This window comes from Cupriavidus sp. U2, from assembly GCF_009663685.2.
In the GTDB taxonomy this organism is placed as follows: Bacteria; Pseudomonadota; Gammaproteobacteria; order Burkholderiales; family Burkholderiaceae; genus Cupriavidus; species Cupriavidus necator_C.
The window spans coordinates 801,054-857,267 of record NZ_RCOG02000032.1 but is presented as its reverse complement, the minus strand read 5'-3'; the positions used below and the strand labels follow the sequence as shown (position 1 = coordinate 857,267).

Here is a 56,214-nt window from a genome sequence, read left to right as displayed (position 1 = left end):
CAGCCGCGACGGCCGGCCCTGCCAGAATTCGATCCACGTGGGCCGCAGGCGGTACCCGCCCCAGTGCGGCGGACGCGGCGGGTTGTCGCCGAACTTGCTGCGGAAGTCGGCTTCGCGTGCTTCCAGCACGTCGCGGCCGGCCACCTCGCGGCTTTGCTCGGAGGCCCAGGCGCCCAGGCGAGATCCGAGCGGACGCGACGCGTAGTAGGCGTCGCTCTCGGCATCGTCCACCTTTTCGACGACGCCTTCGACGCGCACCTGGCGTTCGAGTTGCACCCAGTGGAATAGCAGCGCCGCGCGCGGGTTGGCTTCCAGATCCAGGCCCTTGCGGCTTTCGTAGTTGGTGAAGAACGTGAAACCGTTGGCGTCCATGCCTTTGAGCAGCACGATGCGCGCCGACGGCTGGCCGTCGGCACCTACCGTGGCCAGCGTCATCGCGTTGGGTTCGGGCAGCTTGGCCTGCATGGCCTCGTCGAACCAGTTCTGGAACTGGCGGATCGGGTCGCCTGCCACATCGGTTTCGGAAAGGGCGCTCAGCATGTAGTTGCGGCGCAGATCAGCGAGTTGGGTCATATCGCATATCGAAGAGTCGGTCCGCACGGAGAACCATGCGGACGAGGATGCTTCGAGTATAGCGAATGCGCCGCACACCGCATTTGCGCCATGGCAAGGCGGACTCGCTGTTTTACGAATCTGCAGGTTGCTAGTCCGACAGTTTCGGTGCGGCGATCTTTTGCGTCTGGCGGCGCGAATAGTAATTGGCCATGCCCATCGCGCCGGCCATCGACAGGAAGATCGGCAGCATGCCCAGCGCCGTGCCCACCACACCGAACGTGAGCGGCCACACCACCTGGCTGGTATTGAGCACGGCCGAGCGCAGCCCCAGCGCCTCGCCGGCCCGGCCCGAGGGCGAGGCCGTATGCAGGATGTTCATGACGTTGGGCTGGGCACTGCCCAGCGCCAGGCCAAGCACGAACGCCAGGGCGCACATGAGCCAGAAGTGCGAGACGAACGGATAGACCAGATAGGCCAGCGCACCCACCAGCAGCGCCAGGCGGATGATCTTCCATTCCGAGAAATGGCGGGACACCATCGGCATGGCAATCCGGATGGCCAGCGTGGCGATCGAGAACGCCCCGAGCACCCAGCCGATCATCGACGGCGACAGGCCGATATGCGTGCCCTGGATCGGGATCAGGAACGCGTGCAGGTCCCACGCGGCGGACAGCACCGCGCTGGCGACGAACACGGCGCGCAGTTCGGGGTGGTGAAGCAGGTCCAGCGTGGAGCGGCGCGAGCCGTCCTCGATGGCGATGCGTCCCGCGTTGCCCCCGGTGGCCGGCAGGCGCGGCCGCACATACTGCAGCCCGGCCTGGCCCAGCAGCGCCACGCCCACCAGGATGCAGAACGCGGTGCGAAAGCCCGCGTGTTCGATCGTATAGCCCATGGCCACCGGCCCGAGCGTGCCCGAGATCGACAGCCCCAGCGCATGCCACGTGTAGTTGCGCAGCCGGGTCTCGTTGGTCGATACCTGCCCGATCAGCAGTTGCATGGCCACCTGGACCAGCATGAAGCCCACCCCGATCAGTGCGCACGCCGCGTACAGCGACGCAATCTCGTGCCAGACGGCCGGCAGCAGCGTACCGGCCACCACCATCAGCGACCCGGCGGTCATCGGCAGGCGCGGCCCGATCTGGTCGATGCGCTTGCCGGCGCGAATCGCCAGGAACATCGGCAGCAGCGCATAGAGCGACATCAGGATGCCAAGCGTGACCGTGGACGCCTTGAGCGAGATGGCAAATAGGGAAACGACGACACGACTGGCGTTGAACGCCACGTGATTGCACACCGTCAGCGCGATCAGCCAGCTGATCGGGGGAACGGCGGCATGAGGCAACGTCATGGCAGGGGGTGCGCGGGGGCGGCGAAGGTGGTTCGCGCCGCCGGCAAGGGTCTCCGATCCGGACGATAAGACGCGCGAAAAAGAAAATCAGTGCGGCCGGAGCCGCACCTACAAGGCATCGCTGGCCAGACTGGAACCCGGCGAGCGAAGGCGTTGCGTGTCGTTGTTCATTAATTGCTTGCTTAATCAACGACCAGCCGATTATGCGACTGCCAGTGCGGTCTGCACAACAACGGTGTGGGAGGGCGTGCCAAATCCGCAACACATTTGGTGCAGCTGTGTTGCGGATTCGCCAACCTTGTCAGTGTGTGATGGCGGTGCGCAGGCAAGCCGCCGTTAGCTAGCCGCCCTGATAGAGCTGCTTGTCATTGTCCGGTCGCGACGGTTGCTGCACGGTGGCGCCAGGCATGCGTGGCTTGGTCGGCGGCGGGGCCGGCTCGCCGCGGGCGGCGTCCGACTTCGTCGGCGATTCGGGGATAGGGGGGCCGGCCTGCTGCTGGCCCTTGGGCGCGGCTGGCCCCTGATAGGTCTTGCCCGGCGGCGGAGCGGTAGGCCGCTTCTTGAGTTCCGCCAGCAGCCGGGCGCACTCGCTTTCGTCGCCGCCGCCCGAAATGTCGAGCAGCGGCACCACCATGGCCACGGGCGCGGTCAGCGCCAGTGCCAGCGCGCCGCCGGCACGCAGCGCGAGGATGGCGATATTCGGGCTGACCGACGGATTCTTGAACGTACCGCCCACATACAGCGGCGAGCGCAGCGAGATGACGCGCAGCCCCTTGGAGTCGGGATGGATCGTCAGCGCCAGCCGCTCGTCCTTGAAATCGACCGCGCCCTCGGTGGTGATGATGGCGTCCTGCGTATCGAGCACGAAGGTCTGGGCCCGGGCAATGCCGTTCTGGAAGCCAAACGCGCTGACGCCGCAGTTGATCTGCACCGGCTTGTCGCCGAACAGCTTCGAGATCACCACGCTGCCCACGTTCAGGCCGATGGCTTCGAGGATGAACTTGCTGACGGTGCCGTTTTCCACCAGCAGCTTGGCCTCGCCGTTCGACGAACCCATCAGCGCGGCCACCGAATTGCCCGTGGCCGAAAGCTTGGCGCTGCCGTTGACCTCACCCACGCTGGCGCGGGTACTTTCCACCTTCGGGAACAGCTGCTTGATCTTCAGGTGCCGCGCGGTCATGTCGACCTTCGCGCCCATCGGCTCGCGCTTGCCATCGAGTTCGACCGTCGATACCAGGTTGCCGCCGGCCACGCCGAAGTTGAGCGGGTCGAGCCGCAGCACGCCGTCGGTCAGCTTCAGGTGCGTGGTCAGGTCGGTGATCGGCAGGTCTTCATTGCGGACGATGCGCTTGCCGGTGAACTTCACGTCCGCATCGATCTCGTCCCAGCGTTCGGTGCGGAACGGCGCCACCGGCAGCTTTTTGTCCGCCGGCTGCTTCACGGGGCTGTCCTTGGCCAGCTGGCCCGGCTTGGCGCCGCCGCCGATCAGCGGTGCCAGGTCGTCGAACAGCAACTGCTTCGACACCAGTTCGCCCGACAGCAGCGGGCGGGGCGAATGCTGCGCGAACGTCAGCGTGCCGCCCAGGTCGCTGCTGCCCACCTTGCCGGTGAAGTCGCGGTAGGTGTAGGCCGAGGCCCCCTTCTTGAGCGTGGCCACCAGGCGGCCGCGCGTTTCATACGGCGGGGTCGATGGCAGTACGATGCCGGTCAGGTTATAGAGCGATGCCAGGCTGTCGCCGGCCAGCGTCAGGTTGACGTCGAGCGCGCCGAGGTGGGCCGGGTTCGTTACCGTGCCTTCCATCGTGGCGCGGGTGGCGCCCACGCGCACATCGGCCTGTACCGGATAAGGGGTGTCCACGTCACGCAGGCTCAGCACGGTGCCTGCCTTGCCGGTGGCGTTGATGGTGGCCTTGTTGTAGTGGCCCACGGCTTTCCAGCGGATGCCGTAGCGGTCGTCATTGCCGGTCTTGCCGGCCTTGCCGCCCTTGTTGTCGTTGGCCTTGGCTTCGGGCGTGGAGGCGGCGGAGCCTTGCGACGCCGCCACGGCGGACGCATCGGACGGCATCAGCGCGCCGTCGCGGGCCTTGTCGTAGATCGCCTGGTCGCCAATCGTATCCAGCGTGGCCTGCAGCTGGATCTTCTCGGCCGCGTCGTCCAGCGCCAGGTTGCCGCGCTGGAGGACCACTTCGCCCACATCGAGGTGCCATTTCGACTTGCCCGAGTCGGTCTGCTTGCGCATGTCGAAGGTCCAGTTGTTGCGCTTGTCGGCCAGCCGTTCGAGCCACACGGCGGGGCTGTCGACCACGATGGTCGGCACGTTGATTTCATGGGCCAGCAGCGGCAGCGGGCGCAGCACGAAGATCAGTTCGCGAATCGTGCCCATGTTGGGCGCCTGGGCCCAGTCGGGGTTGCCGATGGAAATGTCCTTGGCCGACAGCCGTGGCCACGGCACGAGCGTACGCCAGCCGGTCTCGCCCTGGCCACGTTTCCAGGTGACGGTCAGATCGCCATTGATGGCGAAGGGGCGCCCGATCGACTCCGTGACCTTGTCGTTGAGCCACGGCTTGAGCCGGTTCCAGTCGAAGGTCAGGATGATGACGACAAGGATCGCGATCAGCGCCAACGGCGTGAACACGCTCCATAAAACGATCTTGTGGCGACGCGAGGCGGGCATAAGGGGTGGACTCCGGTAGCAGCCGTGCGGCGGATCAACCACTGCACAGGTAATTGTAGGGAGCCCCATCGCTCCCGGTTGTCGGCCTCAGGCTGACATTGCGGTCGTCGGGACGCCTATTCGTTGTGCATTCGTCGGCCGCAGGAATTCCCGCCGGTGACATAAAATGCCGGCAGATTTGAGAAAGCCACTATGACTATCGCCCCTACGCCCCTGGCGGATCAGGACCTGCCCGCGCCCCTGTCGCACGAAAGCCCGGCCGACGACGACTACCATCGCCGCTTTGGCGGCGTGGCCCGCCTGTACGGCGCGCATGGCCTGGCCCGGCTGGAGGCCGCCAGGGTGTGCGTGATCGGCATCGGCGGGGTGGGCAGCTGGGCGGCCGAGGCGCTGGCGCGCAACGCGGTGGGGCGCATCACGCTGATCGACCTCGATCACATTGCCGCATCGAACACCAACCGTCAGATCCACGCGCTGGGCGACGCTTACGGCCGCGCCAAGGTGGAAGCGATGGCCGAGCGCATCGTGGCGATCAACCCGCGTTGCCGCGTCACGCAGATCGACGATTTCGTGACCGAAGACAATGTGGCGGAACTGCTATCAGGCTTCGACTACGTGATCGACGCCATCGATGCCGTGAAGGTCAAGACCGCCATCCTGGGATGGGCCCGCCGCGAGGGCGTGCGCGTGATCACGTGCGGCGGCGCGGGCGGTCAGCTGGACCCCACGCGTGTGCGCATCGAGGACCTGGCCCGCACGATACAGGACCCGCTGCTGGCCAAGGTGCGCGGCAACCTGCGCCGGCAGTGGGGCTTTCCGCGCGATCCCAAAAAGAAATTCGGCATCGAGGCGGTGTATTCGGACGAGCCGCTGCGCTATCCCGAGCCGGCGCAGCAGGCGTGCGAGATCGACGAAGTGCCGCCGGCCCCGGTGCGCGGCCCGCAAGGGCTGGCCTGCGCGGGATTTGGCTCGTCGGTGGCGGTGACGGCGGTGTTCGGCTTCGTGGCGGCGTCGGCGGTGATCGGGGCGCTGGCAGCCGGCCAGCGCTAGGCGGCCAGCGTCCGCAGCAGGCCGTCCACGGCGGTATCGTCGGGCGCCTGGTTGTCGAAGAAGATCAGTTCGGGATATTCGGCCGGGTCCGGCGAAAACCGCCGGGCGCGATAGGCGTCCCAGTGCGCGAGCTTGTAGGCGTCGTTGGGGTTGGCACGGCGGATGATGCGTGCGTGGGCTTCGTCCTCCGGCAGGTGTACCCACACGATCTGGGTGCGCGTGCCCGCCGGGACGTGCAGCCACTGCGGATCGGTCAGCAGGTGCGCGCGGATTTCGCGCGATAGCGGGCCGATCACGATCACACTGATGCCCAGCGTCAGGTTTTCGCGGGCGGTGTCGAGCAGGCCTTCGTACTCGGGGTCTCGCAGATTGTCCAGATAGGCTGGGCTGTCGCGGTCATTGGGATCGCCGGTGATCGCGCGCATGGCAGCGGCGCTGTAACGCCCGTAGAGCGTGTCCTTGTCGAGCAGGCAGAACGGCTCGCCGGTGGCCTGCATCAGCGGGCCGATCAGCCGATGGGCGAGGGAAGTCTTGCCGGTGCCTGCGTGGCCGCAGAAGAAGATCAGTCGGGGCATGTCGGTGGCTTGCTGGAAATCCGTCACTTGCCGGGGGCGCGAGCGTCAAGCATACCGTTCTTTGCGGAAAATCAGATCGGACGGCAGCGAAATCGGTATCCTTGCCGCTTATCTCAAAGAAAAGTTTTCAGATCCATGTCTGCAGCACAGAACCCCTACGACGGTCTTTCCTCGGAAGGCTTGCCAGACGAACTGCGGCTGGGCGAGCCCGTCACCGACGCCACGCACGCGGAATTCCTGCAACTGCTCGATGCCGTGGCCAAATCGGACGATGCCGGCTTCCTGGCGGCGTACGACGAGTGGATCGCGCACACGCGCCACCATTTCGAACAGGAAGAGCAGTGGATGGAGGCCATGCAGTTCGGCCCGCGCTTCTGCCATACGAACGAGCACAAGGGCGTGCTGCAGGTGGTGCAGGCCGTGCGCGACAAGATCGCGCAGGAAGTGGAAGATCCGGAGGGGCCCGGCAAGGGCGGGCTGTCGCTGGGTCGCCGCCTGGTGGATGAACTGTCAGGCTGGTTCGACAATCACGTGAAGTCGATGGATGCGATGATGGTCGAGCATATGAAGGCCAACGGCTTTTCGCTGATCGAGGCGCCGGCCGTCTGAGGCCGTTCCGCACCGGAGCGGGAAATCCCGTCTCCGGTGCGCGTCAATCCACGCCACTCAATTCAGCGCCGTGCTCAGTTGCCGGCGCCATTTCGATACCACTTCTGGCGAATCGGCCATCAAGTCGAATACCGACAGCATTGTCTTGCGGCCGATGTCGTCTTCAAAGCCACGGTCGCGGCGCACGATTTCCATCAGCTGCACCAGCGCCGGTTCGTATTCGCGGCGCGCGATCAACACCTTTGCCAGGTCCAGGCGCGCGGCCAGGTTGGCCGGCTCGGCCTCTACCTGCGCTTTCAGTTCGGCGCCGTCGGGCAGGCTGTCGAGTCCCTTCATCGCATCGAGCCGGGTCCGCAGCGCGGCGTAGCCGTCTCCCTGCGGCGCACGCGGCGTCAGGCGGCCGAACTCGGCTTCCGCGGTGTCGATGGCGTCGCCGTCGAGCAGGAAGCTGATATAGGCCAGTCGATTCGGGTCGTTTTCCGGGTCCTCTGCGAGCGCGGCCTGCCACGCGGCCTTGGCGCCTTCGCGGTCGCCGGCCGCGGCCAGCGCCTGGGGGTCCGGCGCCGCGACCCCACCGTCGCCGGGGGCCAGCGTATCGATGAACTCACGCAGTTGCGATTCCGGCAGCACGCCCACGAACTGGTTGACCGCCTGCCCACCGGCAAACGCCACCACGTGGGGAATGCTGCGCACGCCAAAGTGCCCGGCCAGTTGCTGGTTCTCGTCGACATTGACCTTGACCAGCTTCCACGTGCCGCCGGCTTCGGCTTCCAGCTTTTCCAGCATGGGCCCGAGTGTGCGGCAGGGGCCACACCAGGGAGCCCAGAAATCCACCAGTACCGGGACTGGGCTATTGATGACTTCGGCTTCGAAGTTCTGCAGGGTGACGTCGCTCATGATCTGCACCTGGGAATCGGGTTGGCCAGCACTGTGGCCGGATTCCCCCTATTGTGAGGACGAAGCCCCAAATTGCAACCGCGCCGCCCGGGAGGCGGTGCGATGGGTAGGAAAACCTCCTGTTGAAAATAGAACGGTCGTTCAGTTATATTGCTTGACCACTACGCGGGGCCCACCCCGCGAGACCCGCGCTTTCCAGAAACTGGACCCTTGAGGACCATCCGCAGGAGACACCATGACCACCAAGCCCGCCCGTCCGCATTTTCAGTTCTGGCCCAAACGAGTGCCGACCGAAATCGTGCTGCCGGAAACTTCGCTCTGGTACAACCTCGAAGTTTCGGCACACCGCTATGCGGACAAGGCCGCCATCCGCTACTTCGGCAACGCCATCACGTTCCGCGAGCTGGAGGCGCAGGCCACGGCGATGGCCGGCTGGTTGCAGCAGAAGGCGGGGGTGAAGAAGGGCGATCGCGTGCTGCTGTACATGCAGAACTGCCCGCAGTTCATCATCAGCTATTACGCGATCCTGCGTGCGGACGCCGTGGTGGTGCCGGTCAATCCGATGAACCGCGCCGAGGAATTCAAGCACTACATCACCGATGCCGGCGCCCGCGTGGCGATCTGCACGGCAGACCTGGCCGCCGGCGCAATGCAGGCCGACGGCGAACTGGCTGCCGACCGGCGCCTGCAGCATCTGCTGGTGACACAGTACGCCGACGCGCTGCCGCCGTCGCACGAATTCCCCGAAGATGCGCCGCCCGCCTGGCTGACCGTGCAGCACCCGTTGCCGGACAACGCCACGCCGTGGGCGCAGGCGCTGGCTGCCGGCCTGCAGCCGGGTCCGCATACCGCGGGCCCCGACGACATGGCCGTGATGCCGTACACGTCTGGCACCACGGGCTTCCCCAAGGGCTGCATCCACACCCATCGCTCGGTGATGCACAACGTGATCGGCGGTGCCACGTGGTCGGGCAGTGGCGCGGAATCGGTGATCCTGTCGGTGCTGCCGCTGTTTCACGTGACCGGCATGCAGTACGGCATGAACGGCCCGATCTACACCGGCGCCACCGTGGTGATGCTGCCGCGCTGGGATCGCGAAGTGGCGGGGCGCCTGATCTCGCGCTACCAGGTCACGCACTGGACCAACATCCCGACCATGGTGATCGACTTCCTGGGCAGCCCGAACCTGGCGACCTTCGACGTCAGCAGCCTGCGCTACATCGGCGGCGGCGGCGCGGCCATGCCTCAGGCGGTGGCTGAACGCCTGAAGACGCAGTTCGGGCTGAGCTACCTGGAAGGCTACGGCCTGTCCGAGACCATGGCGCCGACCCACAGCAATCCATCCGAGCGCGCCAAGCTGCAGTGCCTGGGCGTGCCGACGTTCAACACCGACGCGCGCGTGGTGGACCCGGTCACGCTGCAGGAAATGCCGCCCAACGAGGTGGGCGAGATCATCGTGCGCGGCCCGCAGGTGTTCAAGGGGTACTGGGGCAAGGAAGATGCCACGCGCGACGCGTTCATCGAGTTCGAAGGCCAGACCTACTTCCGTACCGGCGACCTGGGCCGCATGGACGAAGAAGGCTACTACTTCATCACCGATCGACTGAAGCGCATGATCAATGCGTCGGGCTTCAAGGTCTGGCCGGCCGAGGTGGAAAACCTGCTGTACAAGCATCCGGCCGTGCAGGAGGCCTGCATCATCGGCACGCGCGACCAGTATCGCGGCGAGACGGTGAAGGCCGTGGTGGTGCTGCGCGCCGACGCCAGGGGCAAGACGCAGCCCGAGGACATCATCGAATGGGCCAAGGAAAACATGGCCGCCTACAAGTACCCGCGCGTGGTGGAATTTGTCGAGGCATTGCCGAAGTCGGGCACCGGCAAGGTGATGTGGCGCCAGCTGCAGGAAGCGGAAAACGCACGCCAGCCCGCGTAAGCGGGGTGTGTTTTTCTCCCCTCTCCCGCCGGGCGGGAGAGGGAGCCAAAATGCAATCCCCCTCGGCGGCCAGTCAATGCCCCCTGGCCCGCATCAGCATCTTGACCATCGTCTTGTAGCCGCGCTCGCGTGCATGGCGCGACGGCGTGATGCCCTCCCGGTCGGCCAGGTTGGCATCGGCGCCCGCATCGAGCAGCAATTGCACGATCTCTTCATAGCGGGCGCTGCCGTCGCCGAGGATGATGGCTTCCAGCAGTGCCGTCCAACCGAGCTGGTTGATGCGATCCACCGGCACGCCTGCCTTCAATAGCAGTTTTACGACTTCGACATTGCCATGCTGGCAGGCCGCGATCAGGGCCGTGCCGTCGTAGCGGTCGGTGCTGCGGATGTCGGCGCCATGCGACAGCGACAGGCGCACCACATCGATCTGGTTGGTCGCGGCCGCCAGCAGGAAGGCGCTGTTGGATTCGCCGTCCTTCTGGTTCACGTCGGCACCGGCCATGATCAGCGCGCGGGCCACGTCGCCCCGGCGGTTGTACACCGCTGCCAGCAGCGCGGAGCGGCCGCGTTCGTCCACGGCATGGAGCGACGCGCCGGCCTTGAGCAGCCGGTTGACCAGATCGAGATCGCCAATGCTGGCTGCCGTGATCAGGTTGCGGTCGAGCGCGGATGTGCCTTCACCGCGTGCCGCCGGGTGGGATGGCGGCGGATACGGCGCCGGTGCCGACGGCGACGATGCGTCGCGCAGCCCGCCGATCGAGCGCGCCAGCGTCTGGCCACCTTGCCCCGCCATGAGTCCACCACCCATCAGCAATCCCATCAGCCCTAGCATTTCAGCGAGTGCCTGGCGGCGGGGGCGGGTCTGGGAGCGCGTCATGATAGGCGGCAGTGGCTTCGGTCAGACGGTTTCGTGGGGATGGGCCGTGGCAGCCACGGCGTCCCCGGGGCAGGTCGCCGCTGAGGCCGAAGTTCCTACCGGCGTGGTGACGGCACAGGCGTCGCTGGCGGCTTCGGCAGCGTCGCTTTCCTGCAGCTGGCGCCAGAGCCGGCCCAGGTAGGGGTCGTCCACGCCATGCGTGGCCAGCCCCAGCAGGGTCTGGTGCAGATATTCGCGGGCTGGCCCGTACAGGCCGCAGGCGTGGCGCAGGCAGTCCACCACGCGCGCATCGGGCAGCCGGCCGGCGTAGCCGGCATGTTCGCGATTCATCACGAAAGCGAGCGCCCGCTGTTCGGGCGCGTCAGGGCCGGCGTCCAGCTTCACGCGCAGCCAGCGCGGGTGATAGGCGCCGGTCATCATCTCGCGGCGCCACAGCACGCGGAATTCCTGCTCGACGACGTGGCGGGGGATGCGGAACACCATGCCCGTGCAGCAGCCACCGCGGTCCAGCCCGAGCACCAGCCCGGGGTTGTCCCAGGTGCCGCGATTGATTTTCGAATACAGGTAGAAGCCGCGGTGGTAGCCATGCACGGTGGCCAGGCGGCTTTCGGTATGGACCACCATCGGGTTCCAGATCAGAGATCCGTAGCCGAAGACCCAGACGTCGCCGTCCAGTCCGGGGGTGTCGGGGCGGCTGGCCAGCGTCTGGCACAGCGATCGCTCCACATCGGCCTCGGGCAACAGCGAAGACGCGACCGGCGTGCTGCACAGCGTCGTGCGCAGCCTGTTTGCTTCGAGGTCCTGTCTTGTAATGGCCATGGCTGAAAGAATAATCCAAAGCGCATTGATGCGTCGCAAGCAAACCACACATCTGGTGCAAGGTGTGTGCAGCAGGCAACGGTCGTGAGGGGGCCGCCTGCCCGAGGAATTGGCCGGATCGTGGGCCATGTCACTACAATAGGGGCCTTAACGCAGGCAACTGTCGTTCAACGCTCGGCGAATCTCGGAGAAACCGCACATGGCGCACACCCTGACCGTGGTATTTGGCAGCGGCAAGGAATTTGAATTCACGCTGGGCGACAACGAGCTGGCGGCGGTCACCGAGGATGCGGCCTGGCGCTGGTTCGACCGGGAATATGCCGAGCTGGACTGCCAGGCATCGAGCCCCGTCGGCAAGGTGCTGGTGATCGACAAGATCCTTAATGTTGCCAAGTTCTCAGGCGAGAGCCGGTTTGCCGGCAACGCCGAGTGGGCCCAGGACTTTGCCCGCCATGCCGGCCGCCTGCTGGACCGCGACAGGGTTCGTATCGACGTGGGCAACGCCGCCATCGGTTTCTGAGCGTTTGGGGGCCCGCACCAACAAAAACGGACGCCGAGGCGTCCGTTTTTTGCTGAGTGCGCCGGAATCAGACCGACAGCAGTTCCACTTCGAACAGCAGGGTGGCGTTCGGCGGGATCACGCCGCCGGCGCCGCGCGCGCCGTAGCCCAGATCGGCCGGGATTACCAGGCGGCGCGTGCCGCCCACCTTCATGCCTTGCACGCCTTCGTCCCAGCCACGGATCACGTGGCCGGCGCCCAGCGGGAAGACAAACGGGTCATTGCGGTCCTTGCTCGAATCGAACTTGCGGCCCGGTTGGCCGTTTTCGTAGAGCCAGCCGGTGTAATGCACGGTCACGTGCTTGCCAGCCGTGGCTTCGTCGCCCGAGCCGACGATGGTGTCTTCGTATTGCAGGCCGGAGGGATTGGTATGCATCGCGATCTTCCTTTTTTCTGTGTGGCGGGAAATATAACCGACGGCCGCCTGTGTGATCAGTCGTCAGCGCGCTGGAGCACGTCGCGCGTCAGCTGCACGTTGTGATCGTCGTCGCTGACCCAGATGTCGCCGTCCTGGATGGTCACGGACAGGCGCATGGCACGCTGGGCCATCTGCGCCAGCGCGTCCACGGCTTCGGACGGCACATTGTAGACGGTCACATTGCGCAGCTTGCTGGCCTTGCCGGCCATGCCCTTCCACCATTCGCGGGCGCTGGCGCTCTGATAGGTATAGACGGTAACGTGGTCGGCGCGCGCGGCGGCGCGCTTCAGGCGGGTCTCGTCGGGCTGGCCGAGGTCGATCCAGTGGAGGATGTCGCCCGTGAGGGACTTGTCCCAGAGGTCCGGTTCGTCGGGTTCGTCCAGGCCACGCGTGAACGCCATGGTTTCGGTGGCTTCGCAGGCAAAGGCCAGCAGGCGGACCATCATGCGGGCATCGTTCTCGGACGGATGCTGCGCAATGGTCAGCGTATGACTGCCGTAGTACGGCCGGTCCATGTCCGAGACGGACAGTTCGGCCTTGAAAATCGTGGATTTGAGCGCCATGGGGTCGGAAATGCGGCGCGCGCCGGCAACGGTGCCGGGCACGCGAAAGGCGGAATCATACGTGATCCGCGCGGCGGCGCGATGGAAAACCGGCGCGGGTATGTGCGCCGGCCCGCTCAGACTGCGGGGGCAAGCAACACGGCCCGGGAAGACCGGCCGGGCCGGTCCTCAGGACTTGCGGTATTCGCCCAGCCAGAAGCGCAGCATGGCCGATACCAGCACCAGCCCCAGGAACGCCGCCGCGGCCACCAGGGCCAGGCCGCCATCGCTGTTGATCTTGCCTTCCACAATCAGGCGCGTCAGCAGGATGCCGACCATGCCAGTCAGCAGAGGCAGCAGCAGGGCGGCCCGGCCGTAGGTCTTGAAGGCCCACAGCGGAAAGCGACGGAGGAAATCGGCAGGAAAGCTGCACGCCAGGCACGCACCGGCAGCAGCCAGCGACGCCGAAACGACGTCGTTGAGGGAGATGAGGCTCATCTTGACTCGCGGATAGCCGGGTTTGCTTAGGCGAAACGCGGCAGGATGGGAATAGGCAAGGCGCTGATTTTACTGAAGATTTTGTCCCAAAAGGTGACGTCGGGCTGTCATCGCAACGCGCGGCCTCGCTTTTTTCTGAATTATTGCGCGGGCCCCGCCGGCGTGGCTTCCACCGAAATCTGCAATGTGACGCTATCGCCGACATCGGGCAGGAAACGCGTCATCCCGAAGGTGCTTCGCGATAATGTGGCGTGAAAATCACCACCGCACACGTCGCGCCGGATGCCGAACAGGACGGTCTGGCCGCAGGTGAAGCGGTCGGCCTCGAGCCTGATCGGCTGGGCCACGCCATGGAGGGTGAACGTGCCTTCCACGGCAACCAGCTTGCCGCCTTCCGTCACAAACTGGCTGGCCTGGAGTCGGGCCACCGGAAACGTCTGGGCGTCAAGAAACTGGGCCGAGCGCAGCACACCGTCGAGACTGCGGTTGCCGCTGTCGACCGAATCGGTGTCCACCGTGAAGTCGATCGATCCCGCACCCGTGGCCGGGTCGTAGATCACACGCCCGTCGATCTTGCCGAACCGGCCGCGCACGCTGGTGCGATCGAAGTGGCTGACCCCGAAGTAGACGCTGGTGTGTGTGGGATCGACCGTGTACTGCGTGGGCGCCGCCAGGGCTGGCGTGCCCGTCAGGGCCGCGAGCGTGGCAAGGGCGACAAGCGGGGCGCGCGAGATAAGGGAAGGGTGTCGCGTCGGCATGGCCGTTGGCTCAGTGAACGAACACGGGAAGCAGGAAAATGCCGATCACCGTCAGATAGCCAATCGTCCAGCATAGCGTCCGCAGCGTGGCGCGATCGGTCAGGTAGCAAATCGTGTAGAGAATCCGGACCACGATGAACACCATGGCCAGTTCGTTGATGCGGGCCTGGGGCGCCGCCAGATGCGTGGCCGTGAAGACCGCCGCGGCGAAGAACGGAAACGCTTCGAAATGATTGCGGTGCGCCATGTCCGCGCGGCGGGCGCGGCCGCTTTGCCTTTCCAGCCACGCGCGCGGGTCGTGGTTATCGAACGTGCCGGCACGACTGCCGGCCTTGGCGATGGAGACAGTCAGCACTGGCATCAGGCCTGCCAGCAATACACACCAGAACGCGATCGGCATGAAGACTCCTTGCGTGTTTCGGTGCGGAGGCGGCATGATCCGCCGCCTCCTTTCCAATTGTGCCGGGGCCGTGGAGGGGCCCCAAGGCGGGTTCAGGCGGCGACGACCTTGATGCGAACGCCGTCAGCGCCGCCAACGCCCACCACCTGGCCGGCGCGGATCTTGGCGGTCTTGCGCGACTCCGGCGTACCGTCCACCGAGACCTCGCCGGCCGCGACCAGTGCCTTGCCGGCGCCACCGCTGTCGCAGACGCCAGCCACCTTGAGCAGGTCGTTCAGGGCAATGAACTCGCCCTCGAGCGGAAACGTAATCGTCTGTGCCATGCTCACTTGCCCCAGCTGTCCTTGAGGCCAACCGTGCGGTTGAACACTGGCTTGCCGGGCTGCGAATCGGTACGGTCCGCAACGAAATAGCCGTGACGTTCGAACTGGAAGCGTTCTTCCGGCTTGGCGTCGCGCAGGCCCGGTTCCAGGTAGGCGGTCACCACCTTCTTCGAGTCCGGGTTCAGCGCATCGAGGAAATTCTTGCCGCCGGCATCGGGATTCGGGTCGTTGAACAGGCGGTCGTACAGACGCACTTCGGCCGGGCAGGCATGCGCCGCGCTGACCCAGTGAATATTGCCCTTGACCTTGACGCTGTCCGCGCCCGGCGTGCCGCTCTTTGTTTCCGGCAGGTAGTTCGCATGGACGGCGACCACGTTGCCGTCGGCGTCCTTGTCCACGCCCGTGCATTCGATCACGTAGCCGTAGCGCAGGCGCACCTTGTTGCCCGGGAACAGGCGGAAATAGCCCTTCGGCGGGGTTTCGGTGAAGTCATCGCGCTCGATCCACAGCTCGCGCGACAGCGGGAACACGCGGCGGCCCATTTCCGGCAGCTTCGGGTGCACCGGCGCCGAGCATTCCTCGCTCTGGCCCTCGGGATAGTTGTCCAGAATCAGCTTGACCGGGTCCAGCACGCCTACGCTGCGCGGGGCACGGGCATCGAGGTCGTCGCGCACGGCGCCTTCCAGCGTGCTCATGTCAATCCAGCTGTCGGCCTTCGACACGCCGATGCGGTCGCAGAACAGCTGGATCGATTCCGGCGTATAGCCGCGGCGGCGCATCCCGACGATGGTCGGCATGCGCGGATCGTCCCAGCCGTCCACGCGCTTTTCATCCACCAGCTGCTTGAGCTTGCGCTTGCTGGTGATCGCATACGTCAGGTTCAGGCGGGCGAATTCGTACTGGTGCGGCAGCGGACTGGCGAAGACGCCGGCATCGCGCAGGTGTTCCAGCACCCAGTCATAAAGCGGGCGGTTGTTCTCGAATTCGAGCGTGCACAGCGAGTGCGTGATGTTCTCGATCGCGTCCGAGATGCAGTGCGTGAAGTCGTACATCGGATAGATGCACCACTTGTCGCCGGTCCGGTGGTGATGGGCATGGCGGATGCGATAGAGCACCGGGTCGCGCATCACGATGTTCGGCGCGGCCATGTCGATCCTGGCGCGCAGCACATGCTCGCCGTCAGCGTACTTGCCGTCGCGCATCTCGCGGAACAGCTTCAGGTTTTCCTCGACGGAGCGGTCGCGGAACGGCGACGGCTTGCCGGGCTCCGAGAAATTCCCGCGGCTGGCGGCAATCTGGTCCGCGCTCTGGCTGTCCACGTAGGCCACGCCACGCTCGATCAGGGTCTCGGCGAACTGGTACAGGCGGTCGAAGTAGTCGCTCGCGTAGTACAGATGCGGCGCGCCGCCGGGCTGCCTGGCATCCCATGAGAAACCCAGCCAGTGCACTGCGTCGATGATCGAATCGACGTATTCGGTGTCTTCCTTGACCGGGTTCGTGTCGTCGAAGCGCAGGTGGCAGCGGCCGGCATAGTCGCGGGCCAGGCCGAAGTTCACGCAAATGCTCTTGGCGTGGCCAATGTGCAGGTAGCCGTTCGGCTCCGGCGGAAAGCGCGTGATGACGGTCGGCAGCGGCTCGCCCTGCTTGTCCGTGCGGCCGCCGTACGTGCCGGCGGCGAGGTCCTGGTCGATGATGCTCCGCAGGAAGTTGGAGGCGGCTGGCGTGTCGGTAGGCTTGTTGTCGTGGCTCATGTTGGCGCCGCATCACTTGCGGCTCGATAACTGGTGGACCGGCCCGGTCTGGATCGACCCGGCCGCGTTCCTGGTGTTCCTGGATTGGGTGCGCTGGAGTGGCGAGGAAAGTCCGGCGAATGGTGCGATTTTACCGTGCCTGTGGCGCAACCCGGCGGTGCGTCACGAAATTCGGATTCGTCTCACGGCGCAACGGGCCAAAGTGGTGCAGAATCCACGGCACGGTACGGCTCTGCGTACCCGCCTCGCGCATGCTCCGTGCGACGTCATCGTCGCATGCCGCCTCCATTCCCGCCGCAGGAATACATGCCATGAATGCCGCCAGTTCCGCCACGAACCCCCCCGACGCCGCCGGCCCCGGCCGCGCCGCCGTCCACCAGGCCCCCGCCGACGTGCTTGCCGCGCTGTGGAGCGCCGCCGCCATGCCGCCCGAGGCGCTGTCCCATGTCACGCTGACCGGACAGGACCCCATCCTGCCGTCGAGCTTCGCCATCGGCACCGCCGCGCAGGCCAGCCTGGGTGCGTCGGCGCTGGCGGCGGCCGCGATCTGGGCCCAGCGCACTGGCCGCTGGCAGGATGTGTCGGTCGATATGCGCCATGCGCTGGCGGAGTTCCGTAGCGAACGCTACCTGCGTGTCAACGGCGGGCCGGCGCCCGAGCTCTGGGACAAGATCGCCGGCCTGTATCCGGCGGGGGACGGCCGATGGGTGCGTCTGCATACGAATTTTCCCCACCATCGCGACGGCGTCCTGAAGATACTCAAATGCGCGTATGACAAGGACGCCGTACGGGCGGCGCTGTCGGGGTGGAAGGCCGAGGATTTCGAGACGGTCGCATCGGACGCCGGCATGGTCGTGTCGGCCATGCGCTCGCTCGATGAATGGCTGCGGCATCCGCAGGCCCAGGCGCTGCAGGGGCTGCCGCCGGTGATCATCGAAAAGATCGGCGACGCGCCGCCGGAACCGCTGCCAGCGTTCGGGCCCCATGCCGAGATCAATGTCGATGCGCGGCCGCTGGGCGGTGTCCGGGTGCTGGACTTCACGCGCATCATCGCGGGGCCGGTCGCTGGCCGCACACTGGCTGCGCATGGGGCCGACGTGCTGCTGGTGACGGCCGCGCACCTGCCGTCGATGCCCTCGCTGGTGATCGATACGGGCCGGGGCAAACGGTCATGCCAGCTTGACCTGCGCGATGCCGACGACAAGCGCACGCTGCACAAGCTGTTCCACGGTGCCGATGTGGTGGTGCAGGGCTATCGTCCCAACGGACTGGCGGAACTGGGCGCCGGACCCGAGGCGGCGGCGCGGGCCCGCCCCGGCATCGTCTACGTGTCGCTGTCGGCCTACGGCCATGTGGGGCCATGGTCGGGCAAGCGGGGCTTCGATTCGCTGGTGCAGACCGCCACCGGCATCAATACCGACGAAGCGCAGGCGGCCGGCAGCGCCGAGCCAAAGCCGCTGCCGGCGCAGGTGCTGGACCACGCCTCGGGCTATCTGCTGGCGTTCGGCGCAATGGTGGCGCTGCATCGGCGCGCGGTGGAAGGGGGCAGCTGGCACGTGCGCGTATCGCTGGCGCAGGTGGGGCAGTGGCTGCGCAGCCTCGGGCGCGTGCCGGGTGGCGCGGCGGTGCCGGATCAACATATCGACGAGATTTCCGATCTGCTCGAAGTGGAAGAGTCCGGCTTCGGCGAACTGACCGTGGTGCGCCATGCGGCGCACCTGTCGGAGACGCCCGCCCACTGGGCGCTGCCGTCGGTACCGCTGGGCACGCACGCGGCGGCGTGGCTACCGCGTTAATCGCCCGGCCGGCGGGGGCCTAATACAGCGTGGTGCGTACGCGTTCGGGCAGATCGCGGTCGTAGGCGGCGCCATCGATCGCGTTCTGGCTCAGCGTGGCCAGCATGGTGCCGGTGCTGGGCAGCGCCTCGCGTGGCACCTGCGCGTCGGCCAGCCACAGGCGCGAGCGCAGCAGGGCTCGCGCGCACTGGAAGAATACCGAGTGGATGCGGATCACCAGCACCGTGGTGGGCGCCTTGTCCTGCATCATGCAGCGGGCGATCAGGTCCGGGTCCGTGGAAACCGTAGCGGTGCCACTGACGCGTAGCGTTTCATTGACGCCGGGCACCAGGAACAGCAGCCCGACGCGCGGGTCGGCCAGGATATTGCGCAGGCTGTCGATGCGATTGTTGCCGCGCCGGTCCGGCAGCAGCAGCGTGCGGTCGTCCAGCACCTGCACGAAACCGGGCGCATCGCCGCGCGGCGAGCAGTCGCCGCCCTGTTTGTTCATCGTGGAAAGCAGGCAGAACGGCGAGGCTTCGACGAAGGCGCGGTAGTGCGGATGCAGGTAGTCGACTTCCTTGGCCAGCGAGGCGGCGCCGGGCTCGGCGTAGAGCGCCTCGAGGTCGGCCAGCGTAGTGATGTCGTGCGATGGCATGGGACGGCTCGCGAAAGGCAGGCGTGGAGAGGAAGGCGCCAGTATGACGCACATTCCCCAAGGTGCGATGGTCTGTGCGGTCAGATGCTGACCGTGCCGCGACCCAGTTCGATGACGCGGCCGCCCACGCGGATTGCGCCTTCGACGGTCACGGCGAGGTCCAGGCGGCATCGTCGATCGACGAATTCCCCCTGATCGACTTCATAGCGGGCGGGCAGCGCGTGGCCAGTGGCCACCAGCCAGCCCCCCAGGTTCGCGCATGCCGAGCCGGTACCCGGATCTTCCGCCACGCCCCCGCCCTGCTTGGTGAAGAAATAGCGCGCCAGCACCTTGCCCGGCTGTTCGGGATCGAAGGCAAACACGTAGGCAGTCTTGCGGCCCAGGCTGCTTTGCGGCCAGCGGTCCAGGCGGCTGCTGTCGGGCTGGGCGCGGCGTACGGCGTCGGGCGTCTTCAGCGACACCAGCAGCTGGTCGGCGCCCGTATCGACCCAGATCGGCGCGCCGGCCAGGTCGTCGGCCTGCAGGCCCAGCAGCGATGCCATCTCGGCGTCGGGCAGGCCGGCCGGCGCCGTCCTGGGCGCCCCCTGGTGCGGGGCGGTCAGCGTCCAGCGGTCTTCCACGGCGGTCACGGGAACGACTCCGGCCTTGAACTCCAGCGACAGCGCGTTGCCGGTCTGCGCGAGGTCGCGCACCACGTGGGCGGTGCCCAGCGTGGGATGGCCGGCAAAGCGCATCTCGTAGCCGGGCGTAAAGATGCGGACGGCCGCATTGGCCTTGTCGGACGGCAGGATGAACGTCGTCTCGGACAGGTTGAACTGCAGGGCCAGGGCCTGCATGGTGGCATCGTCCATGCCGCGCGCATCCTCGAACACACACAGTGGATTGCCGCCGAAAGTGGATTCGGCAAAGACATTGACGATTCGGTATGCGTAGGTGGCCATGGGCGTTTCGCGGACGTGGATGGGAAACCACATAGTGTAGGGAAGCGATGCGCCGAAGCCATGCACAGTTTCATGCAAGTGCAACGGAACAGTTGCGCTTGGCACCCGCTTCGCATCTTTAAGCGGAATGCGATTGGCGAGAGCAGGCGGGGCGCCAAGAATTGAGGTTTTTTGGTTGCTCGCCATGCTGGAACTCAACAACTACGAAACGCTCGTCGCGGCATCGCTGGTGCTGCTGGTCGGACGCAAGCTGCTGCAGGTCACAACGCCGCTGCGCACCTTCAACATTCCTGAGCCGGTCGTGGGCGGACTTGTCGTGGCGCTATGCCTGGCCCTGGCCCGCTTTACCGCCGACGTGCAGGTGAAGTTCGACACCACCGCGCAGACGCCGCTGATGCTCGCCTTCTTTGCCACGCTTGGCCTGAGCGCCAATCTTGCCAGCCTGAAGCAGGGCGGCAAGTCGATCGGCATCTTCCTGGTCGCGGTGGCGGGCTTGCTGGTGATCCAGGACGCGATCGGCGTCGGGCTGGCCAGCGCGCTGGGCCTGCATCCGGCCACCGGCCTGCTGGCCGGGTCGATCGCGCTGTCGGGAGGTCATGGCACCAGCGCGGCCTGGGGCAAGACGTTTGTCGAGCAGTTCGGCATGTCGTACGCCACGGAGCTCGGCGTGGCGTGCGCCACGTTCGGCCTGGTGCTGGGCGGCCTGATCGGCGGCCCGGTGGCGCGCTACCTGCTGCGCAATGTGACCAAGCCGGGCGTGGGTGCCGGCGATGACCGCGTGCTCAACTTCGAGAATCCCCAGGCGGTGCGGCCGATCACGGCATCGGCGCTGATCGAGACCCTGGCGCTGATCCTGGTCTGCCTGACCGCGGGGCAGGCGCTGGGCGACCTGTTCAAGGGCAGCTGGCTGGAACTGCCGACCTTTGTCTGGGTGCTGTTCGTCGGGGTGCTGCTGCGCAACGGGCTGGCGCTGCTGGGCTGGTACACGGTCTTCGATCGCGCGCTGTCGGTGCTGGGCAACGTGAGCCTGTCGATGTTCCTGGCGATGGCGCTGATGAGCCTGCGCCTGTGGGAACTGGCCTCGCTGGCGCTGCCGATGCTGCTGATCCTGCTGGTGCAGACCGGCGCCATGGCCGCCTATGCGATCTTCGTTACCTTCCGGGTCATGGGCCGCAACTACGATGCCGCCGTGCTGGCCGCCGGCCATTGCGGCTTCGGCCTTGGGGCCACGCCCACGGCCATCGCCAACATGCAGGCCATCACGGACCGCTACGGCCCGTCGCACCTGGCCTTCCTGATCGTGCCGATGGTGGGTGCCTTCTTCATCGACATCGTCAATGCCGTGGTCATCAAGCTGTTCCTGAGCCTGCCGGTCTACTGACGCCGCACGGATACCGATGCGGCATAAAAAAGGCGCCACGGATGGTTCCGTGGCGCCTCGCAGGACATCAACTACGGTGTTACCCACTGCGGTACTACGATATCGATACGTCAGGCGGTGTTGCGTCAGAAGCCCACGGCCTGGCCGTCGCGCCGGCTGTCGCTGGCGGCCACGTAGCCTTGCTCGGCGTCTTGCGACAGGCGCCAGATGAACTGGCCTGAGCCGAAGTCCATATACGGGTCTTCCACCGACTTGAGCTTGTGGCCGCGGTCCTTCAGGCCTGCCACGGTGTTCGGGTCCATGGTGCCTTCAACGTCGAGCGTGAAGTCGCGGTTGACCTTCCAGCGCGGCGCGCAGCAAGCGGCCTGCGGCTGCTGGTTGTAGTCGAGCATGCGCACGACGGTCTGCAAATGGCCCTGGGGCTGCATGTCGCCGCCCATCACGCCGAAACTCATCACGGGCTGGCCATCCTTGGTCAGGAACGCCGGGATGATCGTGTGGAACGGGCGCTTGCCGCCTTCCACCACATTGGCCGACTTGGGGTCCATCGAGAAGCCCACGCCACGATTTTGCAGGCTGATGCCGGTGCCCGGTACCACCACGCCCGAACCGAAACCCATGTAGTTCGACTGGATGAAGGAGATCATCATGCCGTTCTCGTCGGCGGCGGTCAGGTAGATCGTGCCGCCCGTGCGCGGCATGCCGAAGTTGAAATGCGTGGCACGCTGCATGTCGATCAGCTTGGCGCGCGACTTCAGGTACGCATCGCCCAGCATCTGCTCGGGGGTGACTTCCATGCTGCGCGGGTCGGCCACGTAGCGGTACAGGTCGGCAAAGGCCAGCTTCATCGCCTCGATCTGCAGGTGCTGCGAATCGACCGAATCCACGGGCAGGGCGCCCAGGTCGAACTGGTCCAGGATGCCCAGCGCCATCAGCGCGGCAATGCCCTGGCCATTGGGCGGAATCTCATGGACGTCGTAGCCGCGATACGACTTGCTGATCGGCTTGACCCATTCGGGGCGATAGTTGCGCAGGTCGTCCAGCGTCATCGCGGCGCCGCATTCCTTGCTGAACGCAGCGATCTTCTCGGCGATCTCGCCTTCGTAGTAGGCGCGGCCCTTCGTGGCGCCGATCTTGCGCAGCGTCTCGGCGGCATTCTTGAACACGAACTTTTCGCCAACGTGCGGCGCGCGGCCGTTGGGCATGAACGTGTCGGCAAAGCCCGGCTGGCTCTTGAGGTCCGGTACGGCGGCGGCCCACTTGTGTGCCACCACCGGCGGCACGGCGTAGCCGCGTTCGGCGATCTCGATGGCGGGCGCCATGAGGTCCTCGAACGGCAGCTTGCCGAATCGCTCGTGCAGCGCGGCCCAGCCGGCGATCACGCCGGGCACGGTCACCGAATCCCAGCCGCGGATCGGCCGGTTGGCCAGTCCGTTGCCGTCCACCCCGTACTTGTTCTTGAAGTATTCGGGGCTCCAGGCCTTCGGGGCCACGCCCGACGAGTTCAGGCCATGCAGTTCCTTGCCATCCCAGAGGATCGCAAAGGCATCGCTGCCCAGCCCGCACGACACCGGCTCCACCAGCGTGATGGCTGCGGCAGCGGCGATGGCGGCATCCACGGCATTGCCGCCCTTGAGCAGCATGCGCAGGCCGGCCTGTGCGGCCAGCGGATGCGAGGTCGATACCACGTTGCGCGCGAACAGCGGAATGCGCACGGTGGGATAGGGATTGGTCCAGTTGAAGTTCTGCATGGTGTCTCTCTTTGCTGCCTGGTTGTCGTGCTCGGCAGGGCGACGCCATTGTCGCCCGCTTGTCCTGCTTGTGCTTAGTCGACCTGGATCTTGCGATCCTTGATCAGCTTGCCCCAGCGTGCGCTGTCCTTTTTCACCATCGCGGCGAACTGGGCCGGCGTGCCGCCAATCGGTTCGGCGCCCAGCTTGGCCAGACGGTCCTTGACGTCCTGCGACTGAATGGCCTTGTTGAACTCGGCATTCAGGCGGTTGACGATCTCGGGCGGCAGGCCCTTGGGACCATAGATGCCGAACCAGGTATCCGATTCAAAGCCCGGCAGGCCCGATTCGCTGACGGTAGGCAGGTCCGGCGCCAACGGCGAGCGTTTCAGGCTGGTCACGGCCAGTGCCTTGAGCTTGCCGTCCTTCACGTGCGGCATGCCGGACACGATGCTGTCGAACAGCACCTGCACCTTGTTCGAGATCAGGTCAGGCACGGCCAGCGCGGTGCCGCGATACGGGATGTGCGTGATGAACACGCCGGCCTGGGCCTTGAAGGCCTCGGCGGTCAGGTGGACCACGGTGCCATTGCCGCTCGACGCATAGTTCAGCTCGCCCGGATGCTTCCTGGCGTAGTCGATCAGTTCCTTGACGTTCTTGACCGGCAGCTGGTTGGGCACCACCAGCACGTTGGTGGCGGTGGCCACCTGGCCAATCGGCGTGAAGTCCGTTTCGGTGTTGTAGGGCAGGTGCGCATTGATGTACGGCCCGATCGAATGCGTGCTGGTGGTGGCGATCAGGATCGTGTAGCCGTCGGGCGCGGCTTTGGCGGCCATGTCCGAACCGATGGCGCCGCCGGCGCCGGGCCGGTTGTCGACCACGATCTGCTGGCCCAGGTTCTGGCCTACCTTCTGGGCGATGGCGCGTGCCAGCAGGTCAGTGGCACCGCTGGCCGGAAACGGCACGATCAGGCGGATCGGCTTGCTGGGAAAGGTGTCGGCATGCGACGGGGCGGCAGCAAGGGTCAGGCTCGTGGCAAGGCCGATGCCAAGATGGCGTAGCCAGGATTTCATGTGTTGCGTCTCCGGGACGGATGGGTGCGACGTGGAACTGCGGCAGGAAAACACAAATTATTCCGCGCCCGCCCCCACAATGAAAGTTAATATTCCTTGCTTGATTGACAAGAAATTCTTGAGGATGGCCGCCCTCCGGCGCGCGCCCCGAAAGATGCACCAGCAATGAGCACGATCCGCTTTCTGAGAACCTTCGTCGCCGTGGCCGAACACGGGTCGTTTGCCGCCGCCGCCGGCCAGGTCGCGGTGACGCAGGCGGCAGTCAGCCTCCAGATGCGGTCGCTGGAGGAAGAGTTGCGTCGCGCCCTGTTCGACCGCAGCGGCCGGGTGGCCGTGCTCAATGCCGATGGCCGGGCGCTGCTGCCTCAGGCGCGCCGGCTGCTGGCGCTCTACGACGACATGCGCGTGCCGCTGGCCGACACCGAAGCGATGGCTGGGGCGGTGGCGGTGGGCGCGGTGGTTTCCGTGATGGGCGGGCTGTCGCACGTGGTGGCGCAGATGAAGCGGACCTATCCGGCGCTCGATGTCAGGCTGATCGGCGCCAAGTCGTTCGAACTGGCGGCCATGGTGGAAAGTGGAGAGCTCGACGCCGCTTTTGTGGTGGAGGGCTCGGCACGCCTGGCTGGCACGCTGCACTGGACCCCGCTGTATGACGAACCGCTTGTGGCGATTGCGGCACGTGGCAGTCAGGGCGACGATGCACGGCAAGCACTCGCTGCCAACCCGTTCCTGCGCTTCGACCGTAGCCAGCGCACCGGCGCGCTGGTGGAACGCGCGTTGCGCCGCGCCCACCTTCGCACCAACGAATACCTGGAACTGAACTCGATCGAGGCGCTGGTGGAACTGGTCCGGCAGGAAGTGGGCGTGACCGTGGTGCCGCTGCTCAAGCGTGCCCGCTGGCGCGACGACCGCGCGCTGCGCATCCTGCCGTTGCGGGCAGGCGGCGAACCCACCGTACGCACCATCGGCATGCTGGAGCGGCGCGATCACGGCCGCGTGCACGTCACCGAGGCCATCCGCACCGCCTGCGCGGCCCTGTTCGGCGACTGAGGGCCGGGCGCCGCCTGGGGAACGCCAGATAGCGGGAAAGACCTGCCAAAAGACAAAGGGCGCCACAGGGGCGCCCTTGTTTCATGCAGCGGGGGAAACGTCCTTACTCTTCCTGGAACGCTTCTTCGCGCTTCGCCTTGATCGACGGCATGGCCACGATCGCCACCAGGACCGCCGCAGCGATCAGCAGGCCCAGCGACAGCGGACGCGTCACGAACACGCTGAAGTCACCACGCGACAGCAGCAGCGAGCGGCGGAAGTTTTCTTCCATCATCGGTCCCAGCACGAAGCCCAGCAGCAGCGGTGCCGGTTCGCAGCGCAGCTTGATGAACAGGTAGCCGATGATACCGAAGGCCGCGGTCTGGAACACGTCGAACGTGGTGTTCTGGACCGAGTACACGCCGATGCAGCAGAACGTCAGGATGGCCGGGTACAGGTAACGGTACGGCACCTTCAGCAGCTTCACCCAGATACCGATCATCGGCAGGTTCAGGACGATCAGGATCAGGTTGCCCAGCCACATCGACGCGATCAGGCCCCAGAACAGCGCCGGGTTGCTGGTCATGACCTGCGGGCCCGGCTGGATGTTGTGGATCGTCATCGCACCCACCATCAGCGCCATCACGGCGTTCGGCGGGATACCCAACGTCAGCAGCGGGATGAACGACGTCTGTGCCGCGGCGTTGTTGGCCGATTCCGGACCTGCCACGCCTTCGATGGCGCCCTTGCCGAACTCGTGTGCGTACTTCGAGGTCTTCTTTTCCAGCGAGTAGGCTGCAAACGAAGCCAGTGCCGCACCGCCGCCCGGCAGGATACCCAGCGCCGAACCCAGGGCCGTGCCACGCAGCACGGCAGGGATCATGCGCTTGAAGTCTTCCTTGGTCGGGAACAGGTTGGTCACGTGATCGGTGAAGGTCTCGCGGGCTTCCTTCTGTTCCAGGTTCGCGATGATTTCCGCAAAGCCGAACACACCCATGGCCACCGACACGAAGTTCAGGCCGTCGGTCAGCTCGGGCACGTCGAACGAGAAGCGTGCCGCCCCCGAGTTCACGTCGGTCCCGACCAGGCCCAGCAGCAGGCCCAGCACGATCATCGAAATCGCTTTGACCAGCGAGCCCGACGCCAGCACCACGGCACCGATCAGGCCCAGCACCATCAGCGAGAAGTACTCGGCGGGGCCGAACTTGAACGCCAGTTCCGACAGCGGCGCCGCGAAAGCGGCCAGGATCAGCGTGGCCACGCAGCCGGCGAAGAACGAACCGATACCGGCTGTGGCCAGCGCCACGCCGGCGCGGCCGCGCCGTGCCATCTGGTAGCCATCGATGGTGGTCACCACCGACGACGATTCACCGGGCAGGTTCACCAGGATGGCGGTGGTCGAGCCGCCGTACTGGGCACCGTAGTAGATACCGGCCAGCATGATCAGCGCGGCCACCGGGGGCAGCGTGTAGGTCACGGGCAGCAGCATCGCGATGGTGGCCAGCGGGCCCAGGCCCGGCAGCACGCCGATCAGCGTCCCGAGCACGCAGCCCAGGAACGCGTAGGCGATGTTCTGGAAGGACAGGGCGGTCGAAAAGCCCAGTCCGAGGTTGGCTAACAGTTCCATGAGGGCGGGCTCCTTAGCTTGCCAGGAAAGCCGGCCACACCGGCATCTGCAGGTTGATGCCGTACACGAACGCGCCCATGCTGATCAGCACCAGCACGATCGCGTTAAGGACAGCACCCTTCCAGCTGAATTCATGACTGGCCATCGAGGAGACCAGCACCAGTACCACCACGGACAGCACCATGCCCAGCGGCTTGAGCAGCAGGCCGAACAGCACCACCGAGCCCAGGATCCACAGCAGGATCTTCAGGTCCCAGCGCGCCAGTTGATCTTCTTCCATCCTGGAAGACAGCGAGCCCCACAGTACCAGCGCGCCCAGCAGGGCGAGCACGATGCCGAGCCAGAACGGGAAGTATCCCGGTCCCATCTTGGCGGCTGTTCCCATGGAATAGCCACGGGCGACGAAGGAAAAGCCCAATCCGACCAGGATGAACATCAGGCCGGAGGCAAAGTCCTTTTGGCTACGTATGCGCAAAATGATTCTCCTCGATATGACACAGCTTTGACTGCTTGAAAAACGTCGCGACAAGGGCTACCCCGATCGCGGCAGGGTGGAAGGTAAAAGCGCATCCTTTCAGCTACCTTTCATATGTCTGCATAAAGTGGCAACCTCAGGGTATGTCCCTACGCAGACGTCTGAAAGCGTTCGGTAAGTCGTTGACGACGCAAGGAAAAGTGCAGGGAATATGCCGATGGAGGGCGCAGGCAGGCGGTGCTGCGCCGGACGGAAACGGACAGACCTGGCGTGCGGGGCGACCTATGATCGAAAGCTGGAATGAAAGCTTTCGCATGGCCTGACATCCCCCCAAAAATAACGACGACAGGAGGCCCGCTTGGAAGCCATCGACCATGCCATCCTGATCGGCGCCCTGGTGATGACGCTGGGCATCCTGCTCGGGGTGTTCTCGGCGCGCTTCGGGGTGCCGTTCCTGCTGGTGTTCCTGGGTGTGGGCATGGCCGCCGGGGTGGACGGCCCGGGCGGCATCCGGTTTTCCAATACCTGGCTCAGCTTCCTGGTCGGCAATATCGCGCTGGCCGTGATCCTGCTCGACGGCGGGCTGCGCACGCGCTTTGCCACGTTCCGCGTGGCGCTGAAGCCGTCGCTGTCGCTGGCCACCGTGGGCGTGGTGCTGACCGCCGTGCTGGTGGGATTGTTTGCAACATGGATGCTGGGCGTCGACTGGAAGCTCGGGCTGCTGCTGGGCGCCATCGTCGGGTCCACCGACGCGGCCGCCGTGTTTTCGCTGCTCAACAGCAGCGGCATCCGGCTCAAGGACCGCGTGGCCAGCGTGCTCGAGATCGAATCGGGCATCAACGACCCGATGGCCATCTTCCTGACCCTGACCCTGATCGAATGGATCACCGCGCCGCAGGGCCTGTCGCCCGGCGCGCTGGGCCTGCGGCTGCTGGTGCAGTTCGGGGTGGGGGGGCTGCTGGGCGGCGGGCTGGGCTATTGCATGGCCAATGTCATGGAGCGCGTCAATGTGGCCGAGGGATTGCAGGCCATCCTGATCTGCTCTGGCGGCTGCATGATCTGGGCCATCGTCCAGTCATTCGGCGGCAGCGGCTTTCTGGCCGTCTATCTGGTCGGGATGATGGTCGGCAACCGCGACCGCGCCGTCAGCGAGGACGTCCTGCGTGCCATGGACGGCATGGCCTGGCTGGCGCAATCCGCCATGTTCCTGTTGCTGGGGCTGCTGGTGACACCGCACCGGATCTGGGATATCGCCGTGCCGGCCCTGGCGCTGGCTGCCTTCCTGATGTGCGTGGCGCGGCCCGTGGCGGTCTTTGTCTCGCTGCTGCCATTCCGGTTCAGTCCGCGCGAAAAGGGCTTCCTGGCCTGGATAGGCCTGCGCGGCGCGGTGCCGATCGTGCTGTCGCTGTTCCCGCTGCTGCAGGGCATGGAGGATGCCGGGCTGCTGTTCCGGGTGGCGTTTGCCGTGGTGCTGGCCAGCCTGCTGTGCCAGGGCACCACGGTGGCGCTGGCGGCGCGGCTGGCGCGTGTGCTGCGGCCGGCCTATGACGAGCCGCTGTCGCGCGAGCGCCTGCGCGGCGTGCGCGCGCCGGGCATGGAAATCATGCAGTTCGTGGTGGCCCCCAATTCGTCGATGGAAGACCTGCGCGCGGACCAGGTCGAACTGCCGTCGCGCAGCCGGCTGATGACGGTGGCCCGCGAAGGCGCGCTGGTGCCGCTGGACCAGGCGGTGCTGCGCGCGGGCGATATCGTGTCGATCCTGGCGCCTGGCCCGGCCATGCCGCGCCTGTCGCGCCTGTTCCTGAAGCCGGCCACGCCGCCGTCGTGGGATCAGGTGGCGCATGACTTCCTGCTGGACGGCCAGGCCCGTCTGGCGGACGTGGCGGCACTCTACGCCACGCGGCCGCTGCAGGCGGTCCAAAAGGAACAGACGCTGGAGGAAGGCATGCTGGCGGTGTTTCCGTCGCCGCCGGTGGAGGGCGATGCGGTGGAGATCGCCGGTTTGCGGCTGACCGTGACCCGTATGGAGGGGCCGCGCATCACACAGGTAGGGTTGCTGCTGCCGCGCAATGCGGCCGAAGACGCCAGGGACGGCAAGGACCGCCTCTGGCGCATGCGCGACAAGGCGCGCGGATCGCTCAGTCGACCTTCGCGCCGGAAACCTTGACCACCTGCCCGTACTTCTTCAGTTCACGCTGGATCAACGCGCCGAACTGCTCGGGCGTGGTGGGCGCCGGCTGGGCGCCGATGCGGGCCAGCCGCGCCTTCATGTCGTCGGTCTTCAGGATGGCGACGATGTCGTGATTGAGGCGGTCCACGATATCGCGCGGGGTGCCCGCCGGCGCCAGGACGCCAAACCACGTGGAGATGTCGAAGCCTTCCAGGCCCAGCCCCTTGCCGGCTTCGGCAATGGTCGGCAGCTCCGGGAACGACGCGGCACGGCTGGCCGTGGTCACGGCAAAGGCCTTGAGCTTGCCGGCCTTGATGTTGGCCGATGCCGACGCGAGGTTGTCGAAGATCAGGTCGGTCTGGCCCGACAGCACCGACAACTGCGCGGGCGATGCCCCGTTGTACGGGATGTGGACCATGCTGACGTGCGCCATGCTCTTGAACAGCTCACCCGACAGGTGGCCGGCGCTGCCATTGCCGCCCGACGCGTAGTCGAGCTTGCCCGGGTGCTTGCGCGCGTATTCCACCAGGTCGCGCACGTTGTTGATGTGCAGTTCGGCGGCCTTGCCCGGGTGCATCACCAGCACGTTCGGCACGTCGGCCACCAGCGTGACCGGGGCAAAATCCTTGACCGGGTCGTACGGCATCTTCGTGAACAGCGTGGGGTTGATCGCGTGCGTGGCCACGGCGCCCATCACGATCGTGTAGCCGTCGGCCGGCTGCTTGGCCACGTAGTCGGCCCCCAGGTTGCCGCCGGCGCCGGGTTTGTTTTCCACAACCACGGGCTGGCCCAGGCTGTCGCGCAACTTCTCGCCGATGGCACGTGCCACGGTGTCCAGCGGACCGCCGGCCGGGTAGGGCACCACGAAGCGGATGGGCTTGGTCGGCCAATTGGCCGGGGCGGCGTGGGCCGGGACGGCCAGCGCCGTGGAGACGGCCAGCGCGGCCGTGAGCAGGGTCTTCAGCATGTCAAACGTGGAAAAGGATGGGAATCTGTGGGCCTCCGCGTACGTTGCGCGGCGGCGGTGTGTGTCGCGCCTGCTAGCGGATGCCGATGCCTCGCGCCATCATGACCGCGCATAGCGGCAGCAGGATCACCAGATGCGCCTCGATCATCACCCAGCGGCGGGCCTTCTTGATCTCCGACGGCGTCGGTACGAAGTCTGGCAGATGTTTTGCCTGCTTGCGCCATCTGGCAAAGGCGAAGGTCGGCGGCAACGAGCACAGCGCGATGACCACGAACACGGTCATCTTGGCGTGGAACCACGGGTTGTGGATATAGAAATCCACGCCCTTGGCGCCATGGAACAGGCGCAGCAGGCCGGTGGCCAGCGTTGCCATGGCCGACAGGAAATAGACGAAATCGTAGATCGACAGGCGGCGGACGGCGGCCGGTGTCATGTCCGGACGCAGGACCACGGCTTCGGCGGCCATCAGCGTAATCAGCACGAAGATGGCCGTGAAGTGCAGGAACGCGAGCAGGGCATCGGTCAGCATGCATTCTCCTAGGGATGGAAAAACGTCATGATCACCGGCCCGTGCGCCCGCCGGAGGCAGGCGCGGTCAAGGTCTGGTCAGTTTCCGGCGGATCTGCTTCGCGTCAGACCACACCCTTGGCACGCAGGGCGGCGATGTGTTCGGCACTGTAGCCGAGTGTCTCGTCCAGCACCACATCGGTGTGCTCGCCGAGCAACGGCGGATGGCGCAGCGCCTCGGGCGGCGTGGCGCTCATCTTCATCGGGCTGCCCACCAGCCTGACCGTGCCGCCCGTGGGGTGGGGCAGGTCCACGCGCAGGCCGCGCGCCACCACCTGCTCGTTTTCGAAGACCTCGTCGAGCGTGTTGATCGGGCCGCACGGCACGCCGGCGCGCTCCAGATCCAGGATCCATTGCTCGCGGGTACGCGGCAGCACCATCTCGGCCAGGATCGGCACCAGCGCGTCGCGGTGCGCCACGCGCTGCGGGTTGGTGGCAAAGCGCGGATCGTCGGCCAGCTCGGGGCGGCCGCCGGCGGTCACGAACTTGCGGAACTGGCCGTCGTTGCCCACCGCGACGATGATCCAGCCATCGGCGGCGTGGAAGGTCTGGTAGGGGACGATGTTCGGGTGCGCGTTGCCCCACCGCTTGGGGGCCACGCCGCTGGCCAGGTAGTTGGTATTCATGTTGGCCAGCATCGACACCTGCACGTCCAGCAGGGCCATGTCGATGTACTGCCCCTCGCCCGTGCGGTCGCGGTGGGACAGCGCGGCCAGCACGGCAATGGTGGCGTACTGGCCGGTCATCAGGTCGGAAATCGCCACGCCGGCCTTTTGCGGGCCGCCGCCGGGCAGGTCGTCGCGCTCGCCGGTCAGGCTCATGAAGCCGCCCATGCCCTGGATGATGAAGTCGTAGCCGGGGCGCTGGGCGTACGGGCCGGTCTGGCCGAAGCCGGTGACCGAGCAGTAGATGATGTCCGGCTTGACGGCCTTGAGCGATTCGTAATCGAGGCCATACTTCTTCAGCTGGCCAACCTTGTAGTTTTCCAGCACCACGTCGCTCCGGGCGGCCAGGTCGCGCACCAGCTGCTGGCCTTCGGGCGTGCTGATGTCACAGGTCACCGACCGCTTGTTGCGGTTGGCGGCCAGGTAGTAGGCGGCCTCCGCCGTGTCGCGCCCATCGGGGGTCTTGAGCCAGGGCGGGCCCCAGATGCGGGTGTCGTCGCCTGCGCCGGGGCGCTCGATCTTGATCACGTCGGCGCCGAAATCGGCAAGATTCTGGGCGCACCAGGGCCCGGCGAGCACGCGGGTCAGGTCGAGGACGCGGAGATGGCTTAAGGCTCCCATGGCGGTGACGGCTGGCAGTTCTGAGGAGCCAGCACTCTATCACCGGCCACCCGGCACGATGCCCCGGGGCGGGGCGCCGGCCCGAGTTCCGTGGGCGATAACCGGACAGGCGGCGCCGCGCCGTGCCTGGGCCCGACATGGGCACGGCGCGCCAGTGCCCCGGGACGGGGCTTCCCCGTATAATCAACGGTTTGCAAATCCAACCTGACTGCCTGCGTGCTGCCACGACGCGCCGAGGCGCCCGATACAACATGAAAGTCTCCGACATTCGCAGCAAGTTCCTGCAGTTCTACGCGTCGAAGGACCATACCGTGGTCCGCTCGTCCAGCCTGGTGCCGGCGAACGACCCGACCCTGCTGTTCACCAATTCGGGCATGGTGCAGTTCAAGGACGTGTTCCTGGGCACCGACAAGCGTCCGTACTCGCGCGCCACGTCGTCGCAACGCTCGGTTCGCGCCGGCGGCAAGCACAACGACCTCGAAAATGTGGGTTACACCGCACGTCACCACACATTCTTCGAAATGCTGGGCAATTTCTCGTTCGGCGACTACTTCAAGCGCGATGCCATCCAGTACGCCTGGGAACTGCTGACCAAGGTCTACCAGCTGCCGGCGGACAAGCTGTGGGTCACCGTGTACGCCGAGGACGACGAGGCCTACGACATCTGGGCCAAGGAAGTGGGCGTGCCGACCGACCGCATCGTGCGCATCGGGGACAACAAGGGCGCGCGCTACGCGTCGGACAACTTCTGGCAGATGGCCGACACCGGACCGTGCGGCCCGTGTTCGGAAATCTTCTATGACCACGGCCCGGAAGTGTGGGGCGGCCCGCCGGGATCGCCCGAGGAAGACGGCGACCGCTACATCGAGATCTGGAACCTGGTGTTCATGCAGTTCAACCGCGACGAGCAGGGCAACATGACGCGCCTGCCCAAGCCGTGCGTGGACACCGGCATGGGCCTGGAGCGGATTGCCGCGGTGCTGCAGCACGTGCACAGCAACTACGAGATCGACCTGTTCCAGGCGCTGATCAAGGCCGCCGGCCGTGAAACGCATACCGCCGACCTGAACCAGAATTCGCTGAAGGTCATTGCCGACCATATCCGCGCGTGCTCGTTCCTGATCGTGGACGGCGTGATCCCGGGCAACGAAGGCCGCGGCTATGTGCTGCGCCGTATCGTGCGCCGCGCGATCCGTCACGGCTACAAGCTGGGCCAGAAGACGCCGTTCTTCCACAAGCTGGTACCGGACCTGGTGGCGCAGATGGGCGAAGCCTATCCGGAACTGGCCGAAGCCCAGAACCGCGTGGTGGAAGTGCTCAAGGCCGAGGAAGAGCGTTTCTTCGAGACGATCGAGAACGGCATGTCGATCCTGGACGGCGCCGTGGCCGATCTCAAGGCCAAGGGCGGCAAGGTGCTGGACGGCGAACTGGCGTTCAAGCTGCACGATACGTTCGGCTTCCCGCTAGACCTGACGCAGGACGTGGCGCGCGAGCAGGAAATCACCGTTGACGAGGCGGCCTTCGACGCCGCGATGACGCGCCAGCGCGAGCAGGCTCGTGCCGCCGGCAAGTTCAAGATGGCGGCGGGCCTGGAATACACGGGCGACAAGACCGTGTTCCACGGCTACGACGCCCTGAGCATGGAAGGCGTCAGCGTGACCGCGCTGTATGTCGATGGCGCCTCCGTCGATACGATGCAGCCGGGCCAGACTGGCGTGGTGGTGCTGAACAACACGCCGTTCTACGCCGAATCCGGCGGCCAGGTGGGCGACCAGGGCACGCTGGTGGCGGGCCCGGCCGTGTTCACCGTGGCCGATACCACCAAGATCCAGGCCGACGTGTTCGGCCACCAGGGCACGCTGGCCAACGGCGTGCTGAAGGTGGGCGACAAGGTCGCGGCACGGGTGGACGCCGTGCGCCGTGCGCGCACCGTGCGCAACCACTCGGCCACCCACCTGATGCACAAGGCCCTGCGCGAAGTGCTGGGCACCCACGTGCAGCAGAAGGGTTCGCTGGTCGATCCCGACAAGACGCGTTTCGACTTCTCGCACAACGCCCCGGTGACTGACGACCAGATCCGCCAGATCGAGGAAATCGTCAACGCCGAGATCCTGGCCAACGCGCCGACCGTGGCCGCCGTCATGCCGTTCGACGACGCCGTGAAGAGCGGTGCCATGGCACTGTTTGGCGAGAAGTACGCCGACGATGTGCGCGTGCTGTCGATCGGCACGTCGAAGGAACTGTGCGGCGGCACCCACGTGACGCGCACCGGCGATATCGGCCTGTTCAAGATCGTCGTGGAAGCCGGCGTTGCCGCAGGTATCCGCCGCGTGGAAGCCATCACCGGCGACAATGCGCTGCATTACCTGCAATCGCTCGACGCCCGCCTGAACGAGGCGGCTGCCGCGCTGCGCGCCCAGCCGTCGGAACTGGTGCCGCGTATCGCCCAGGTGCAGGACCAGGTCCGCACGCTGGAAAAGGAACTGGAAAAGCTCAAGAGCAAGCTGGCTTCGTCGCAGGGCGATGAGCTCGCATCGCAGGCCGTGGACGTCAAGGGCCTGAAGGTGCTGGCTGCCCAGCTCGAAGGCGCCGACGTGAAGACGCTGCGCGAAACGATGGACAAGCTCAAGGACAAGCTCCAGAGCGCCGCCATCGTGCTGGCCGCCGTCGCCGACGGCAAGGTCAGCCTGATCGCGGGCGTGACTGCCGACGCCACGTCGAAGGTCAAGGCCGGCGAACTCGTCAACTTCGTCGCCCAGCAGGTGGGTGGCAAGGGCGGCGGCCGCCCCGACATGGCCCAGGCCGGCGGCACCGACCCGTCGGGTCTGCCGAAGGCCCTGGCCGGCGTGACGGAATGGGTGTCCGCGAAGGTTTGATGCCCGACTCACTGAAGCTGCCGTGAAGACAACGCCTGCGAAAGCAGGCGTTTTTTTTGCGTCACAGGTCCGCGAACAGGGCTATCAGGATGAAGGGCGCGATGCCCAGGGTCAGGAAGACGATAGACACTGGAATCATGATCTTGGCCTGGAATTCGCGGTCGGTGAAGAATCTGGTCAGGAAGCGTTCCATGGTGATCTCCTTACAGGTGAGCGAGGGAAGTCTGAAGTGGAGCGGCCTGCGCGAGGGTGGGCAGGATCAGCATCGTGTAACCGAAGTAGTGGGCCGCTGCGCTCGCGGCCGTGACAATCAAGGACAGAGCGAGCGGCCATTTCGGCGCCGCGGCGCCCGGGGAGGCAAGGCTTGCCTCGACGGCGCCGAGGAGCACCAGCACGGCGGCGAACACGATGAGTGCTACATGGGCGGTCAGGGCGGTCCACATCCATTGGCTGCGGATGTCACCGATGCCCAGGTGCTGGGCGAGAAGGTAGCAGGCGCTCGCGCTCATCGGGATCGCGGCCCAGAGCAATTGCCCGTGCTGGACGGTGCGCATGACGACGCCACGGCTGCGCTGGCGCAAGGCCCTTGGAATCTTGATGAGCGGCAGGAGCGCCAGCGGCGCCAGCAACGGAATGGCAATGTTGAACACGAACCAGCCGAACAGTGCGAAGTCCCTCATGGATTGGCCTCGATGGAATGGAACGAGGCCTATCGTAGGCGTCGCGAGCGCCTGTGCAAATGAGACAGATCTGAACTTGAGGGCTGGTAGTCAGCTTGCTTGTCCGCCATCAATCCTGCCGAACACGTGTCCGCGCCTACTTCCCCCCACCCCCCGTCAGCGTCGACACGATGTCGATCGGTAACGGAAACACGATCGTCGAACTCTTGTCGCCCGCTATCTGTGTCAGCGTCTGCAGGTAGCGCAGCTGCATGGCCTGGGGCTGGCGCGCGAGCATCTGGGCGGCTTCCAGCAGCTTTTCCGATGCCTGGAGCTCGCCTTCGGCATGAATGATCTTGGCGCGCCGCTCGCGCTCGGCTTCGGCCTGGCGGGCGATGGCGCGCACCATCGACTCGTTCAGGTCGACGTGCTTGATCTCGACGTTCGATACCTTGATGCCCCAGGCGTCGGTCTGGGCATCGAGCACCTTCTGGATATCGAGGTTGAGCTTCTCGCGTTCGGCCAGCATTTCGTCGAGTTCGTGCTTGCCCAGCACCGAGCGCAGCGTGGTCTGCGCCAGCTGGCTGGTGGCTTCCAGGAAGTTGGCCACCTGGATGATGGCGCGCTCGGGGTCCACCACGCGGAAGTACACCACCGCGTTGACCTTGACCGACACGTTGTCGTGCGAGATCACGTCCTGTGGCGGCACGTCCAGGACGACGGTGCGCAGGTCCACGCGCACCATCTGCTGCACGGCCGGGATGACCAGCACCAGTCCAGGGCCCTTGACGCGCCAGAAGCGGCCCAGCATGAACACCACTCCCCGTTCATACTCGCGCAGCACGCGGAAGGCAGACACCACCAGCAGCACGAGCAGGAAGACCAGTCCACCGAAGCTGAATCCGAATGCCATGTCGGGCTCCTTGTTGTGTCAGGCATCGTGAATCGAAGTGACATCCAGCACCAGGCCGTGACGGGCGGTCACGCGCACGGAATCGCCGCGTGCCAGCGGGCGGTTGCTGCGGATGCGCCATTGTTCGCCGCGGACCATCGCCCAGCCGTCGGTCGGATCGGTCTGCCCGGTCGGGCCGGCCGTGTCCGTCACCACCACGCCGACGCTGCCCACCAGCGTGTCCGCACCGCTGACCACGGGCCGACGCCGCGCGCGCAGCAGCAGCGCGGACATGCCGAACAGGAACAGCGCCGAAATGCCGGACAGCGCGGCAATCAGCGAAAGCGGCACGCCGAAGCCCGGCACGTCGGTATCGATCAGCATCACCGCCCCGAACGCGAACGCAATGATGCCGCCCACGCCGACAGCGCCGAACGTCGGCAGGAACACCTCGGCCACCATGCACCCAACGCCAAAGGCGATCAGCGCCAGTCCGGCGTAGTTGATGGGCAGCATCTGCAGCGCGAACAGGCCCAGCAGCAGGCAGATGGCCCCGGCGATGCCCGGGATCACCATGCCGGGCGTGGAAAACTCGAAGATCAGCCCGTAGATGCCGATCATCATCAGGATCAGGGCCACGCTCGGGTCGGTGATGACCGCCAGCAGCCGGCTGCGCCAGTCGGGCTCCAGCGTGACGATGGGCGCGCCGGCCGTGTGCAGCGTGCGTGTGGCGCCGGCGGCCTCGATCTGCTTGCCGTCCAGTTGCCGGAGCAGGGCGGGCAGGTCGGGCGCCACCAGGTCGGCCACCTTCTGCGCGACCGCTTCGTCAGCGGACAGGCTCACGGCTTCGCGGACTGCCCGTTCCCCCCATTCGGCATTGCGGTGCCGCAGCTGGGCCAATCCCCGGATATAGGCCGATGCGTCGTGCATCTGCTTGCGCGTCATGGTGTCTTCGCCGGCCGGGGCGCTGGCAGGCGCCGATGCCGGGGCAGGGGCGGCCTCGGGCTTGGGTCCGCCGATGCCGATGGCCACCGGGCTGGCCGCGCCCAGGTTCGTGCCGGGCGCCATGGCGGCGACATGGCTGGCGTAGAGGATGTAGGTGCCGGCGCTGGCCGCGCGCGCGCCGCCAGGATAGACATAGGTGGCCACGGGCACCGGCGACGCCAGGATGGTCTGGATGATGTCGCGCATCGATTTGTCGAGGCCGCCGGGCGTGTCCATTTCCAGCACGATCAACTGGGCGCCCTGCTTGCGGGCGCGCTCGATGCTGCGCACGGCGAAACTGGCACTGGCGGGGCTGATGGCGCCCTGCACCGGGACGACATAGACCGGGGCCACCGACGACGTCGTTGCCGATATCGCCCGATCGGGAGCGGCCGTCTGGGCAGGCGCGCCGGAGGCAGCCAGCAATAACAGGCCCAGGCCGGCCAGCGCGAGCCAATGTCCCCAGTGCCAGTGCCAGCGGCCGGCAGGCGGCGGTGGCCGGTGCAACGCAAATGCGTGTCTCATGGCGGGGCGCGGCCCGCCGTGAATGCCGTGGCCGCGCCACTTTCAGTGTAGGCGACCGGCCACATCCTGCAGGGCGATGCGAAGACGCGGCGCCAGGCCGTCAGGCCGCCTGCTCAGGCCATTCAGCCTGCTCAGGCCACCGCCCGGGTATCGTCGACCGTACCCTCCCGGCCGGGCAGCATGTCGGCCAGCGCCATCAAGGCGGTGCCTGCCATCGACGGATGCCAGGCCAGCACGGTGGTGACGCGTCCGGTGTCGCCCAGCGGATGGATGCCGATCTGCGGCAGGTTGCGATAGAGCGCCAGCACCGATCGCGGTACGACGCCCACGCCGATGCCCGCCGCCGCGCAGGTCACGATGGCGTGATACGAGCCAAGCTGGATCACGCGGTTCATGCCCCGCCCGCACTGGCCAAACCACTGCTCGAAGCGGGTGCGATAGTTGCAGCCGGTCTCGAATGCCAGCAGCGTGGCGCGCTCGACGTCCTCGGGCGACTGAATTGGCCGATGGCTGGTGCTGGACACAATCACCAGTTCTTCGTCGAACGCCGGCAGGCTGACCAGGTCCGGGTCGCCCAGCGGTTCGGCCACGAATGCGCAATCCACCTCGAAGCGGCGCACCGCGTCGAGCGCCTTGCTGGTGATCAGCGTGACCAGCTCCAGTTCCACGTCCGGCCATTGCTGGTGGTAGGCCGCCAGCATGTTCGGCAGACGGCTGGCCGCCGTGCTTTCCATCGACGCGATACGCAGCCGTCCGTGCGGATGCGCGGGCTGCACCGCATGCTTCGCTTCCTCGGACAGCTGCAGGATGCGGCAGGCATAGTCGAACAAGGTCTGGCCGGCCGGCGTGAGCACCATGCGTCGCCCGTCGCGGACAAACAGCTCCACCCCCAGCGATTGCTCCAGTTGCCGGATGCGCGTCGTCACGTTCGACTGCACCCGATGCAGCCGTTCGGCGGCCCGCGTGATGCCGCCGGCTTCCACCACCGTACGAAAAATCTCCAGTGCGGCCAGGTCCATATGCAATTCCCAGTCAAATTGAGATGGGTTGCATCTCAATTATTCATTTTCCGTGATGGATCGTTCGGGCATAGCATAGTCAACAATCCAGAAATGCTCCAGATGTCCGATCGCGCCCCTTCGATGCCACGCTTGCCCCTCGCCGACGTTGATGTTTCCGCCAGCACCGCCCAGGCCCGGCCAACCGCCGGGCCGCTGGCCGTGGCGCTGGCCGGGCTGGTGTCGCTGGCGCTGGCCATGGGCATTGGCCGATTCGCCTTCACGCCGCTGCTGCCGATGATGCTTCACGACGGCACGGTCACGCTGGCCGAGGGCAGCGCGCTGGCGACACTGAACTACATCGGCTACCTGGCGGGCGCCGTGCTGTGCCTGTTTATCCGGCCGGACCCGGTGCGGATGGTGCGCGGCGCCCTGGCGCTGACCGTCGGCCTGACACTGGCGATGGCGCTGCCGGGCGGCATGCCGGCCTGGCTGGCCTGGCGCACGCTGGCCGGTATCGCCAGTGCGCTGGTGATGGTCTACGGCACCGCCTGGTGCATGCAGCGACTGGCCGAACTGGGCCATCCCACGTTGGGCGGGCTGATGTTCTGCGGACCGGGTATCGGCATCGTGGTGACCGGGTTTTCCGCCTTTGCGATGGTAGGCGCGGGGTGGCAGGCCAACTGGGGATGGATCACATTCACGATCCTGGGTGCCGTGATGCTGGTGCCCGTGTGGCGGGTCTACGGCTCCGCGGCCCCGACGTCCGCGCTCGGTGCCACGCCAGGCGCGGCAACCACGCCGGCGCCGACGCCGCGCCTGGACGTCGAAACCTGGGCGCTGACGTTGGCCTATGGCCTGGCGGGCTTCGGATACATCATCACGGCCACGTTCCTGCCGGTCATTGCCCGGCACGCCATGCCCGGCAGCGTCTGGGCCGATCTTTTCTGGCCCATCCTCGGTGCCGGCGTGGCGGTGGGGGCGTGGCTGGCCACCCGGGTCGGCATGCATCACGACAACCGCCGCATGATGATGGTGCTGTACACGCTGCAGGCGGCCGGGGTGGGCGTGGCCGCCGTGTGGCCCACCGTGGCCGGGTTTGCGCTGAGCAGCCTGCTGGTGGGTTTGCCGTTCACCGCGCTGGTGTCGTTTGCGATGCGCGAGGCACGGCGCCTCTGGGGTGGCCGCGCGGCCAAGCTGATCGGCCTGATGACGGCCGCCTACGCGATCGGCCAGATTGCCGGGCCGCCGCTGGCCACCGCGCTGGTGGCCCGCACCGGCGGCTTCGGCGCCTCGCTGGGCGTGGCGGCGCTGGCCCTGCTGTCAGGCGCGCTGATCTTCCTGTGGATGTGGCGCACGATGCCGGTGGACGGCCACACGCCGCGCTAGCGACTGCGCTACAGTATCGGCTTCGCCGCTCACTCGACCCGGACGCCCCCGCGCCGGCGCTGCAGGGCGGCGCGAAAGCCAAGCCCCATGTCTTTTGCCTTGCAGCCCGGACGTGCCACCGGCCCGGTCCTGCCCATCAGCCCCGACGAAGCGCGTGTCCGCGTGGACCTGGCCGCCGCCTACCGGCTGGCCGCGCTGGAACGCTGGGACGACCTCATCTACACCCATATCTCGGCCACCGTGCCCGGTGAGCCCGACCATTTCCTGATCAATCCGTTCGGCTTTGCCTTCGACGAGATCCGCGCCTCGGACCTCGTGAAGATCAATGGCCGGGGCGAAGTGGTGGGCGAAACCGTGCATCCGGTCAACGTGACCGGCTTTGCGCTGCACGCGGCCGTGCATGCCGCGCGCGCCGATGCACACTGCGTGATGCATCTGCACAACACCGCCGGCATCGCCGTGTCCGCCCAGGCCGACGGGCTGCTGCCGCTGTCGCAGCATGCCCTGCGCTTTCACGGCCGCATGGCTTATCACGACTACGAAGGCCTGGCATTCACGCCGGCCGAAGGCGCGCGCCTGACCGCGTCGCTGGGCAGCCATCCGGCCATGCTGCTGCGTAACCACGGCACGCTGACGGTGGGACGCACCGTGGCTGAGGCCTATGTGCTGATGGCCACGCTGATCAAGGCGTGCGAGATCCAGCTCGGCGCACAGCTGGGGCGTGCCACCGTGCAGCCACCGCCAGCCATCGCGGACAAGACCTCGCTGCAGCTGTTCGACAACGGCGCCGTCGAGGGCGTGATGGAATGGCCGGCGCTGCTGCGCAGACTCGATAAAATCGATCCCACCTATAAAGACTGAAAATTCGTAAAGGAGCCATGCAATGCCCACGTTTCACGTAGAGATGTTCGAAGGCCGTACCGTTGACCAGAAGCGCAAGTTCGTCGAGGAAATCACGCGCGTCACGTGCGAGACGCTGGGCTGCTCGGCCGGCGCCGTCGACATCATCATTACCGACATCAAGCGCGAGAACTGGGCCACGGGCGGTGAGCTGTGGCTGGACAAGCAGTGATGCCAGGCAGGAATTGAACCGATGACCGCCGCAGTTTCCGCCATGCAGCAGTTTGCCTCCGACAACTACGCCGGCTTTTGTCCGGAATCGCTGAAGTATTTTCTGGAGGCCAACGCGACGGGCCATGAGAAAGCCTATGGCGACGACAGCTGGACGCAGAAGGTATGCGATCGTATCCGCGACCTGTTCCAGACCGATTGCGAGGTCTTTTTCGTGTTCAACGGCACGGCGGCCAATTCCTTGGCGCTGTCGTCGCTATGCCAGTCGTACCACTCGGTGATCTGCCACGAGCTGGCCCATATCGAGACCGACGAGTGCGGCGCGCCGCAGTTCTTCTCGAACGGTTCGAAGCTGCTCACCGCCCCCGGCCAGAACGGCAAGCTGACGCCCGATGCCGTGGAGGCGCTGGTCACGCGCCGCTCGGATATCCACTATCCGAAGCCGCGCGTGGTGTCGCTGACGCAGGCCACCGAGGTGGGCACGGTCTATTCGGTGGACGAGGTGCGCGCCATCGCGGCCATCGCCAAGCGCCGGCAGTTGCGCGTGCATATGGACGGCGCGCGCTTTGCCAACGCGGTGGCGTCGCTGGGCGTGCATCCGTCCGAAATCACCTGGCGTGCCGGCGTGGACGTGCTGTGCTTCGGCGGCACCAAGAACGGCCTGCCGGTGGGCGAGGCCGTGGTGTTCTTCGACCGCCGGCTGGCCGAGGATTTTGCGTACCGGGTCAAGCAGGCCGGGCACCTGGCGTCGAAGATGCGTTTTATCTCGGCGCCCTGGCTCGGCATGCTCGAAAACGATGTATGGCTCAGGAACGGCCGCCATGCCAACGCGATGGCCACGCTGCTGGCCCAGCGCATTGCCGATGTCCCGGGCGTGCGCATCATGTTTCCGACGCAGGCCAACGCCGTGTTTGCCGATCTGCCGCTGCCGGCCATCGAGGCGCTGCGGGCCAAGGGCTGGCTGTTCTACACGTTTATCGGCGCGGGCGGTTGCCGCATGATGTGCGCGTGGGACTTGCAGCCCGAAACGGTCGAGGCGTTTGCCGCCGATATCCGCGCTGCATGCGCCTGATTTTGAAGATTCAACGATAGCCACAACGATAACCAGACAGTCCCAGGAGCCCCACGATGCAACCCTATCGATTCTGCCCGCGCTGCGGCGCGGAACTGGAACACCTGCCGATGTCCGGCCGGTTTCGCCATGCCTGCGTGCAGGACGGCTGCGGTTTTGTGCACTGGGACAACCCGCTGCCGGTGCTGGCGGCCGTGGTCGAGTACGAAGGCAAGCTGCTGCTGGCGCGCAATGCCGCGTGGCCGGAGAAGATGTTCGCGCTGGTCACCGGCTTCATGGAACGCGACGAGACGCCCGAACTGGGCGTGGCGCGCGAACTCAAGGAAGAGACCAATCTCGATGCGGTGTCGGCGTCGCTGATCGGCGTCTACGACTTCATGCGCAAGAACGAGCTGATCATTGCCTACCACGTGCGCGCCGAGGGCGAGATCCGCCTGTCGGAGGAACTGGTCGAGTACAAGCTGGTGGCGCCGGACAAGATGCGGATCTGGAACGCCGGTACCGGGTTTGCCGTGGCCGACTTCCTGGAGCGGCGCGGCTTGCCGGTGCGCTTCTTCGACCGTGCCACCGGCGCGGACATCGCCGATCCGCGCCGCCCGACCGACTTCAGCCTGGTCACTGCTTCGCTACAATACGGCATCAACCAGAATTAGAAGGTGAGAGGAATGGATTTCCAGAAAGAAGTGGACGCGCGCGGCCTGAACTGCCCGCTGCCGATCCTGCGGACCAAGAAGGCGCTGGCAGACATGGCCAGCGGCGAAGTGCTCAAGGTGCTGGCCACCGACCCCGGCGCCACACGCGACTTCCAGGCCTTTGCCAAGCAGACCGGCAACGAACTGCTGTCGCACGCCGAAGTGGACAAGGTGTTCGTGTTCTACATGAAGCGCCGCTGAGACTGGCCTTCCTGCCCCCTACGGGCACAAAAAAACCGCCTCCGAAGAGGCGGTTTTTGTTTAGCCGGACGCCCGGGCGGTGATGGCCGATTCGTGCCCGGTCAGCCGCGCTGCGCCAGGTAGGCGCTGAATTCCTCGCGCACTTCGGGGTGCTTGAGTGCGAATTCCACGGTGGCCTTCAGGTAGCCGAGCTTGCTGCCGCAGTCGTAGCGTACGCCCTTGTAGCGGTAGGCCAGCACCTGCTCCTGGTCCAGCATCGCCTGGATGGCGTCGGTCAGCTGGAACTCGCCGCCGGCACCGGGCTTGAGATTGCGGATGTGGTCGAAAATGCGCGGGGTCAGGATGTAGCGGCCCACCACGCCGAGGTTCGACGGGGCATCCTCGGGCGCCGGCTTTTCGATGATGCCCGACATCTTGATCACGCGCTCATCCCATTCCCGGCCATCGACCACGCCATAGGAACGGCTTTGTTCCGGCGAGATTTCCTCCACGCCCAGCACCGAGCAGTTGTAGTGGTTGTAGACATCCACCATCTGCTTCATCACCGGGTCGCTGGACTCGCCATCCAGCAGGTCATCCGCCAGCATGACGGCAAACGGCGCGTCGCCCACCAGGCGGGCGGCGCACAGCACCGCGTGGCCCAGGCCCAGCGCCTCGGGCTGGCGCACGTAGAAGCATTCCACGTTCTTGGGCTTGATGGAGCGCACGACGTCAAGCAGCGCCTGCTTGTTCTTGGCTTCAAGCTCCATTTCCAGTTCGTAGGCCTTGTCGAAATGGTCCTCGATGGCCCGCTTGGAGCGGCCCGTCACGAAGATCATCTCGTTGATGCCTGCGGCCATGGCCTCTTCCACGGCGTACTGGATCAGCGGCTTGTCCACCACCGGCAGCATTTCCTTGGGACTCGCCTTGGTGGCGGGCAGGAATCGGGTGCCTAGCCCTGCAACGGGAAAGACTGCTTTGGTGACGCGGTTTTCCATTTCAGCTTCCTTTTTAATCCGGTGTAATACCGTGCCGTACGAGGGGAGGGCCGTCTGTCAGGTTTCGTCCGACTTACAGTCCGGACGGACCTGATCATCACATTCAGGACGGCAGACGCTGTAGTTGATCCTGCAGCTTCGCCAGCGTCTGTTCGAAATCCGACAAACGTTGTGTTTCCTGTGCCACAACGGCGGCTGGGGCCTTGGCGACAAAGCTCTCGTTGGAGAGTTTGCCACGGCACTTTCCGATCTCGCCCGCGATCCGCTCAATCTCCTTGGACAGGCGCGCGCGCTCGGCCACCACGTCGATCTCGATCTTCAACAGCAGGTGATTGCGGCCGACGATGGCCACCGGGGCACCGGCTCCCTCGCGCTGCAGCGCCGCTTCGTCTTCGAACACCTTCACTTCGGAAAGTTTCGCCAGTGCCTGCACCTGCGCGGCGGCTTCCTTCAGGAAGGCACTGTCCCCATGGGCATACAGCGGAATACGCTGGGCCGGCGAGATGTTCATCTCGCCACGCAGGTTGCGGCAGGCGTCCACCAGGGCCTTCAACTGGGCCACCCAGGCTTCGGCGGCCTCGTCGATCTTGGCCGCGGCCGGCAGCGGGTAGGCCTGCGTGGCGATGGTCTCGCTGCCGTCGCCCTTGGCGCGGCCGGCCAGCGGCGCCACCTTCTGCCACAGTTCCTCGGTGATGAACGGAATGATCGGATGGGCCAGGCGCAGTACCGTCTCCAGCACGCGCAGCAGCGTGCGGCGCGTGGCGCGCTGCTGCGCCTCGGTGCCGGTCTGGATCTGCACCTTGGCCAGTTCCAGGTACCAGTCGCAGTATTCGTCCCAGACGAACTTGTAGATCGCGCTGGCGATATTGTCGAAGCGGTACTCGTCGAAGCCCTTCTCGACGTCGGCTTCCACGCGCTGCAGCAGCGACACGATCCAGCGGTCGGCCTGCGAGAAGTGCAGGTAGCCGTCCGGGCCGCAATCCTTGTCGCACGGGCCCATGCCGCAGTCATGGCCCTCGGTGTTCATCAGCACGAAGCGCGTGGCGTTCCAGAGCTTGTTGCAGAAATTGCGATAGCCCTCGCAGCGGCCGGTGTCGAAGTTGATGTTCCGGCCCAGCGTGGCCAGCGACGCGAACGTGAATCGCAGCGCATCGGCGCCGAACGCCGGAATGCCCGCGGGGAATTCCTTCTTCGTCTTGGCTTCGATCTTGGGGGCGTCCTTGGGGCGGCGCAGGCCGGTGGTGCGCTTCTTGAGCAGCGGATCGAGTTCGATACCGTCGATCAGGTCCACCGGGTCCAGCGTGTTGCCCTCCGACTTGCTCATCTTCTTGCCTTCGGAGTCGCGCACCAGGCCGTGGACATACACGGTATGGAACGGCACCTTGCCGGTGAAGTGCTTGGTCATCATGACCATACGCGCCACCCAGAAGAAGATGATGTCGTAGCCGGTGACCAGCACCGACGACGGCAGGAAGTGCTTCAGCTCGGGCGTTTCCGCCGGCCAGCCCAGCGACGAGAACGGCACCAGCGCGGACGAGAACCACGTGTCCAGCACGTCTTCCTCGCGGCGCAGCGGCCCGGTGCTGCCGGCCGCCTGTGCCTTGGCGCGGGCGTCTTCCTCGGTGCGGGCGACAAAGCAGTTGCCGGCATCGTCGTACCACGCCGGGATCTGGTGACCCCACCACAGCTGGCGGCTGATACACCAGTCCTGGATATTGGCCAGCCACTGGTTGTAGGTGTTGATCCAGTTTTCGGGCACCAGCTTGATCTCGCCGCTCTGCACGGCGTCCAGCGCCACCTCGGCAATCGAGCGGCCCGGGTTGAACGTGCCTTCCGGGGCCGGCTTGCTCATCGCGACGAACCACTGGTCGGTCAGCATTGGCTCGATCACGCTGCCGGTGCGCTCGCTGCGCGGCACCATCAGCTTGTGCTTCTTGACTTCGCCCAGCAGGCCCTGCGCTTCAAGGTCGGCCACCATTTGCTTGCGGGCGTCGAAGCGGTCCATGCCGGCGTAGGCGGCCGGCGCGTCGGGCACGACCTTGGCGTCCAGCGTCAGGATCGACAGCTGCGGCAGGTTGTGGCGCTGGCCCACGGCGTAGTCGTTGAAGTCGTGGCCCGGGGTCACCTTGACCACGCCGGTGCCGAATTCGCGGTCGACGTACTCGTCGGCAATCACCGGAATCTTGCGATCGGTCAGCGGCAGGTGCACGAACTTGCCGATCAGGTGCGCGTAACGCTCGTCCTCGGGGTGCACCATCACCGCGGTGTCCCCCAGCATCGTCTCGGGGCGCGTGGTGGCCACGGTCAGATGGGTCAGGCCGCGCACGGAGTCGGGCTCGGCCAGCGGATAGTGGATATGCCAGAGCGAGCCTTCTTCCTCGACGCTGTCCACTTCCAGGTCGGACACGGCGGTGCCCAGGACCGGGTCCCAGTTGACCAGGCGCTTGCCGCGGTAGATCAGGCCCTGTTCATACAGGCGCACGAAGACTTCGGTCACGGCGCTCGACATCTCGGGCGACATCGTGAAGTACTCGCGCGTCCAGTCGATCGACGCGCCCATGCGGCGCACCTGGCGCGTGATGGTGGAGCCCGATTCTTCCTTCCAGGCCCAGACCTTCTCGGTGAACTTCTCGCGGCCCAGGTCGTGGCGCGACACGCCTTGCGCTTCCAGCTGGCGTTCCACCACGATTTGCGTGGCGATGCCGGCGTGGTCGGTGCCCGGCACCCACAGCGTGTTGGCGCCGCGCATGCGCGCATGGCGGGCCAGGCCGTCCATGATCGTCTGGTTGAACGCGTGCCCCATATGCAGCGTGCCGGTCACATTCGGCGGCGGCAGCTGGATGGCGAAATCGGGACGGTCCGGATCGAAAGTGGGCTGGGCGATGCCGCGGCGCTCCCATTCGGGGCCCCATTTGGCCTCGATGGCGGCGGGTTCGAAGCTCTTGGCAAGGGACTGGTCTTCTGCGGTCATGCTCGGATGTCTTGGGATGCTTGGAATGCGGATCGGGGCTCGGACCGGCTCGCGGCGGGGCGGGCGGCGGCATTCGGCCGGGGAAAACGTCAAATTATAGGGGAGCCGGCATACCGATGCGCATTTCCGGGCCGGGAACGGGCACCTGCGGGCTGCCGCGCGGCGCCTGCCGACAGGTCCGGACGGCGGCCGCCGGTATAATTGCCGCCTACTTTATTGGCCCCGATCCGATGTCCAGCCTGCTTGCCAATCTCAACGCCGAACAACACGCCGCCGTCACTTTGCCGGACGAACCGGCCCTGATCCTGGCTGGCGCGGGCAGCGGCAAGACCCGTGTGCTGACCACGCGCATCGCCTGGCTGATCCAGAACGGGCGGGTGTCCCCGGCCGGTATCCTGGCCGTGACCTTCACGAACAAGGCCGCCAAGGAAATGCAGACGCGGCTGTCGTCGATGCTGCCGATCAACACGCGCGGCATGTGGATCGGGACGTTCCACGGCCTGTGCAACCGCATGCTGCGGGCGCACTTCCGCGACGCCGGGCTGCCCCAGACCTTTGCCATCCTGGACACCCAGGACCAGCTTTCGGCCCTCAAGCGGCTGCTCAAGCAGCTCAACGTCGACGACGAGAAGTACCCGGCCAAGAACCTGCAGTACTTCATCAACAACGCCAAGGAACAGGGCCTGCGGCCGGCCGACGTCGAGGCCAACGACGACTTCAACCGCCGTTTTGTCGACCTGTATGCCGCCTACGACGAGCAGTGCCAGCGCGAGGGCGTGGTCGATTTTGCCGAACTGCTGCTGCGCTGCTACGAACTGCTGCGCTACAACGACGCCATCCGCCAGCACTACCAGCACCGCTTCCGCCACGTGCTGGTCGACGAATTCCAGGATACCAACGTGCTGCAGTACCGCTGGCTCAAGCTGCTGGCCGGCTACGGCACGGGCAACGCCGCGGCCGTGTTCGCGGTCGGCGACGACGACCAGAGCATCTACGCGTTCCGGGGCGCCAATGTCGGCAACATGCGCGATTTCGAGCAGGAATTCCGCGTGCGGCACATGATCAAGCTCGAGCAGAACTACCGCTCGCACGGGCACATCCTCGACAGCGCCAACCATCTGATCTCGCACAACGCGCGCCGGCTCGGCAAGAACCTGCGCACCGATGCGGGGCACGGCGAGCCGGTGCGGGTGTTCCAGGCCGGCTCGGACGGGCAGGAGGCATCGTGGATCGTGGAGGAAATCCGCGACCAGATCGCCCAGGGCATGGCGCGGTCCGAAGTGGCGATCCTGTATCGCAGCAACGCGCAATCGCGCGTGATCGAACATGCACTTTTTTCGTCGGGCATCCCGTATCGCGTCTATGGCGGCCTGCGCTTTTTCGAGCGCGCCGAAGTCAAGCACGCGCTCGCGTACCTGCAGCTGATCGAGAATCCGCGCAACGACGCCGCGTTCGGCCGGGTGGTCAACTTCCCGACGCGCGGCATCGGCGCCAAGACGCTGGAAAACCTGCAGGACGCCGCGCGCCAGTACAACTGCTCGCTGGCCGAGGCGGTGGCCTACGTGCCCGGCAAGGGCGGCACGTCGCTGGCGGCCTTCCTGCGCCTGATCGAACAGATGCGCGCGGAGACCAGCCGCATGACGCTGGCGCAGACCGTGGAATACGTGACGAATACCAGCGGGTTGATCACGCATTATCAGACCGAAAAGGAAGGCCAGGACCGCATCGAGAACTTGCAGGAACTGGTCACGGCTGCGCAGGCCTTCGTCGTGGAAGAGGGCTACGGCCTCGACGCGCTGGCCCGCATGCCGCCCGCCAGCCGCGATGCCGCGCCGGCGCTCGCGCAGGGCGACCAGGCCCAGCAGGTGCTGGACCCCGAGCAGTTGCCGGTGGTGATGACCCCACTCGTGGCGTTCCTGACGCACGCCTCGCTGGAGGCCGGCGACAACCAGGCCCAGGCCGGCCAGGACGCCGTGCAGATGATGACCGTGCACGCGGCCAAGGGCCTCGAATTCAATGTGGTGTTCATCACCGGCCTGGAAGAGGGCCTGTTCCCGCACGAGAACAGCGCCATGGAAGCCGACGGCCTGGAGGAGGAACGCCGCCTGATGTATGTGGCCATCACCCGGGCGCGCGAGCGGCTGTATCTGTCGTTCGCCCAGAGCCGCGTGCTGCACGGCCAGATGCGCTACCACGTGCGTTCACGGTTCTTCGAGGAACTGCCCGAAGCGGCGCTGAAGTGGATCACGCCCCAGGGGCAGGCTTCGTACGGCAACTATGGCGTGAGCCGCCAGGAGCGCGACAGCGCCTGGGGCCGCGACTGGTTCAAGCGCGCCGAGGACGTGCCGTACACGGGCAGCAAGGCCACGGGCGGCATGGACACGGGCAAGAACTACGCCGAGGAAAAGCGCGCCGCGGCCACTGGCTTCCGCGTGGGGCAGAACGTGTTCCACACGAAGTTCGGCGAGGGCAGGATCAAGGCGCTGGAAGGCGAGGGCGCCGATGCGCGCGCCAATATCGACTTCAAGCGGCACGGCGCCAAGTGGCTGGCGCTGGCAGTGGCGAAGCTGGATCCGATCGACTGAGGATGGATTTGCGCCCCGGTGCCGATGGCGGCAGCGGGGCGCGTCAGGGTGCGTCAGGGCGTGGCAGGATCAGGCCTGCCGGGCGCTTTCCGTGGCCTCGCCGGGCGGCACGATATTGAAGCAGCCGCGATAGGTGGCGTAGAACGAGCAGTACAGGATGGCCAGCATCAGCAGCGAGTACGGCGTCACCAGGAACGACATCACCGCCTGCGCGCCCAGCGCCGCGAACACCGTTTCCAGCACCAGCGGCACCGCTACCAGCAGCACCGCGAACATCACCGCATAGGTGAAGAATGCGCCGCGGTTGCGCCAGCAGGCCGTCCAGCTGAAGAACAGCGCCTTGACCGGGGGCACCTGGTGCCAGGCGGCCAGCAGCGGCGCAAACCAGAACATCATCGCCACCGGCGTGTACAGCACCGCGCCGATCATCAGCGCGAAATAGAGCTGGCGGATGGCATCGGCCGACGGCTCCTCGCCGCGCAGCACGATGGGCGCCACCGCGCCGATATCGACCACGGCCGTGGCGATCAGGCTCAACGAGAACACCAGCACCGCATAGATGGCCCCGAGCACCAGCAGGTGGCGCGTGGCCTGCTTGCCGTTGGTCCGGAATCCGGCCAGCAGGATGGTGGGCAGCACCCGCTTGTTCTGGATGACCTCGCGGCAGGCCGTCATCACGCCCACGTACAGGCCGGGCGTGAAGACCAGCAGGGCGATGATGCCGAACAGCGGCACGAAGATCGCCAGCTGGGCGGCAATCAGGTAGATGAACAGCAGCATCAGGAACGCCAGCGGGTTCTTGCGGAACAGCCAGATGCCCTGGCGCAGCCAGACGTAGCCTTCCTTGGCGGAAACTTCCAGTAGTTGCATGGCGAATCAGATCCAGGGGAGCGTCGCCCCGTCGTCGATGCGACGGCGCAGGATGCGTTCGAAGTGGGTCGGATCGTGCGGCTGGAGCATGTCGGCCTCGCGCGGGAGGTAGAAATCCCACAGGCGCGACACCCAGAAGCGCAGCGCCCCGGCGCGCATCATGTCCTGCCAGTGCGCGGCTTCCACCTTGGTCAGCGGGCGGACCGCGTCATAGGCGCGCAGCATGGCCTGCGCCCGGACCGGGTCCAGGTCGCCGGTCGCCAGGTCGATGCACCAGTCGTTGACCGTCACGGCCAGGTCGAACAGCCACTTGTCGTTGCCGGCGAAGTAGAAATCGAAGAAGCCGCCCAGCCGATGCCGGCCATCGACCGTATCGAACAGCACGTTGTCGCGGAACAGGTCGCAATGGCACGGCCCGCCCTGCAGCGCGGCGTAGTCGGCACTGCCGAAGAACGCCGTCTGGTGCGCAATCTCGTGGGTCAGCAACTGGCGCTGGCCGGCGTCCAGGAACGGCGTGATCTCGGGGGCGGTCTGCTGCCACCAGGCCAGGCTGCGCAGGTTCGGCTGCTGGCGCGGATAGTCCTGGCCGGCCAGGTGCATGCGTGCCAGCATCGTGCCGACTTCGGCACAGTGGTCGGCCGCCGGGGCCAGCTGCGACGCGCCGGGCAGGCGGGTGACGATGGTGGCCGGCTTGCCCTTAAGTTCGCGCAGGATCTCGCCATCGCGCGCCGGCATCGGGGCCGGCACGCTGATGCCGTGGCGGGCCAGATGATCCATCAGGTGCAGGTAGTAGGGCAGCTGGTCGGAGCGCAGCCGCTCGAAGATGGTCAGCACGTACTCACGCGTGACGCCATCCTGCTCCATGGTCAGAAAGAAGTTGCTGTTCTCGATGCCCGAGGCGATGCCACGCAGCGCGCGCACTTCGCCAAGGTCGTAATCAAGCAGCCAGCGGGCGATCTCGTCCTGCGAGACCGTGGTAAATACGGCCATACTGTCAAATTGGTACGAAACGGAGGGCCGACGGACCGCAACCGCAAGGTCACGTTCCGCCGCCGCGGCATTGCTGCCGGAGGGCCGGCGCGATCCTCGCCAGGCAAGCGGCGCCGGCGCGGATCGTGGGTGAGAAAGGCGTAAGACTATCAGGTCTGCCGGATCGATCCCCGGAACAGCCCGGAACCCGGGCTCAGAACTTCAGGTTTACCGACGGCACGCGGTTCACGTCGTGGTCGCGAATCCGGGGCGAACTGTCTTCGGGTTTGCTCATCTCGTACTTCGTGCCAAAACCGGACTGCACCTGGATTTCGGTGGCGCGGCCCTTGTCGCGGTATTCGGTCACCTGGGTGCCGTCGCGTTCGCGCAGCTTGAAGCTCGGCTCGCGGGGCTGGTTCAACTGGCTCTTCGCGGCAGGAGCAATCGGCTGGTTGTTGATTTTATTGAGTTCCTGCTGCGTCAGCGCATTGCTGGTTTCCTCTGCCAGCGCCGCCTGCGTGGCAGTCAGTGCCAGGACGGTAGCGGCGAGCGCGAGCAGATAGCCGTGGCGGCCGATGGCGGCTTGCAGATCGGCCAGCCTGGCACCCGGTTGCGAAGGGGAAGTCATCTGAGGCTCCTGTGCGCGCGGGCGCTGGGCCCCGCGACGCGGAATTGGCCTGCACGCAGCCGGCGGCGCAGGCTGTGGCAGGTGGGCAGGCTTCCATTCTAGCAATTCCTGTCGTTTTCCGGGTCGCTCTCGTGGCCTTGCGTCCACCTGCCGGACCTGTCGGCCGGCGGGCGGATGTGGCGCGTAATGCCTTACAGATAGAACATTTCTTCCTTGGGCGGAATCGGGTTGTCGCCGCCGCGCTTCTCGTAATACTCGTACACGGCTTCGAGCACTTCCTGCGGTTCGTCGACGATCTTCATCAGGTCCAGGTCGTGCTCCGCGATCAGGCCCATCGGCAGCAGCGTGAAGCGGAACCAGTCCAGCAGGCCCTTCCAGAACCGGCTGCCGTACATCACCACCGGCACCGAGCGCGACTTGCCGGTCTGCACCAGCGTCAGCACCTCGGCCAGTTCGTCGAGCGTGCCGAATCCGCCCGGCATGACGATGAACGCGTCGGAATTCTTCACGAAGGTGACCTTGCGCGTGAAGAAATGGCGGAACCGCATGGCGATGTCCTGGTACGGATTGCCCTGCTGTTCGTGCGGCAGTTCGATGTTCAGGCCCACGCTGGCGGACTTGCCGGCGTGCGCGCCCTTGTTGGCCGCTTCCATGATGCCGGGGCCGCCGCCGGAGATCACCGCGAAGCCCGCGTCCGAGAACAGCCGGGCGATTTCGATGGTCTTCTGGTAGTACGGCGAGTCCTCGCGCAGGCGCGCGCTGCCGTAGATGGAGACGGCCGGGCGGATCTCCGAGAGGTACTCGGTGGCCTCGATGAACTCTGCCATAATCGTGAACATTTGCCACGAGGCGCGCGCCTTCTTGGCCGTCGCACGGTCTTCGTCGGCCAGTGCACGCAGGCTTGGGATCATCTTGCGCGGATTCGCGCGCGCTGCCGCCGCACGCGCGGCAGCTTCCTGTTCTTCGGGGTTCTTGCCGGCAGCCGCGGCATCGGCCTTGGCGGCGATGGCTGCGGCATGCGCCGAGGCTTTGCCGGGCGGCGGATTCACCGTGTTACCGGAAATGTCGGAAACATCCGTGTCGGCGAGGGGCGCTGAATCAGCGCCGCCAATGGGGGCACCAGTCAATTTAGAGTCCATGGGAATGTCGGATAGTCCAAAAACACTCTTGCTCGTCGATGGGTCGAGCTATCTGTATCGCGCGTATCACGCGCTGCCGGACCTGAGGAATGGCGAAGGTCTGCCCACAGGGGCAATCTACGGCATGATCAACATGTTGCGCAAGCTGCGCAACGATTACCCGGCAGAGTATATCGCCTGCGTGTTCGACGCCAAGGGCAAGACGTTCCGCGATGATCTCTATCCCGCATACAAGGAACATCGCCCGTCGATGCCAGAGGACCTGGCCCGCCAGATCGAGCCGATCCACGAGGCGGTGCGCGCGCTGGGCTGGCCGATCGTGGTCGTCGAAGGCGTGGAAGCCGACGACGTGATCGGCACGCTGGCCTGCCAGGCCACGCAGCAGGGCGTGCGCACGGTTGTATCCACGGGCGACAAGGACCTGGCGCAGCTGGTCAACGACAGCGTCACGCTGGTCAACACGATGAGCGGCGAAGTCCTGGACCCGCCGGGCGTGGTGACCAAGTTCGGCGTGGCGCCCGAGCGCATCGTCGACTACCTGTCGCTGATCGGCGATGCCGTGGACAACGTCCCGGGCGTGCCGAAGGTGGGCCCCAAGACCGCCGTGAAGTGGCTGACCGAATACGGCACGCTCGACAACATCATGGCCAGTGCCGATGGCATCAAGGGCGTGGTGGGCGAGAACCTGCGCAATACGCTGGACTGGCTGCCGCGCGCCCGCGAACTGGTCACGGTCAAGACCGATTGCGACCTCGGCGACGCCGTGCCCGACTTTCATGCGCTGCACGACCTGGGCGAGGACAAGGACAAGCTGGTGGCGTTCTTCCAGCGCTACGGCTTCAAGACCTGGCTGCGCGAAGCCACCGGCGAGTCGCTGCCGAATGCGCGCGCCGCCGCCGCCCGTGCCACGCCACGACCGGCACAAGGCGGTCTGTTCGATACCGCACCGGGTGCCGCCGAGGACCCGCCCGCCGAAGACCTGCCGCCGGCCGAGATCCGCTACGAAACAGTGACCACCGAAGCCGCGCTCGATGCGTGGCTGCGGAAGCTGGTGGACGCGCCGCTCGTGGCGATCGATACCGAAACCACGTCGCTCGATCCGATGCTGGCCGAACTGGTGGGCATCTCGGTGTCGGTGGAGCCGGGCGAGGCCGCCTACATTCCCGTGGCGCATCGCGGCCCCGACGTGGCCGGCCTGGAGAACCAAGGCCAGCTGTCGCGCGAATACGTGCTCGACAAGCTGCGGGCGTGGCTGGAAGACCCGTCGCGCCCCAAGCTGGGCCAGCACCTGAAGTACGACGCGCACGTGTTCATGAACCACGGCATCACGCTGCGCGGTATCGCGCACGACACGATGCTGGAAAGCTACGTGCTGGCGTCGTACCGCAACCATGGCATGGACAGCCTGGCCGAGCGCCTGCTGAGCCTGAAGACGCTCACCTACGAAGAAGTGTGTGGCAAGGGCGCCAGCCAGATCGGCTTCGACCAGATCGACCTGCAGCGCGCCACCGAATACGCGGCCGAGGACGCCGACGTCACGCTGCGCCTGCATCGCAAGATGTTGCCGCAACTGGAGCGCGCCGAGGGCCTGAAGTACGTCTACGAAGGCATCGAGATGCCGGTGTCGGTGGTGCTGCAGAAGATCGAACGCAACGGCGTGCTGATCGATGCCGACAAGCTGGCCGCGCAGAGCGCGTCGCTGGGCCAGCGCATGCTGGAAGCCGAGCAGGCCGCGCACGAGGCAGCCGGCCAGCCGTTCAACCTGGGGTCGCCGAAGCAGATCGGCGAGATCCTGTTCAACCAGATGCAGCTGCCGGTGGTCAAGAAGACCGCCAGCGGCGCGCCGTCCACCGACGAAGAGGTGCTGCAGAAGCTGGCGGAGGACTACCCGCTGCCGAAGCTGCTGCTGGACTACCGGGCGCTGTCCAAGCTCAAGTCGACCTACACCGACAAGCTGCCGAGGATGGTGAACCCCAGGACGGGCCGCGTGCATACCAGCTACGGCCAGGCCACGGCGGTGACGGGCCGGCTGGCGTCGACCGATCCGAACCTGCAGAACATCCCGGTGCGCACCGAGGAAGGCCGCCGCATCCGCGAGGCGTTCATCGCCGGGCCCGGCAATGTGATCGTGTCGGCCGACTATTCGCAGATCGAACTGCGCATCATGGCGCATATCTCGGGCGACGATAACCTGCTGCGCGCGTTCGCCAACGGCGAGGACATCCACCGCGCCACGGCCGCCGAGATCTTTGCCGTGGAGCGCGAGGCCGTCACCAGCGAGCAGCGCCGCTACGCCAAGGTGATCAATTTCGGCCTGATATTCGGCATGAGCGCGTTTGGGCTGGCCAGCAACCTGGGCATCGAGCGCGAGGCGGCCAAGCACTATATCGACCGCTACTTCATGCGCTATCCGGGCGTGGCCAACTATATGGAGGAAACGCGCCAGAAGGC

The 56,214-nt window shown here is 66.1% G+C and carries 51 protein-coding genes (2 of these 51 running past the window's edge); 17 read left to right on the top strand and 34 right to left on the bottom strand.

Features of this window, described 5'->3' with window-relative positions; genetic code table 11:
• The 3 genes from pdxH to D9X30_RS28140 all read right to left on the bottom strand — a co-directional run.
• On the bottom strand, positions 1-573 hold the 5' portion of the coding sequence (gene pdxH, locus D9X30_RS28150; RefSeq protein ID WP_153945591.1) for a pyridoxamine 5'-phosphate oxidase. It extends 66 nt beyond the left edge of the window; 573 of the gene's 639 nt are visible here — the first part of the coding sequence; its start codon is at positions 571-573; its stop codon lies beyond the left edge, outside the window.
• A gap of 130 nt (positions 574-703) precedes the next feature.
• Positions 704-1,903, bottom strand: coding sequence for an MFS transporter (locus D9X30_RS28145; protein ID WP_153945590.1), 1,200 nt, complete (start codon positions 1,901-1,903; stop codon positions 704-706).
• A gap of 340 nt (positions 1,904-2,243) precedes the next feature.
• Complete coding sequence (locus D9X30_RS28140; protein WP_153945589.1) at positions 2,244-4,577, bottom strand: AsmA family protein; 2,334 nt, start codon at positions 4,575-4,577, stop codon at positions 2,244-2,246.
• A gap of 192 nt (positions 4,578-4,769) precedes the next feature.
• Between D9X30_RS28140 and tcdA the strand changes: the two genes are divergently transcribed.
• On the top strand, positions 4,770-5,627 hold the full coding sequence (gene tcdA, locus D9X30_RS28135; RefSeq protein ID WP_228770719.1) for a tRNA cyclic N6-threonylcarbamoyladenosine(37) synthase TcdA: 858 nt from the start codon (positions 4,770-4,772) through the stop codon (positions 5,625-5,627).
• On the opposite strand, the gene D9X30_RS28130 is transcribed toward tcdA, so the two are convergent.
• Positions 5,624-6,202: a P-loop nucleotide/nucleoside kinase family protein gene (locus D9X30_RS28130; protein WP_153945588.1), complete on the bottom strand. Its 579-nt coding sequence runs from the start codon at positions 6,200-6,202 to the stop codon at positions 5,624-5,626. The genes tcdA and D9X30_RS28130 overlap by 4 nt on opposite strands.
• 135 nt (positions 6,203-6,337) lie before the next feature.
• On the opposite strand from D9X30_RS28130, the gene D9X30_RS28125 reads away from it, so the two are divergent.
• Positions 6,338-6,811, top strand: a complete 474-nt coding sequence (locus D9X30_RS28125; RefSeq protein ID WP_153945587.1) for a bacteriohemerythrin — start codon at positions 6,338-6,340, stop codon at positions 6,809-6,811.
• Positions 6,812-6,868: 57 nt separating this feature from the next.
• On the opposite strand, the gene trxA is transcribed toward D9X30_RS28125, so the two are convergent.
• On the bottom strand, positions 6,869-7,708 hold the full coding sequence (gene trxA / locus D9X30_RS28120; RefSeq protein ID WP_153945586.1) for a thioredoxin: 840 nt from the start codon (positions 7,706-7,708) through the stop codon (positions 6,869-6,871).
• Positions 7,709-7,943: 235 nt separating this feature from the next.
• Between trxA and D9X30_RS28115 the strand changes: the two genes are divergently transcribed.
• Complete coding sequence (locus D9X30_RS28115; RefSeq protein WP_153945585.1) at positions 7,944-9,641, top strand: long-chain fatty acid--CoA ligase; 1,698 nt, start codon at positions 7,944-7,946, stop codon at positions 9,639-9,641.
• A gap of 73 nt (positions 9,642-9,714) precedes the next feature.
• On the opposite strand, the gene D9X30_RS28110 is transcribed toward D9X30_RS28115, so the two are convergent.
• Both D9X30_RS28110 and D9X30_RS28105 read right to left on the bottom strand, forming a co-directional pair.
• Positions 9,715-10,518: an ankyrin repeat domain-containing protein gene (locus tag D9X30_RS28110; RefSeq protein WP_153945584.1), complete on the bottom strand. Its 804-nt coding sequence runs from the start codon at positions 10,516-10,518 to the stop codon at positions 9,715-9,717.
• 21 nt (positions 10,519-10,539) lie between these two features.
• A complete protein-coding gene (locus tag D9X30_RS28105) occupies positions 10,540-11,337 on the bottom strand; it encodes a gamma-glutamylcyclotransferase (protein ID WP_153945583.1) in 798 nt (265 codons plus the stop codon).
• A 199-nt stretch (positions 11,338-11,536) separates the two neighbouring features.
• On the opposite strand from D9X30_RS28105, the gene D9X30_RS28100 reads away from it, so the two are divergent.
• Positions 11,537-11,857 carry a hypothetical protein gene (locus D9X30_RS28100; protein WP_153945582.1) on the top strand — a complete coding sequence of 107 codons (321 nt, stop codon included), beginning with the start codon at positions 11,537-11,539 and terminating at the stop codon, positions 11,855-11,857.
• Positions 11,858-11,924: 67 nt separating this feature from the next.
• Here the strand turns inward: D9X30_RS28100 and D9X30_RS28095 are convergent, their stop codons facing one another.
• The 7 genes from D9X30_RS28095 to D9X30_RS28065 form a co-directional block, all read right to left on the bottom strand.
• Positions 11,925-12,272 (bottom strand): FKBP-type peptidyl-prolyl cis-trans isomerase, encoded by a 348-nt coding sequence (locus D9X30_RS28095; RefSeq protein ID WP_153945581.1) that lies wholly within the window; start codon positions 12,270-12,272, stop codon positions 11,925-11,927.
• A 56-nt stretch (positions 12,273-12,328) separates the two neighbouring features.
• Positions 12,329-12,877 (bottom strand): YaeQ family protein, encoded by a 549-nt coding sequence (locus D9X30_RS28090; protein WP_153945580.1) that lies wholly within the window; start codon positions 12,875-12,877, stop codon positions 12,329-12,331.
• Between the two features lie 168 nt (positions 12,878-13,045).
• Positions 13,046-13,354: a hypothetical protein gene (locus tag D9X30_RS28085; RefSeq protein WP_153945579.1), complete on the bottom strand. Its 309-nt coding sequence runs from the start codon at positions 13,352-13,354 to the stop codon at positions 13,046-13,048.
• A gap of 140 nt (positions 13,355-13,494) precedes the next feature.
• Positions 13,495-14,112, bottom strand: a complete 618-nt coding sequence (locus D9X30_RS28080; protein ID WP_153945578.1) for a YceI family protein — start codon at positions 14,110-14,112, stop codon at positions 13,495-13,497.
• Between the two features lie 10 nt (positions 14,113-14,122).
• Positions 14,123-14,512 carry an MAPEG family protein gene (locus D9X30_RS28075; protein ID WP_092594444.1) on the bottom strand — a complete coding sequence of 130 codons (390 nt, stop codon included), beginning with the start codon at positions 14,510-14,512 and terminating at the stop codon, positions 14,123-14,125.
• A 92-nt stretch (positions 14,513-14,604) separates the two neighbouring features.
• Positions 14,605-14,835 (bottom strand): RNA-binding S4 domain-containing protein, encoded by a 231-nt coding sequence (locus D9X30_RS28070; RefSeq protein WP_092594442.1) that lies wholly within the window; start codon positions 14,833-14,835, stop codon positions 14,605-14,607.
• Between the two features lie 2 nt (positions 14,836-14,837).
• Complete coding sequence (locus D9X30_RS28065) at positions 14,838-16,586, bottom strand: glutamine--tRNA ligase/YqeY domain fusion protein (protein WP_153945577.1); 1,749 nt, start codon at positions 16,584-16,586, stop codon at positions 14,838-14,840.
• Positions 16,587-16,897: 311 nt separating this feature from the next.
• Between D9X30_RS28065 and D9X30_RS28060 the strand changes: the two genes are divergently transcribed.
• Positions 16,898-18,382 carry a CoA transferase gene (locus tag D9X30_RS28060; RefSeq protein WP_153945576.1) on the top strand — a complete coding sequence of 495 codons (1,485 nt, stop codon included), beginning with the start codon at positions 16,898-16,900 and terminating at the stop codon, positions 18,380-18,382.
• Positions 18,383-18,401: 19 nt separating this feature from the next.
• Here D9X30_RS28060 and D9X30_RS28055 read toward each other — a convergent pair whose 3' ends face one another.
• Positions 18,402-19,019: a pyridoxamine 5'-phosphate oxidase family protein gene (locus tag D9X30_RS28055; RefSeq protein WP_153945575.1), complete on the bottom strand. Its 618-nt coding sequence runs from the start codon at positions 19,017-19,019 to the stop codon at positions 18,402-18,404.
• An 80-nt stretch (positions 19,020-19,099) separates the two neighbouring features.
• Positions 19,100-19,960, bottom strand: a complete 861-nt coding sequence (locus tag D9X30_RS28050; protein ID WP_153945574.1) for a PhzF family phenazine biosynthesis protein — start codon at positions 19,958-19,960, stop codon at positions 19,100-19,102.
• Positions 19,961-20,144: 184 nt separating this feature from the next.
• Here D9X30_RS28050 and gltS point away from each other — a divergent pair, with 184 nt between their 5' ends.
• Positions 20,145-21,341 carry a sodium/glutamate symporter gene (gene gltS, locus D9X30_RS28045; protein WP_153945573.1) on the top strand — a complete coding sequence of 399 codons (1,197 nt, stop codon included), beginning with the start codon at positions 20,145-20,147 and terminating at the stop codon, positions 21,339-21,341.
• 125 nt (positions 21,342-21,466) lie between these two features.
• Here the strand turns inward: gltS and ggt are convergent, their stop codons facing one another.
• Both ggt and D9X30_RS28035 read right to left on the bottom strand, forming a co-directional pair.
• The gene (gene ggt / locus D9X30_RS28040; RefSeq protein ID WP_153945572.1) at positions 21,467-23,092 is read right to left on the bottom strand and encodes a gamma-glutamyltransferase; all 1,626 of its coding nucleotides are present in this window, start codon (positions 23,090-23,092) and stop codon (positions 21,467-21,469) included.
• A gap of 74 nt (positions 23,093-23,166) precedes the next feature.
• Positions 23,167-24,144 (bottom strand): Bug family tripartite tricarboxylate transporter substrate binding protein, encoded by a 978-nt coding sequence (locus tag D9X30_RS28035; RefSeq protein ID WP_153945571.1) that lies wholly within the window; start codon positions 24,142-24,144, stop codon positions 23,167-23,169.
• Between the two features lie 165 nt (positions 24,145-24,309).
• On the opposite strand from D9X30_RS28035, the gene D9X30_RS28030 reads away from it, so the two are divergent.
• Positions 24,310-25,194 carry a LysR family transcriptional regulator gene (locus D9X30_RS28030; protein WP_153945570.1) on the top strand — a complete coding sequence of 295 codons (885 nt, stop codon included), beginning with the start codon at positions 24,310-24,312 and terminating at the stop codon, positions 25,192-25,194.
• 103 nt (positions 25,195-25,297) lie between these two features.
• Here the strand turns inward: D9X30_RS28030 and D9X30_RS28025 are convergent, their stop codons facing one another.
• Both D9X30_RS28025 and D9X30_RS28020 read right to left on the bottom strand, forming a co-directional pair.
• Positions 25,298-26,800 (bottom strand): tripartite tricarboxylate transporter permease, encoded by a 1,503-nt coding sequence (locus D9X30_RS28025; protein WP_153945569.1) that lies wholly within the window; start codon positions 26,798-26,800, stop codon positions 25,298-25,300.
• A 13-nt stretch (positions 26,801-26,813) separates the two neighbouring features.
• Positions 26,814-27,275, bottom strand: a complete 462-nt coding sequence (locus D9X30_RS28020) for a tripartite tricarboxylate transporter TctB family protein (protein ID WP_153945568.1) — start codon at positions 27,273-27,275, stop codon at positions 26,814-26,816.
• Positions 27,276-27,633: 358 nt separating this feature from the next.
• Between D9X30_RS28020 and D9X30_RS28015 the strand changes: the two genes are divergently transcribed.
• A complete protein-coding gene (locus tag D9X30_RS28015) occupies positions 27,634-29,442 on the top strand; it encodes a potassium/proton antiporter (protein WP_153945567.1) in 1,809 nt (602 codons plus the stop codon).
• Here D9X30_RS28015 and D9X30_RS28010 read toward each other — a convergent pair.
• The 3 genes from D9X30_RS28010 to D9X30_RS28000 form a co-directional block, all read right to left on the bottom strand.
• Positions 29,414-30,412: a Bug family tripartite tricarboxylate transporter substrate binding protein gene (locus D9X30_RS28010; RefSeq protein WP_153945566.1), complete on the bottom strand. Its 999-nt coding sequence runs from the start codon at positions 30,410-30,412 to the stop codon at positions 29,414-29,416. The genes D9X30_RS28015 and D9X30_RS28010 overlap by 29 nt on opposite strands.
• 73 nt (positions 30,413-30,485) lie before the next feature.
• Complete coding sequence (locus tag D9X30_RS28005; protein ID WP_153945565.1) at positions 30,486-30,941, bottom strand: DUF2214 family protein; 456 nt, start codon at positions 30,939-30,941, stop codon at positions 30,486-30,488.
• Positions 30,942-31,044: 103 nt separating this feature from the next.
• Positions 31,045-32,265: a CaiB/BaiF CoA transferase family protein gene (locus D9X30_RS28000; protein ID WP_153945564.1), complete on the bottom strand. Its 1,221-nt coding sequence runs from the start codon at positions 32,263-32,265 to the stop codon at positions 31,045-31,047.
• A 251-nt stretch (positions 32,266-32,516) separates the two neighbouring features.
• On the opposite strand from D9X30_RS28000, the gene alaS reads away from it, so the two are divergent.
• Positions 32,517-35,141: an alanine--tRNA ligase gene (gene alaS / locus D9X30_RS27995; RefSeq protein ID WP_153945563.1), complete on the top strand. Its 2,625-nt coding sequence runs from the start codon at positions 32,517-32,519 to the stop codon at positions 35,139-35,141.
• A 61-nt stretch (positions 35,142-35,202) separates the two neighbouring features.
• Here the strand turns inward: alaS and D9X30_RS29760 are convergent, their stop codons facing one another.
• The 5 genes from D9X30_RS29760 to D9X30_RS27975 form a co-directional block, all read right to left on the bottom strand.
• Entirely contained in the window at positions 35,203-35,334 is a 132-nt protein-coding gene (locus tag D9X30_RS29760; RefSeq protein ID WP_283780990.1) for a hypothetical protein, read from the bottom strand.
• Between the two features lie 10 nt (positions 35,335-35,344).
• Complete coding sequence (locus D9X30_RS27990) at positions 35,345-35,821, bottom strand: hypothetical protein (RefSeq protein WP_153945562.1); 477 nt, start codon at positions 35,819-35,821, stop codon at positions 35,345-35,347.
• A 136-nt stretch (positions 35,822-35,957) separates the two neighbouring features.
• Complete coding sequence (locus D9X30_RS27985) at positions 35,958-36,713, bottom strand: slipin family protein (protein WP_153945561.1); 756 nt, start codon at positions 36,711-36,713, stop codon at positions 35,958-35,960.
• Between the two features lie 18 nt (positions 36,714-36,731).
• Complete coding sequence (locus D9X30_RS27980) at positions 36,732-38,201, bottom strand: NfeD family protein (RefSeq protein ID WP_153945560.1); 1,470 nt, start codon at positions 38,199-38,201, stop codon at positions 36,732-36,734.
• A 131-nt stretch (positions 38,202-38,332) separates the two neighbouring features.
• Complete coding sequence (locus D9X30_RS27975; protein ID WP_153945559.1) at positions 38,333-39,220, bottom strand: LysR family transcriptional regulator; 888 nt, start codon at positions 39,218-39,220, stop codon at positions 38,333-38,335.
• 123 nt (positions 39,221-39,343) lie between these two features.
• Between D9X30_RS27975 and D9X30_RS27970 the strand changes: the two genes are divergently transcribed.
• The 6 genes from D9X30_RS27970 to D9X30_RS27945 all read left to right on the top strand — a co-directional run bounded on the left by D9X30_RS27970 (position 39,344) and on the right by D9X30_RS27945 (position 43,624).
• Positions 39,344-40,588: a YbfB/YjiJ family MFS transporter gene (locus D9X30_RS27970; protein ID WP_153945558.1), complete on the top strand. Its 1,245-nt coding sequence runs from the start codon at positions 39,344-39,346 to the stop codon at positions 40,586-40,588.
• Between the two features lie 87 nt (positions 40,589-40,675).
• Positions 40,676-41,449, top strand: coding sequence for a class II aldolase/adducin family protein (locus tag D9X30_RS27965; protein ID WP_153945557.1), 774 nt, complete (start codon positions 40,676-40,678; stop codon positions 41,447-41,449).
• A gap of 22 nt (positions 41,450-41,471) precedes the next feature.
• Positions 41,472-41,660, top strand: a complete 189-nt coding sequence (locus D9X30_RS27960) for a 4-oxalocrotonate tautomerase (RefSeq protein WP_092594409.1) — start codon at positions 41,472-41,474, stop codon at positions 41,658-41,660.
• A 42-nt stretch (positions 41,661-41,702) separates the two neighbouring features.
• Positions 41,703-42,731 carry a threonine aldolase family protein gene (locus D9X30_RS27955; protein WP_153945719.1) on the top strand — a complete coding sequence of 343 codons (1,029 nt, stop codon included), beginning with the start codon at positions 41,703-41,705 and terminating at the stop codon, positions 42,729-42,731.
• A gap of 56 nt (positions 42,732-42,787) precedes the next feature.
• Complete coding sequence (locus D9X30_RS27950; RefSeq protein ID WP_153945556.1) at positions 42,788-43,384, top strand: NUDIX domain-containing protein; 597 nt, start codon at positions 42,788-42,790, stop codon at positions 43,382-43,384.
• Between the two features lie 12 nt (positions 43,385-43,396).
• Complete coding sequence (locus tag D9X30_RS27945) at positions 43,397-43,624, top strand: sulfurtransferase TusA family protein (RefSeq protein WP_008645216.1); 228 nt, start codon at positions 43,397-43,399, stop codon at positions 43,622-43,624.
• A 101-nt stretch (positions 43,625-43,725) separates the two neighbouring features.
• Here the strand turns inward: D9X30_RS27945 and galU are convergent, their stop codons facing one another.
• Both galU and D9X30_RS27935 read right to left on the bottom strand, forming a co-directional pair.
• Complete coding sequence (gene galU, locus D9X30_RS27940; protein ID WP_153945555.1) at positions 43,726-44,601, bottom strand: UTP--glucose-1-phosphate uridylyltransferase GalU; 876 nt, start codon at positions 44,599-44,601, stop codon at positions 43,726-43,728.
• A gap of 103 nt (positions 44,602-44,704) precedes the next feature.
• A complete protein-coding gene (locus tag D9X30_RS27935; protein ID WP_153945554.1) occupies positions 44,705-47,572 on the bottom strand; it encodes a valine--tRNA ligase in 2,868 nt (955 codons plus the stop codon).
• Between the two features lie 230 nt (positions 47,573-47,802).
• On the opposite strand from D9X30_RS27935, the gene D9X30_RS27930 reads away from it, so the two are divergent.
• A complete protein-coding gene (locus D9X30_RS27930) occupies positions 47,803-50,157 on the top strand; it encodes a UvrD-helicase domain-containing protein (protein ID WP_153945553.1) in 2,355 nt (784 codons plus the stop codon).
• 69 nt (positions 50,158-50,226) lie between these two features.
• Here the strand turns inward: D9X30_RS27930 and D9X30_RS27925 are convergent, their stop codons facing one another.
• From D9X30_RS27925 to D9X30_RS27910, 4 genes are all read right to left on the bottom strand, one after another.
• Positions 50,227-51,027, bottom strand: coding sequence for a BPSS1780 family membrane protein (locus tag D9X30_RS27925; protein ID WP_153945552.1), 801 nt, complete (start codon positions 51,025-51,027; stop codon positions 50,227-50,229).
• Between the two features lie 6 nt (positions 51,028-51,033).
• Complete coding sequence (locus tag D9X30_RS27920; RefSeq protein ID WP_153945551.1) at positions 51,034-52,017, bottom strand: homoserine kinase; 984 nt, start codon at positions 52,015-52,017, stop codon at positions 51,034-51,036.
• A 193-nt stretch (positions 52,018-52,210) separates the two neighbouring features.
• A complete protein-coding gene (locus D9X30_RS27915; RefSeq protein WP_153945550.1) occupies positions 52,211-52,624 on the bottom strand; it encodes a DUF2782 domain-containing protein in 414 nt (137 codons plus the stop codon).
• Positions 52,625-52,815: 191 nt separating this feature from the next.
• Positions 52,816-53,763 carry an LOG family protein gene (locus D9X30_RS27910; protein ID WP_175459820.1) on the bottom strand — a complete coding sequence of 316 codons (948 nt, stop codon included), beginning with the start codon at positions 53,761-53,763 and terminating at the stop codon, positions 52,816-52,818.
• A 4-nt stretch (positions 53,764-53,767) separates the two neighbouring features.
• Between D9X30_RS27910 and polA the strand changes: the two genes are divergently transcribed.
• Positions 53,768-56,214 carry the 5' portion of a DNA polymerase I gene (gene polA / locus D9X30_RS27905; protein WP_153945549.1) on the top strand. It continues 361 nt past the right edge of the window, so the window shows 2,447 of its 2,808 coding nt (coding positions 1-2,447); it begins with the start codon at positions 53,768-53,770; the stop codon falls past the right edge of the window.

Excerpts from the sequence above, each read along its gene's own strand:
- D9X30_RS28145 (WP_153945590.1), bottom strand. The coding sequence starts at position 1,903 with ATGACGTTGCCTCATGCCGCCGTTCCCCCGATCAGCTGGCTGATCGCG.
- D9X30_RS28140 (WP_153945589.1), bottom strand. The coding sequence starts at position 4,577 with ATGCCCGCCTCGCGTCGCCACAAGATCGTTTTATGGAGCGTGTTCACG.
- tcdA (WP_228770719.1), top strand. The coding sequence starts at position 4,770 with ATGACTATCGCCCCTACGCCCCTGGCGGATCAGGACCTGCCCGCGCCC.
- D9X30_RS28130 (WP_153945588.1), bottom strand. The coding sequence starts at position 6,202 with ATGCCCCGACTGATCTTCTTCTGCGGCCACGCAGGCACCGGCAAGACT.
- D9X30_RS28125 (WP_153945587.1), top strand. The coding sequence starts at position 6,338 with ATGTCTGCAGCACAGAACCCCTACGACGGTCTTTCCTCGGAAGGCTTG.
- trxA (WP_153945586.1), bottom strand. The coding sequence starts at position 7,708 with ATGAGCGACGTCACCCTGCAGAACTTCGAAGCCGAAGTCATCAATAGC.
- D9X30_RS28115 (WP_153945585.1), top strand. The coding sequence starts at position 7,944 with ATGACCACCAAGCCCGCCCGTCCGCATTTTCAGTTCTGGCCCAAACGA.
- D9X30_RS28110 (WP_153945584.1), bottom strand. The coding sequence starts at position 10,518 with ATGACGCGCTCCCAGACCCGCCCCCGCCGCCAGGCACTCGCTGAAATG.
- D9X30_RS28105 (WP_153945583.1), bottom strand. The coding sequence starts at position 11,337 with ATGGCCATTACAAGACAGGACCTCGAAGCAAACAGGCTGCGCACGACG.
- D9X30_RS28100 (WP_153945582.1), top strand. The coding sequence starts at position 11,537 with ATGGCGCACACCCTGACCGTGGTATTTGGCAGCGGCAAGGAATTTGAA.
- D9X30_RS28095 (WP_153945581.1), bottom strand. The coding sequence starts at position 12,272 with ATGCATACCAATCCCTCCGGCCTGCAATACGAAGACACCATCGTCGGC.
- D9X30_RS28090 (WP_153945580.1), bottom strand. The coding sequence starts at position 12,877 with ATGGCGCTCAAATCCACGATTTTCAAGGCCGAACTGTCCGTCTCGGAC.
- D9X30_RS28085 (WP_153945579.1), bottom strand. The coding sequence starts at position 13,354 with ATGAGCCTCATCTCCCTCAACGACGTCGTTTCGGCGTCGCTGGCTGCT.
- D9X30_RS28080 (WP_153945578.1), bottom strand. The coding sequence starts at position 14,112 with ATGCCGACGCGACACCCTTCCCTTATCTCGCGCGCCCCGCTTGTCGCC.
- D9X30_RS28075 (WP_092594444.1), bottom strand. The coding sequence starts at position 14,512 with ATGCCGATCGCGTTCTGGTGTGTATTGCTGGCAGGCCTGATGCCAGTG.
- D9X30_RS28070 (WP_092594442.1), bottom strand. The coding sequence starts at position 14,835 with ATGGCACAGACGATTACGTTTCCGCTCGAGGGCGAGTTCATTGCCCTG.
- D9X30_RS28065 (WP_153945577.1), bottom strand. The coding sequence starts at position 16,586 with ATGAGCCACGACAACAAGCCTACCGACACGCCAGCCGCCTCCAACTTC.
- D9X30_RS28060 (WP_153945576.1), top strand. The coding sequence starts at position 16,898 with ATGAATGCCGCCAGTTCCGCCACGAACCCCCCCGACGCCGCCGGCCCC.
- D9X30_RS28055 (WP_153945575.1), bottom strand. The coding sequence starts at position 19,019 with ATGCCATCGCACGACATCACTACGCTGGCCGACCTCGAGGCGCTCTAC.
- D9X30_RS28050 (WP_153945574.1), bottom strand. The coding sequence starts at position 19,960 with ATGGCCACCTACGCATACCGAATCGTCAATGTCTTTGCCGAATCCACT.
- gltS (WP_153945573.1), top strand. The coding sequence starts at position 20,145 with ATGCTGGAACTCAACAACTACGAAACGCTCGTCGCGGCATCGCTGGTG.
- ggt (WP_153945572.1), bottom strand. The coding sequence starts at position 23,092 with ATGCAGAACTTCAACTGGACCAATCCCTATCCCACCGTGCGCATTCCG.
- D9X30_RS28035 (WP_153945571.1), bottom strand. The coding sequence starts at position 24,144 with ATGAAATCCTGGCTACGCCATCTTGGCATCGGCCTTGCCACGAGCCTG.
- D9X30_RS28030 (WP_153945570.1), top strand. The coding sequence starts at position 24,310 with ATGAGCACGATCCGCTTTCTGAGAACCTTCGTCGCCGTGGCCGAACAC.
- D9X30_RS28025 (WP_153945569.1), bottom strand. The coding sequence starts at position 26,800 with ATGGAACTGTTAGCCAACCTCGGACTGGGCTTTTCGACCGCCCTGTCC.
- D9X30_RS28010 (WP_153945566.1), bottom strand. The coding sequence starts at position 30,412 with ATGCTGAAGACCCTGCTCACGGCCGCGCTGGCCGTCTCCACGGCGCTG.
- D9X30_RS28005 (WP_153945565.1), bottom strand. The coding sequence starts at position 30,941 with ATGCTGACCGATGCCCTGCTCGCGTTCCTGCACTTCACGGCCATCTTC.
- D9X30_RS28000 (WP_153945564.1), bottom strand. The coding sequence starts at position 32,265 with ATGGGAGCCTTAAGCCATCTCCGCGTCCTCGACCTGACCCGCGTGCTC.
- alaS (WP_153945563.1), top strand. The coding sequence starts at position 32,517 with ATGAAAGTCTCCGACATTCGCAGCAAGTTCCTGCAGTTCTACGCGTCG.
- D9X30_RS29760 (WP_283780990.1), bottom strand. The coding sequence starts at position 35,334 with ATGGAACGCTTCCTGACCAGATTCTTCACCGACCGCGAATTCCAGGCC.
- D9X30_RS27990 (WP_153945562.1), bottom strand. The coding sequence starts at position 35,821 with ATGAGGGACTTCGCACTGTTCGGCTGGTTCGTGTTCAACATTGCCATT.
- D9X30_RS27985 (WP_153945561.1), bottom strand. The coding sequence starts at position 36,713 with ATGGCATTCGGATTCAGCTTCGGTGGACTGGTCTTCCTGCTCGTGCTG.
- D9X30_RS27980 (WP_153945560.1), bottom strand. The coding sequence starts at position 38,201 with ATGAGACACGCATTTGCGTTGCACCGGCCACCGCCGCCTGCCGGCCGC.
- D9X30_RS27975 (WP_153945559.1), bottom strand. The coding sequence starts at position 39,220 with ATGGACCTGGCCGCACTGGAGATTTTTCGTACGGTGGTGGAAGCCGGC.
- D9X30_RS27970 (WP_153945558.1), top strand. The coding sequence starts at position 39,344 with ATGCCACGCTTGCCCCTCGCCGACGTTGATGTTTCCGCCAGCACCGCC.
- D9X30_RS27965 (WP_153945557.1), top strand. The coding sequence starts at position 40,676 with ATGTCTTTTGCCTTGCAGCCCGGACGTGCCACCGGCCCGGTCCTGCCC.
- D9X30_RS27960 (WP_092594409.1), top strand. The coding sequence starts at position 41,472 with ATGCCCACGTTTCACGTAGAGATGTTCGAAGGCCGTACCGTTGACCAG.
- D9X30_RS27955 (WP_153945719.1), top strand. The coding sequence starts at position 41,703 with ATGCAGCAGTTTGCCTCCGACAACTACGCCGGCTTTTGTCCGGAATCG.
- D9X30_RS27950 (WP_153945556.1), top strand. The coding sequence starts at position 42,788 with ATGCAACCCTATCGATTCTGCCCGCGCTGCGGCGCGGAACTGGAACAC.
- D9X30_RS27945 (WP_008645216.1), top strand. The coding sequence starts at position 43,397 with ATGGATTTCCAGAAAGAAGTGGACGCGCGCGGCCTGAACTGCCCGCTG.
- galU (WP_153945555.1), bottom strand. The coding sequence starts at position 44,601 with ATGGAAAACCGCGTCACCAAAGCAGTCTTTCCCGTTGCAGGGCTAGGC.
- D9X30_RS27935 (WP_153945554.1), bottom strand. The coding sequence starts at position 47,572 with ATGACCGCAGAAGACCAGTCCCTTGCCAAGAGCTTCGAACCCGCCGCC.
- D9X30_RS27930 (WP_153945553.1), top strand. The coding sequence starts at position 47,803 with ATGTCCAGCCTGCTTGCCAATCTCAACGCCGAACAACACGCCGCCGTC.
- D9X30_RS27925 (WP_153945552.1), bottom strand. The coding sequence starts at position 51,027 with ATGCAACTACTGGAAGTTTCCGCCAAGGAAGGCTACGTCTGGCTGCGC.
- D9X30_RS27920 (WP_153945551.1), bottom strand. The coding sequence starts at position 52,017 with ATGGCCGTATTTACCACGGTCTCGCAGGACGAGATCGCCCGCTGGCTG.
- D9X30_RS27915 (WP_153945550.1), bottom strand. The coding sequence starts at position 52,624 with ATGACTTCCCCTTCGCAACCGGGTGCCAGGCTGGCCGATCTGCAAGCC.
- D9X30_RS27910 (WP_175459820.1), bottom strand. The coding sequence starts at position 53,763 with ATGGACTCTAAATTGACTGGTGCCCCCATTGGCGGCGCTGATTCAGCG.